The 57,671-nt window shown below is 46.8% G+C and carries 48 protein-coding genes (2 of these 48 running past the window's edge); 11 read left to right on the top strand and 37 right to left on the bottom strand.

Features of this window, described 5'->3' with window-relative positions:
• Together RQP52_RS32185 and RQP52_RS32180 are read right to left on the bottom strand one after the other, a co-directional pair.
• A protein-coding gene (locus RQP52_RS32185; protein ID WP_315955633.1) for an ABC transporter ATP-binding protein crosses the window boundary here: on the bottom strand, positions 1-927 show its 5' portion. Its footprint begins 108 nt before the window's first position; 927 of the gene's 1,035 nt are visible here — the first part of the coding sequence; the start codon lies at positions 925-927; its stop codon lies off the left edge, out of view.
• 530 nt (positions 928-1,457) lie between these two features.
• Entirely contained in the window at positions 1,458-4,001 is a 2,544-nt protein-coding gene (locus tag RQP52_RS32180; protein ID WP_315955618.1) for a DUF3656 domain-containing U32 family peptidase, read from the bottom strand.
• 247 nt (positions 4,002-4,248) lie between these two features.
• On the opposite strand from RQP52_RS32180, the gene RQP52_RS32175 reads away from it, so the two are divergent.
• From RQP52_RS32175 to RQP52_RS32150, 6 genes are all read left to right on the top strand, one after another.
• Complete coding sequence (locus tag RQP52_RS32175) at positions 4,249-7,479, top strand: FG-GAP repeat domain-containing protein (RefSeq protein ID WP_315955617.1); 3,231 nt, start codon at positions 4,249-4,251, stop codon at positions 7,477-7,479.
• A 70-nt stretch (positions 7,480-7,549) separates the two neighbouring features.
• Entirely contained in the window at positions 7,550-7,807 is a 258-nt protein-coding gene (locus RQP52_RS32170; RefSeq protein WP_315955616.1) for an acyl carrier protein, read from the top strand.
• Between the two features lie 7 nt (positions 7,808-7,814).
• The gene (locus RQP52_RS32165) at positions 7,815-9,014 is read left to right on the top strand and encodes a class-II aminoacyl-tRNA synthetase family protein (protein ID WP_315955615.1); all 1,200 of its coding nucleotides are present in this window, start codon (positions 7,815-7,817) and stop codon (positions 9,012-9,014) included.
• Positions 9,015-9,150: 136 nt separating this feature from the next.
• The gene (locus RQP52_RS32160) at positions 9,151-10,041 is read left to right on the top strand and encodes a hypothetical protein (protein WP_326063049.1); all 891 of its coding nucleotides are present in this window, start codon (positions 9,151-9,153) and stop codon (positions 10,039-10,041) included.
• A gap of 117 nt (positions 10,042-10,158) precedes the next feature.
• Positions 10,159-11,313, top strand: coding sequence for an MBOAT family O-acyltransferase (locus RQP52_RS32155; RefSeq protein ID WP_315955613.1), 1,155 nt, complete (start codon positions 10,159-10,161; stop codon positions 11,311-11,313).
• 48 nt (positions 11,314-11,361) lie between these two features.
• Complete coding sequence (locus tag RQP52_RS32150; protein WP_315955612.1) at positions 11,362-12,330, top strand: sugar phosphate isomerase/epimerase family protein; 969 nt, start codon at positions 11,362-11,364, stop codon at positions 12,328-12,330.
• A 112-nt stretch (positions 12,331-12,442) separates the two neighbouring features.
• Here RQP52_RS32150 and RQP52_RS32145 read toward each other — a convergent pair whose 3' ends face one another.
• From RQP52_RS32145 to uvrB, 4 genes are all read right to left on the bottom strand, one after another.
• Positions 12,443-12,646: a DUF2759 family protein gene (locus tag RQP52_RS32145; protein ID WP_315955611.1), complete on the bottom strand. Its 204-nt coding sequence runs from the start codon at positions 12,644-12,646 to the stop codon at positions 12,443-12,445.
• Between the two features lie 298 nt (positions 12,647-12,944).
• Positions 12,945-13,106 carry a hypothetical protein gene (locus RQP52_RS32140; RefSeq protein WP_315955610.1) on the bottom strand — a complete coding sequence of 54 codons (162 nt, stop codon included), beginning with the start codon at positions 13,104-13,106 and terminating at the stop codon, positions 12,945-12,947.
• Positions 13,107-13,419: 313 nt separating this feature from the next.
• Positions 13,420-16,302 (bottom strand): excinuclease ABC subunit UvrA, encoded by a 2,883-nt coding sequence (gene uvrA / locus RQP52_RS32135; RefSeq protein WP_315955609.1) that lies wholly within the window; start codon positions 16,300-16,302, stop codon positions 13,420-13,422.
• Positions 16,303-16,339: 37 nt separating this feature from the next.
• Positions 16,340-18,337, bottom strand: coding sequence for an excinuclease ABC subunit UvrB (gene uvrB, locus RQP52_RS32130; RefSeq protein WP_315955608.1), 1,998 nt, complete (start codon positions 18,335-18,337; stop codon positions 16,340-16,342).
• Positions 18,338-18,631: 294 nt separating this feature from the next.
• On the opposite strand from uvrB, the gene RQP52_RS32125 reads away from it, so the two are divergent.
• Both RQP52_RS32125 and RQP52_RS32120 read left to right on the top strand, forming a co-directional pair.
• The gene (locus tag RQP52_RS32125; RefSeq protein ID WP_315955607.1) at positions 18,632-19,432 is read left to right on the top strand and encodes a flagellar motor protein; all 801 of its coding nucleotides are present in this window, start codon (positions 18,632-18,634) and stop codon (positions 19,430-19,432) included.
• Entirely contained in the window at positions 19,416-20,237 is an 822-nt protein-coding gene (locus RQP52_RS32120) for an OmpA/MotB family protein (RefSeq protein ID WP_157318501.1), read from the top strand. The genes RQP52_RS32125 and RQP52_RS32120 overlap by 17 nt, the downstream gene beginning before the upstream one ends.
• Positions 20,238-20,285: 48 nt before the next feature.
• On the opposite strand, the gene RQP52_RS32115 is transcribed toward RQP52_RS32120, so the two are convergent.
• From RQP52_RS32115 to ftsE, 5 genes are all read right to left on the bottom strand, one after another.
• Entirely contained in the window at positions 20,286-21,569 is a 1,284-nt protein-coding gene (locus tag RQP52_RS32115) for a PDZ domain-containing protein (protein ID WP_315955606.1), read from the bottom strand.
• A gap of 126 nt (positions 21,570-21,695) precedes the next feature.
• Positions 21,696-23,159 carry a S41 family peptidase gene (locus RQP52_RS32110; RefSeq protein ID WP_315955632.1) on the bottom strand — a complete coding sequence of 488 codons (1,464 nt, stop codon included), beginning with the start codon at positions 23,157-23,159 and terminating at the stop codon, positions 21,696-21,698.
• A 91-nt stretch (positions 23,160-23,250) separates the two neighbouring features.
• Complete coding sequence (locus RQP52_RS32105; protein WP_315955605.1) at positions 23,251-24,441, bottom strand: murein hydrolase activator EnvC family protein; 1,191 nt, start codon at positions 24,439-24,441, stop codon at positions 23,251-23,253.
• Positions 24,442-24,721: 280 nt separating this feature from the next.
• Complete coding sequence (gene ftsX / locus RQP52_RS32100; protein WP_315955604.1) at positions 24,722-25,639, bottom strand: permease-like cell division protein FtsX; 918 nt, start codon at positions 25,637-25,639, stop codon at positions 24,722-24,724.
• Positions 25,629-26,315 (bottom strand): cell division ATP-binding protein FtsE, encoded by a 687-nt coding sequence (ftsE, locus tag RQP52_RS32095; RefSeq protein ID WP_127453284.1) that lies wholly within the window; start codon positions 26,313-26,315, stop codon positions 25,629-25,631. Before ftsE ends, ftsX begins: the two co-directional genes overlap by 11 nt.
• Positions 26,316-26,568: 253 nt before the next feature.
• Between ftsE and RQP52_RS32090 the strand changes: the two genes are divergently transcribed.
• From RQP52_RS32090 to RQP52_RS32080, 3 genes are all read left to right on the top strand, one after another.
• Positions 26,569-28,011 carry a VanW family protein gene (locus RQP52_RS32090; RefSeq protein ID WP_315955603.1) on the top strand — a complete coding sequence of 481 codons (1,443 nt, stop codon included), beginning with the start codon at positions 26,569-26,571 and terminating at the stop codon, positions 28,009-28,011.
• A 128-nt stretch (positions 28,012-28,139) separates the two neighbouring features.
• On the top strand, positions 28,140-28,943 hold the full coding sequence (locus tag RQP52_RS32085) for an HAAS signaling domain-containing protein (RefSeq protein WP_315955602.1): 804 nt from the start codon (positions 28,140-28,142) through the stop codon (positions 28,941-28,943).
• Positions 28,944-28,946: 3 nt separating this feature from the next.
• Complete coding sequence (locus RQP52_RS32080) at positions 28,947-29,834, top strand: DUF4097 family beta strand repeat-containing protein (RefSeq protein ID WP_315955601.1); 888 nt, start codon at positions 28,947-28,949, stop codon at positions 29,832-29,834.
• Positions 29,835-29,901: 67 nt separating this feature from the next.
• Here the strand turns inward: RQP52_RS32080 and argH are convergent, their stop codons facing one another.
• From argH to RQP52_RS31950, 26 genes are all read right to left on the bottom strand, one after another.
• A complete protein-coding gene (gene argH / locus RQP52_RS32075) occupies positions 29,902-31,317 on the bottom strand; it encodes an argininosuccinate lyase (protein ID WP_315955600.1) in 1,416 nt (471 codons plus the stop codon).
• Positions 31,318-31,392: 75 nt separating this feature from the next.
• Entirely contained in the window at positions 31,393-32,631 is a 1,239-nt protein-coding gene (locus RQP52_RS32070; RefSeq protein ID WP_315955599.1) for an argininosuccinate synthase, read from the bottom strand.
• Positions 32,632-32,665: 34 nt separating this feature from the next.
• The gene (gene argF / locus RQP52_RS32065; protein WP_127453295.1) at positions 32,666-33,625 is read right to left on the bottom strand and encodes an ornithine carbamoyltransferase; all 960 of its coding nucleotides are present in this window, start codon (positions 33,623-33,625) and stop codon (positions 32,666-32,668) included.
• A gap of 28 nt (positions 33,626-33,653) precedes the next feature.
• Positions 33,654-34,850 (bottom strand): acetylornithine transaminase, encoded by a 1,197-nt coding sequence (locus RQP52_RS32060; protein ID WP_315955598.1) that lies wholly within the window; start codon positions 34,848-34,850, stop codon positions 33,654-33,656.
• A gap of 21 nt (positions 34,851-34,871) precedes the next feature.
• Positions 34,872-35,642 (bottom strand): acetylglutamate kinase, encoded by a 771-nt coding sequence (gene argB, locus RQP52_RS32055; protein ID WP_315955631.1) that lies wholly within the window; start codon positions 35,640-35,642, stop codon positions 34,872-34,874.
• 38 nt (positions 35,643-35,680) lie between these two features.
• Entirely contained in the window at positions 35,681-36,907 is a 1,227-nt protein-coding gene (gene argJ / locus RQP52_RS32050; protein ID WP_315955597.1) for a bifunctional glutamate N-acetyltransferase/amino-acid acetyltransferase ArgJ, read from the bottom strand.
• 26 nt (positions 36,908-36,933) lie between these two features.
• Positions 36,934-37,983: an N-acetyl-gamma-glutamyl-phosphate reductase gene (argC, locus tag RQP52_RS32045; RefSeq protein ID WP_315955596.1), complete on the bottom strand. Its 1,050-nt coding sequence runs from the start codon at positions 37,981-37,983 to the stop codon at positions 36,934-36,936.
• Between the two features lie 463 nt (positions 37,984-38,446).
• Positions 38,447-39,319 (bottom strand): YitT family protein, encoded by an 873-nt coding sequence (locus RQP52_RS32040; protein WP_379173544.1) that lies wholly within the window; start codon positions 39,317-39,319, stop codon positions 38,447-38,449.
• A gap of 100 nt (positions 39,320-39,419) precedes the next feature.
• Positions 39,420-40,539, bottom strand: a protein-coding gene (gene prfB, locus RQP52_RS32035; protein WP_315955594.1) for a peptide chain release factor 2 whose coding sequence is annotated in 2 segments (ribosomal slippage) — positions 39,420-40,466 and positions 40,468-40,539 — 1,119 coding nt in all. Because the reading frame shifts where the segments join, the coding sequence is not laid out codon by codon here.
• Between the two features lie 56 nt (positions 40,540-40,595).
• Positions 40,596-43,115, bottom strand: coding sequence for a preprotein translocase subunit SecA (secA, locus tag RQP52_RS32030; RefSeq protein WP_315955630.1), 2,520 nt, complete (start codon positions 43,113-43,115; stop codon positions 40,596-40,598).
• A 253-nt stretch (positions 43,116-43,368) separates the two neighbouring features.
• Positions 43,369-43,923, bottom strand: coding sequence for a ribosome hibernation-promoting factor, HPF/YfiA family (gene hpf, locus RQP52_RS32025; RefSeq protein WP_315955593.1), 555 nt, complete (start codon positions 43,921-43,923; stop codon positions 43,369-43,371).
• A 260-nt stretch (positions 43,924-44,183) separates the two neighbouring features.
• Entirely contained in the window at positions 44,184-44,381 is a 198-nt protein-coding gene (locus RQP52_RS32020; protein WP_028556842.1) for a cold shock domain-containing protein, read from the bottom strand.
• Positions 44,382-44,655: 274 nt separating this feature from the next.
• Positions 44,656-45,864, bottom strand: coding sequence for a UDP-4-amino-4,6-dideoxy-N-acetyl-beta-L-altrosamine transaminase (gene pseC / locus RQP52_RS32015; RefSeq protein WP_315955592.1), 1,209 nt, complete (start codon positions 45,862-45,864; stop codon positions 44,656-44,658).
• A gap of 64 nt (positions 45,865-45,928) precedes the next feature.
• A complete protein-coding gene (locus tag RQP52_RS32010; RefSeq protein WP_315955591.1) occupies positions 45,929-46,867 on the bottom strand; it encodes a dTDP-glucose 4,6-dehydratase in 939 nt (312 codons plus the stop codon).
• Between the two features lie 38 nt (positions 46,868-46,905).
• Positions 46,906-47,964, bottom strand: a complete 1,059-nt coding sequence (gene pseI / locus RQP52_RS32005; RefSeq protein WP_315955590.1) for a pseudaminic acid synthase — start codon at positions 47,962-47,964, stop codon at positions 46,906-46,908.
• A 26-nt stretch (positions 47,965-47,990) separates the two neighbouring features.
• The gene (gene pseH, locus RQP52_RS32000) at positions 47,991-48,548 is read right to left on the bottom strand and encodes a UDP-4-amino-4,6-dideoxy-N-acetyl-beta-L-altrosamine N-acetyltransferase (protein ID WP_315955589.1); all 558 of its coding nucleotides are present in this window, start codon (positions 48,546-48,548) and stop codon (positions 47,991-47,993) included.
• Positions 48,549-48,578: 30 nt separating this feature from the next.
• Positions 48,579-49,703: a UDP-2,4-diacetamido-2,4,6-trideoxy-beta-L-altropyranose hydrolase gene (pseG, locus tag RQP52_RS31995; protein ID WP_315955629.1), complete on the bottom strand. Its 1,125-nt coding sequence runs from the start codon at positions 49,701-49,703 to the stop codon at positions 48,579-48,581.
• A 31-nt stretch (positions 49,704-49,734) separates the two neighbouring features.
• Positions 49,735-50,091, bottom strand: a complete 357-nt coding sequence (locus RQP52_RS31990) for a flagellar protein FlaG (protein WP_127453316.1) — start codon at positions 50,089-50,091, stop codon at positions 49,735-49,737.
• Positions 50,092-50,110: 19 nt separating this feature from the next.
• Positions 50,111-50,473 carry a hypothetical protein gene (locus tag RQP52_RS31985; RefSeq protein ID WP_315955588.1) on the bottom strand — a complete coding sequence of 121 codons (363 nt, stop codon included), beginning with the start codon at positions 50,471-50,473 and terminating at the stop codon, positions 50,111-50,113.
• An 11-nt stretch (positions 50,474-50,484) separates the two neighbouring features.
• Positions 50,485-50,865 (bottom strand): flagellar export chaperone FliS, encoded by a 381-nt coding sequence (fliS, locus tag RQP52_RS31980; protein ID WP_315955587.1) that lies wholly within the window; start codon positions 50,863-50,865, stop codon positions 50,485-50,487.
• Between the two features lie 12 nt (positions 50,866-50,877).
• Positions 50,878-52,386 carry a flagellar filament capping protein FliD gene (gene fliD, locus RQP52_RS31975; RefSeq protein ID WP_315955586.1) on the bottom strand — a complete coding sequence of 503 codons (1,509 nt, stop codon included), beginning with the start codon at positions 52,384-52,386 and terminating at the stop codon, positions 50,878-50,880.
• Between the two features lie 61 nt (positions 52,387-52,447).
• Positions 52,448-53,176: a glycosyltransferase family protein gene (locus RQP52_RS31970; RefSeq protein ID WP_315955585.1), complete on the bottom strand. Its 729-nt coding sequence runs from the start codon at positions 53,174-53,176 to the stop codon at positions 52,448-52,450.
• Entirely contained in the window at positions 53,173-54,201 is a 1,029-nt protein-coding gene (locus RQP52_RS31965) for a polysaccharide biosynthesis protein (RefSeq protein ID WP_315955584.1), read from the bottom strand. The genes RQP52_RS31970 and RQP52_RS31965 overlap by 4 nt, the downstream gene beginning before the upstream one ends.
• Positions 54,202-54,216: 15 nt before the next feature.
• A complete protein-coding gene (locus tag RQP52_RS31960) occupies positions 54,217-55,602 on the bottom strand; it encodes a motility associated factor glycosyltransferase family protein (RefSeq protein ID WP_315955583.1) in 1,386 nt (461 codons plus the stop codon).
• Complete coding sequence (locus tag RQP52_RS31955; protein ID WP_315955582.1) at positions 55,599-55,952, bottom strand: hypothetical protein; 354 nt, start codon at positions 55,950-55,952, stop codon at positions 55,599-55,601. The genes RQP52_RS31960 and RQP52_RS31955 overlap by 4 nt, the downstream gene beginning before the upstream one ends.
• Positions 55,952-57,671: the 3' portion of a motility associated factor glycosyltransferase family protein gene (locus RQP52_RS31950; protein ID WP_315955581.1), read on the bottom strand. 284 nt of this gene lie beyond the right edge of the window; 1,720 of the gene's 2,004 nt are visible here — the last part of the coding sequence; its start codon lies off the right edge, out of view; it ends in the stop codon at positions 55,952-55,954. Before RQP52_RS31950 ends, RQP52_RS31955 begins: the two co-directional genes overlap by 1 nt.

The following is a 57,671-nucleotide window of genomic DNA, read 5'->3' as shown; positions in this document are numbered from 1 at the left end:
CTCGAGAATCGGGTATCCTGCGCCAGCCAGGCGGAAGAACAGATCCTCACGGATATCGGAGCGATCCGCCGAAGTGACGAGCAGCTTCACAGACTCCTTGGCGGCAGGAGTTTCTTCAGCCGCAGGCTCTGCGGATGCTTCCTCTACCGGAGCTGGAGCATCAAGCTCCTTGACGTCAGCGACTGTATTCAGGCTGCGCAGCTCGGTCAAAATCCGCTCGCGAGGTCCCTTGACCTCGAGCGATACTTCAAACGTCTCGCCCATCGTGCGACCGAGATGTTCAGGACGCTCGTCGAGTACGACGCGGCCTTGGTTAATAATGAGAACGCGGTTACAAATCGCGTTGATTTCCGGCAAAATGTGCGTGCTCAGCAGCACCGTGTGGTTCTCGCCCAGCTCATGAATCAGCTGGCGGATTTCGATGATCTGCTTCGGATCGAGACCTGACGTAGGCTCGTCCAGAATAAGCAGATCCGGTTGGTGCAGAATCGCTTGTGCAAGGCCCAAACGCTGTTTGTAACCTTTGGACAGTGAGCGAATAATCTGTTTCTCGCGACCTTGCAGGCCGAGCTTGTCGATCGCTTCGCCGACGCGCAGCTTCTGCTCCCGTGCCGGCACATCGCGAAGATTCGCGATAAAGCGCAGATACGATTGTACCGTCATTTCCGGATAAAGCGGCGGTGTCTCGGGCAAATAACCGATTTTACGGCGCGCTTTTTTCGGATTGTCCGCCATAGAGTGGCCGTCCACCAGGATTTGGCCGTGCGTCGGATTCAAGTAACCCGTGATCATGCGCATTGTCGTTGTTTTGCCAGCACCATTAGGCCCTAAAAAGCCGACGATTTCGCCGCGCTGCATCGAGAAGTCGATGTTATGTACGCCGCGATCATTTTCGTACAGCTTGCTGACTTGTTTGACCTCAAGCATCCAAGATCCCCCATTCATTCTTTCGTTCATAGTAACCATCATCACTATACCCGTGGAACAATAAACCAACCTTAAGCAAATCTGAAAAATACATTAAAAAGTTGTGTCTGAATTGTGAACGAAATGTGTTAATTAGACCTTAATTTCAGTCTAAACCAGCAAAAGTTAAGTTAAACACGGAGAATGAAATACTTCTGCGTCGGGGTAAGTGCATTAAGGGCGGAACTACAGTCTGCTATTTTTGCAAGATGAGACAAGTTACTAGTGATGTCGAAATAGCGGAACCTGAGGGCACTATTTGTGTCCTCAGGGTTAATCCAGAGCTTTTCGGGAACTACAGGGCCTTATTTCTATGGATTTGGCGGAAAATCAGCCAAAATCTTAGAAATAAGGGACACCAGTTCCCCTTCGGCGCATATAGGGGGCGATTTCACAGAAATATCGCCCTGTAGTTCCCTCAACACAAAACAGGCGTATCAAATAAAAAATAGACCATAAACGGCAAGCGTCTATGATCTATTATTCACAATTTATTTCACCAATTGACCGCGGGTTACACCCAACTGGTTGGTAGCTTTCAGTGAACGCCACACTTGCGTCCCGCTGATTTCACCGTTAATCGCGCGGCGGTACAAGCTCAGAATCTCATGCACCTTGTCCGGCGTCTCTTCAAGGAACTCCACACGGAAAGAGCGAATGCCCAAATCCATGAAATGGTTCAGATATTCAGCACCAGATTGATCCACCGCATTGTAAACCGTGTTGCGGCAGCCTTCATCCACACGAACGGGATGCGACATCCCGACCCGGTCCTGCAAGGAGACATGATGATCCTCACATGGACGACCACAGTTCGTGAAGTCTGTGCCTTCGCTCAAGAACGTACAGTATACGCAGTGCTCCGTATGGAACATCGGCATATGCTGATGGATGACAACTTCCAGCTTGGAAGTTTCAGCCCGGCGAAGCAGATCGACCATTTGTTGAATGTTCAAATCGTAAGAAGGCGTAACCTTCGACAAACCGGCTTCCAAGAACAGGGATGCTGTTTTGTGGTTCGCTACATTCAAGGAGAAATCGCCGATAAGCTGCGGCTTAGGCCCATTCGGATGCTCCAGCTGATGCTTCAAGAAGAAATAAGCGGCACCTGTATTCCGAATTAGCACGGCATCCGGGTTCAACTTCAAGATATTGTTAAAATAGCCCGTTTCCCCAGGCATATGAATTCTCGGCGTTGCCAAGGCAATCTTGCGCCCGGCCGCATGCACAGCTTCAACAGCCGCAGGGAACTGCTTAATAAATTCAAAATCAGCGTAAATCATTTGAACGTCGTCTTTTTCAAGCACGGCCTTCACTTGATCCAGGTTACGGCAAAGTGCTGTAAGGTGCACCCCGCTGCGATCCGCCAACGACAACGCAGGCACTTGCCCAGCAGCTTGACGCTCTGCAGCCGGCTGAGGCACGTCGTCATAAACGCCGATCTCACGCTTCATGTACGCACGCGGCTTCTGACGCTCGTCTTCCATGAGCTCTACCGCGCTGCGGCGCATAGCATTAAGCTCGCGCATCGGCACGATGAGCTCGCCGTTCAACTGAACATCCAGATCGCTAAGCGCATAGATCGTACCGCCAAGACGGCCAAACTGATCAGCGAACAGCTGCTCATCCATCGGTCTTTTCTCTGCACGAACAAGCGGAAGTTCGGATTGTACGAAGACGGTATGGCCGCCTTGCACATCGGTCCACCAGCTCTTCAGTGGCTCGCCTACAGCGCCGGTAATTTTGATGCTAACCGGGAATGTCCGGTAAGGCTTATCAGTCTCAAACGTCTGACGCAGACGTTTGTCCAAATGCGGATCGTTCGTCTTCCAGATCCGATCCCCCACATGCAAGCGGCTCAGATCCACATCATTGCGTCCCGCAATGATTTCAATTATGCCGCCTTCGGCTTCGCCTTCGATTTTCTCGCCTTTACGGCGCAAATCGTAGATGCGGCCGCCTTCTTCCTTCTTCGTCGGATCTCCGGCGTCGAATACAATCCCGTCTCCGCGCTTAATCGGCGCTTCAAGCTCACAAACCACACCGTCTCGCAAAATCTGCTTCACGCGACCAACGAACACCCCGCGGCTCTTCGGAAACGTACCGTCGACGAGCTGTTTATTGTTGGTTCCGTTCAAGAAACCAACGGTAAAACCACGCGAAAAGCTTTGCTGCAGCTCGCGAACTTCCTCTTTCGAAGGTCGGGCATCCTTGCCTTCGAAGTAACGGTCAATCGCGCTGCGATACTTGCTCACGACGTTAGCCACGTATTCAGGGGTTTTCAAACGCCCTTCAATTTTGAAGGAGCACACGCCCGCTTCGATCAACTCAGGCACAATTTCAATGGCCGCCAAATCTTTTGGCGACAGCAAATACGCCACGTCGCCCATTGGCTTTTGCACACCATCAATCATCAAATCATAAGGCAAGCGGCATGCTTGTGCGCACTCTCCGCGGTTAGCCGAACGGCCGCCCCACATTTCAGAGGTCAGACACTGGCCTGAGTAGGACACGCAAAGCGCGCCATGCACGAACACTTCCATCGGAAGTTTCGCTTGGTCTCCGATTTGTTTAATTTGTTTCAAATTATTTTCGCGTCCCAGAACGACCCGTTCAATATCAAAAGGCTTCGTAAATTCAACAGCTTCAGGCGATGTAATCGTCATCTGCGTGGAACCGTGAATCGGGAAATCCGGGGAGATTTCACGAATCATTTTCACAAGACCAAGATCTTGCACAATAACCGCGTCCACGCCAGCATCGACACAAGCTTCAATCAACTGCTTTGCCTCGCTCAGCTCTTCCTCAAATACTAGAATGTTAAAAGTCAGAAAGCCCTTAACGCCGTATAGATGAAGGAACGACATAATATCCGGCAGCTCGGCCATCGTGAAATTGTGCGCGCGCGCTCTAGCATTAAATTTCTCCACACCAAAAAACACGGCATCCGCCCCATTGGCAACAGCCGCTCTCAAACAATCCCAATCCCCCGCAGGGGCCAATAATTCTATATCTTCTCTGCGTATCGTACGCATGGCAGCAAATCCTTTCAATAATAGATCCTCAAGCGACCCTCAAAGTCTTCTCTTTAGTGTAACAGAAACGATAGGTAGGAATCTAGGGCACAACCATTTCCAAACCCGGTCAATATCCGACAGCCTCCGCAAATTCCCAAACCTTACCTGCATGCCGGGTAACCCTTTAAAAGTTAACAAACTTACCCATGAATGCTATAATGTCAAGGATAGTGACCTTTTTAGTAATTGAGGGATCCTTTTGGTTTTGTCGAAAATACGCATTTTAAAAATTGTTATCGGACTAGCCCTCGGTTTCCTATTGGTAGTGGGCCTACTTCTATTTTTGCCAAAAATAGAGGAAACCAAGCTTCTCTACGCAACTAGTGGAGATTCGTATGATACGGCGGCTTATGGCAATTTTTCGCAGAGCTTGCAGGCTGGCATTTCCGTAAATAAGCAGAAGCTGGCAGCCCTATCCGTTAGAAAGCTGAAAACATACGATGCTATCTATCTCGACCCGGCGCTAGCCGAAGATCCCGCATGGACGGAGCAGACAGCAAAGCTCGTAAGTTATGTAAAGCAAGGCGGACATTTGCTAGTCGAAAATGGATTTGCCCCCCGCTTGCCACTTGATTTCATTGGAGCTTCAGAGCTTGTTAATTTGCAGAAAGTTTCGCTTACAGGTTTAGGAACGCCGCAATTGGCTGCAAATACGCCAAGCCTTAGCTATCCTAAGGTTTCTATGAATCTACAAGGCGTGCAGACAACCTTTCAATTGTTTACCGAAAGCTACCTCAAACATCATACGATAGAGGATCTTCCGGGTTTTCATATGGGGTATGGGTTCATTCCGTCTTCAGGACAGACCCTTGTCGCGATGAATGTGTCCGGCAAAGCTGTTTCACTGGCTATGGAGAATCGTGTAGGAAAAGGCACTGTGCTGATCTCTAGCAACTTCTTGCCTAACCGCTACTTTCCAACCGGTTACGACATGCAAAGCGGTGCTGACCTGAACCTGGGCTTCGCTCAACTGGCAGCCAAATATCAAGCCACTGGCAAATCAACGCCGGGGACGACTTACTTCAATAAAAGAGCTTTACCGATTGATCCATATTTCAACTTTGATTTCGCAGCGGCCAACATGCAGTATCGCAGTGAGCTGCTGTCGTATGTAGCCAAAGAGACGTTAGGTTACAGTGTTCGCAAAGTGCTCGGCCCTTATGGCAGACCCGCCATGGCCTTTCAGAATCACTTTGAGGCGATGCCGGCCATCCAGCACAAAGACGGCATCGCTTGGTCCGAGGAGCTCAAAAAGTATAACGAGATTCCCTCGTTCACCCTCGTGCGCAATGCCTTCTATTGGGGGCAGTGGCGCGAGAGCGTGACGGTGCAGCTCAATACCGGAACGAATGCGCAGCCGAAGTTCATCGGGGAGCTGCCCGGCTCGGGCTACGCAAGCGGCCTGCACGTGATGTCAGCCGGCAAGCCGCTGCGGCAGGCGCTGTTCCCGCAATATCGCGATCTGTCGAGCGCGATTGAACTTCCCTACCGCGCGTACCCAGCCGCCGCGGATCTGAACGGCGACGGCCGCACCGACGTGCTAGCCGGCAGCTCGGATGGATTCGTGTACGTCTACACGAATCAAGGAGCCGATCCGGCGGCGTACGCGAGTGAGCCGCCGCCGGATGGCCTGGCGCTGCCGGACACGTTCGGCGCGCCGTCGAAGCTGATGCTGGAGTCCGGCGTGCCGCTCCAGCTCAGCCCTTACAGTGCCGTTCACGCCGCAGACGTGAACGGGGACGGCCGCCCGGACCTCGTCGTCTCTGACGAGTCCGGGGCCGTGTATGTGCTGCCGCAGCTCGCTAGCGGCAGGTTCGCGAAGCCCGCGGCCGTGCGCGCGGGCGGGAAAGCGCTGCAGCTGCCCGGAGGGGCTGCAGCGCCGTACGTCGCCGATATCGACGGCGACGGCAAGCTCGACCTCGTCCTAGGCGGAGCCGATGGACGAGTATGGCTCTACAAGGGCCGCAGCGCAGCGGCCCTTGATCTAGCGGCCGGCAGCGAGATTCTCACGCTGCCTAACAACGCCGCGTACGCTGCGCCTGCCGCACGCGACATGAACGGCGATGGCCGACTCGATCTCGTGGTCGGCAGCAGCGACGGGGACCTGCAACTATTTCTGCAAAGCGCCGCTGGCGCTTGGACGAATACGGGTCCCCTGGAAGGCACAACCTTAAACCAGGTCGGCAATCGCGCATTGGTTGCCGGACATAACTCGGTTCCGCTATGGCTGGATCTCAATCACGACGGCAAAGACGATCTCATCGTCGGAGGCATCGAATTCGGATCCCCTGTGGCGATTGATGATCCACAGTTCCCGTATCAAGCCGAACTGAAGGAATTCATCCAATATGCTCGTGATAACCATCTAGACTTAGATCCGCACATCTTTGTGCACAATTTCAAAAGCGCCGAACAGGAGCAAGCGGAGCTTGCCCTTCATAAGCAAGCCTTCGCCAAGCTAGGCATTCCTTGGCTGCATCCCGGCACGAATCAGCACACATGGCGTATTAATAACGAAGATCATCAGCAAACACTGCGTAGCGAAGAACAGGACGGAATGTGGTATAATTTCGGCTTCCTGCCTTCCGAATCGCCCGTTATTTCCCGTCCTGAGTCGATATGGTCGCTGCCGTTCCTGCTGCAAGACAAACAAGGCAGCACGGACCGTACCATGCTGATACATACACCGACGCCGGTACTGCGAACAGGCGACTATGCAACAACCGATGTGTTCGAATCAATGGTCAAGCTGGACATGCCGATTGATTATTTCGAGCACATCGAGTACCATTTTCCCGAACCAGCCAAAATCGCCGATTTGACGCAGTTCGCTGACTATTTTGACAAGCTTCGCACGAAGCATGATTATAACTTCATGACCGAGAAACAAATGGCCAAATCCTTCTTAACCGCTATGAAAAGCGAAGTTCGGATTAGCCAATCATGGGCCTTCTATTTATGGGACAGGCTCAAAGATCGTTTAGCGGGTGGCAGCCCGCACTTCCATGCGACTCTGACACCGAATGCGAAGGCAGTGCCTAGCTTGGCTGAAGAGTACGCGGGAACGCTTGGAGTAGTCATAGAAAAAGGCGAGAAACTAGCCTTGTATTCCCTGCAAAGTGATTCAGATACCTATACGACGATTGACAACCGTTTCTATGTAGGATTGGCTGGGCCATCCGTCATCGGCATTGCGCCGACCAAAGAACGGCTGCATATTGTGCGTGCTAACGTACCTTTTTCCCTGACAGAGCAAGGAAATACCCGCAATTTAGAACTCAAGGCTGCGGGATTGCAGCAGGTGAAATTATTCAGTCCTACAGAGCTTGAATTCACTGGCGATGCCAAAATCGAGTATGACGCAGCAAACTATCTCTACACCATTACCCGATATGGGGATGTAACGACCCTTTCGTTCACAAGCAAAACAAAGTGACAATGCATTGCACTACAATCTACTTTTAAAAACAACCTTAAATTTCAATTAAACCAGGAGGCTTTCCATCATGTCTAATGAAGACTTACTAACGCAGCTTGAGCAGCATATTCGCGAGCGTTATGAAATTGCCGAGGACGATGACGATTTTGGCGTTGATGTTCATTTGTTCGATTATGGGTTTATCGATTCCATCGGGGCTACGGCACTGATCGCCCACATTGAGAAGACTTATAACATCCAAGTAACGAATCAAGATCTCATGCTGTACTCCATGAACACGGTAAGCGAAATTGCCGATTTTATTTCCAAGAAGACTGCGAGGTAACCCACTCATGTTGACATGTAAAATTTCTCTAGAAGGCTTAGCCGAAAGCCAGCACGGACAAGTCAAGTATGCTTCCGCCTTTGCCGATGAGCATATTCAGGATATCGCGCTTGTTGACGGCCACATCATCATCACGCACAACTCACCGAATGGCAATGAGGGAATTACAGAGAGAGTCGGACGTTTGATCGAACGTTTCTCCCATGGCGATTTCGGATTCAAAGAAAATATTTTATTCGAAAATAAAGTAGACACTCCTTATGAAGGCGATATTATCGCTGAATTAGTCGAGCGCAAAGCTATTAAGATTCTAGAGCCAGGTCTGTTCATTTTCCGTGAGCCTTTCTCCAGCTTGATGCGCTTCCTGGATTACTCGTTCGTGACGAAAATTGCTAAAAGATTTGAAGGCATGCAGGAGGAGCAATACCCTGCGGTTATTCATAGTCACACTTTGAACAAAACAAACCATTTCACGTCATTCCCGGAGCATATTCACTTCGTTACGCATTTACGCGAAGATTTGGATGTGATTGAATCGTTCTCCCAATCCATTCGTGATGCTGGCGGTTGGAAGCAAGATGAGCCGTTAGAGCTTGATCCTAACATGGTGAAGCCTAACTTCATGATGAATCCATCCACTTGCTACCATTGCTATGAGGGGTTAGAGAATGAGACGCTTGAGGGTGAAGGCATCGTGGTAACGGCAATTGCCAAGTGCCACCGCTTCGAGTCCAAAAACCACAGCGATTTCGGACGTTTGCTCGACTTCTCCATGCGCGAAATCATTTTCGTCGGCAAACCGGACTTCGTCAAAGAAAATCGCTTGAAATCGATTGAATATCTTAAAGAATTAGCCGTGGAATGGCATGTAGATTCCATGTTGGAAATTGCCAATGACCCTTTCTTCACGAATGATTTCCAAGTGAAGGCTTCCTTCCAACGCAATCAAGAAATGAAATACGAGCTGCGTCTGACGATTCCGCATGTGAAGAAGTCGATTGCCTGCTCTTCTGTCAATTTCCACAGCAATACCTTCGGCAATGCATTTAATATTAAAATGGGCAAACGCAACGCGGTTACAGGCTGTGTAGGCTTCGGTATTGAGCGCTGGGCTTTCGCATTCTTGGCGCAATACGGATTAGATGAGCAGCAATGGCCGACCGCTTTCCGCGAGCAGTACCACGCTTGGCAGGAAAAGGCTCTGTAAGGAACCGTTAGTCCCTTTTTATCACTTAATCGTCCTATTCTTCTATTCAAATTCTTACTTGGGCCCACACGCCGACCTTTGATTATTTGAAGTCAGCTGTGGGCCCCATCCTAATCCAAGATAATGAGTGATTCCGTTGAAAGCAGCCACATTTCTTAAAAAGAATAGTTTCATACTCGGCCTGCTGCTAGCGATCGTCGTTTCGGACCTTCTCATCTCCTGGTGGAACCCGATGGTTAGCTCGCGCCGTTTCTACAAAAACGACTTTACCAAAACACTCTACCACCACAGCTGGTCCCAATCGGGTCCGGTTTTCTTCGGTAATTCAGCTGTGACAGGGGCTTACATCGAAGAGAAATCCGATGCCCATTTGGTAGAGATGGGGCTCTCCTATGGGAAGATCACCGATCTTAAAGGGATCCTCGAGAATCATTTGTACCAGGTTCGTGATGAACTGGTGATCGGCATTGATGTTCATACGATGCTAGATCCCCTCGAAACCGATCCGACCTACCAATGGTTCAAACCATGGTATCAGCCCTATGTATACACATACCGTGACTATTTCCGTGATTCCGGCGAAGAATTCGTCCGTAATTTAAGAAAAGGAAGCTTAGCCTACGAGCCGCGTTGGATAGATAAAGAGCTGTATCCTGGCCGTAAGGACGATGCCTTCCTTCAGTCGAAGTGGACCGAGTATGACAAACGTTTTGGCGCTATGACCTTGAAAGACTTCCAAGACAATCTAGACGCCCTGCAGTGGGTCATACGCTATGCTAAGGAACAGCAGCTTCCTTTGCGAGTGATTTGGATGCCTTGGAACAAAGGATATGCCGATCCGCCTTACGTGGCTTCCTTGAAAGAAGCGGTAAACGGCCAATTGAAAAACGCCGGTGTACCTGTGTTGGATTTGATGCATACGTACGATCCCAAGTATTTTCATGATCTCGTACACTTAAACCGCGAAGAAGGCGCTCCGATATTTACGAAGGAGGTGGACACATGGTTAAAGTCCTTAGGAAAATAGCCGAAGTCCTCATCTATCTCGTGATGCTGTATCTGGTTTTCATTTATTTTACCGGTAAGGGCCTATTTATCTACGAGAAATTCTAATCAGCCTTTCCAAGCGAGGAGTTCTAAAGCTATGTTTTATATGCAAATGAACGCAATTATCGCTATGATAGGCATGGTTGCCGTTCTGATGCTCACCCGCAAGTGGGCCGACAACAAACGTATTCTGATGATCATTTTCAGTCTCTGCTTTTTACTGCTGTACAGTCAAAAGCTGCTTATTTTCTATGCTGCTTTTACTGTGATCAACTACGCTGGATTTGTGTATTTATGCCGCACGACCGTTTGGCGTAAAGCAACTTTTATCTTTGCGCTTGCCGCTAATATTATCGGCGTTTTTCTAGGTGTCCGGCTTTTCATCATGGGCATTTTTCACAACCCGCTGTTCGACGCCGTCATCTACCTGGGACTCATTTATAATGTCTTGAAAGTGATAGATGCTTATTATTTTGCTTATTTCTTTAGAAAAGACGGCCAAGTGCCTGCCATTGATTATGCGAATTATCTGCTGTTTGTCCCAACTTTTACTTCAGGGCCGATTTTGAAATTCAGAGATTTTATGGCCGATAGCAAAAAGCCGTACACGGTAGACGCCGCCCTCTTTGAAGACAGTGTTAAACGCATTATTCTGGGTTTGTTCAAAAAGATCGTGATCGTCACTTGGATGACCAGCGTCTTCGATCAAGTGCTGAAGCAGGACTTGCACACGCATCAGTCATTATTTCTGCTCGTATGGTTCTATGCACTCATTTACTTTGATTTCTCCGGCTATTCGGATATGGCCATCGGATTTGGGCGATTGATGGGCTATACGATGCCTGAAAACTTCAAACGGCCGCTGCTCTCGCCTTCCATGACCCAATTCTGGCGCAACTGGCACGCGACGCTGGGCGATTTTTTCCGTGATCATATCTTCATGTTCTTCTCGCGTACTGTGCCTTCCCGCTGGGTTGCCTCCAGCTTGTCCATATTAATTATGGTCTTAATGGGCCTATGGCATGGCTTTACATGGCTTTACTTCTTCTATGGTCTCTATCACGGGATCATTCTTGCGATCGAGAATATTTTCAAAATTACAACGGTAAATAAAAAGAAAGTTTCTAAAACCTATTTTTATTTCCGCTGTTTCGTGACACAAGTCTTAGTGACGTTCTCCGTTATTATTTATAGCTCGAATTATGAGACGGTTCTGCGGATCTATAAAGGCTTGCTTCATTTTACGGGATGATAGTGTTATAATTTGTGTGGTTGTTTACCATTTATGGAGGTGTACCTAATGAAGTTAGGCGTTTTTATGGTTCTGTTTGGTGGAAAACCTTTAGAGGAAGCTCTTGATTATGTTGCTTCTAAGGGCTTAGAAGCTGTCGAAATTGGAACTGGGGGCTACCCTGGTAATGCGCACTGCAACCCAATTGAGCTGCTTGCTGATGCTGGGAAGTTAAAAGCTTTTAAACATGCGGTAGAATCCCGCGGTTTGACGATTAGTGCTTTGAGCGTTCACGGAAACCCGCTTCACCCGCAAAAACAAATTGCAAAAGAATTCCATGATGCTATTATACAAACGATTGATCTTGCTGAGCGCCTTGAAGTCCCTGTGGTTAACACGTTCTCAGGCTGCCCTGGTGACCACGAGGATGCCAAATATCCGAACTGGCCGGTAGCTCCATGGCCGAACGATTTCCAAGAAATTCTTGACTGGCAGTGGGGAAATAAAGTCATTCCTTACTGGACGGAAACAGGGAAATATGCTTCTGACCGCAATATCAAAATCGGTTTGGAACTGCACGGCGGCTTCTCCGTACATACACCGGCTACCCTTCTACGTCTGCGTGAAGCAGCAGGTGACGTGATTGGTGCCAACCTAGACCCGAGTCACATGTGGTGGCAAGGAATTGACCCTGTACAAGCCGTACAAATTCTTGGCCGCGCAGGAGCGATTCACCATTTCCACGCGAAAGACACATCCATGGATGTTAACAATGTCAACCGTTACGGCGTTACGGACATGCAGTCTTATGCAAACATGCTTGATCGTGCATGGCAGTTCCGCTCCGTTGGCTACGGTCATGACATGAAAGTATGGGCTGACATCATCAGCGCATTGCGTCTTGTCGGTTACGACTACGTCGTGAGCATTGAGCACGAAGACGGATTGATGTCCGTTGAAGAAGGCTTCTCCAAAGCTGTTCAAAACCTTCAGCAAGTTCTGATCAAAGAACCGCTTGGAGAAATGTGGTGGGTATAAGCGGCTAACCGCTTACTCTCTTCCTGACCATCAAAAAAGCCCGCAGGCACCGATGATCTTACGATCTTGGTCCTGTGGGCTTTTATCTTGTAAAGCATAGGTTAGCTCTGAATTACCAGCCTGTAATCATGACATAATCCATGAGGCCGAATACGAGCAAGGCAACTGCCGCGAATCCTAGGGCAAAGAAATTTTTCTTAGGGGAGATCAATTGTCTGATGAACGCAATGGCAATAATCACTGTGAAAATCAAAACGTAAATATCAAAGCTTGTATACGTACTTGTTGTTGCTGCTGCTGCTTCCGCGAATAACATGGTGAAACCCTCCTTCTAATAACTCGGTGCAAGGCACACGTCCTGCTATTTTAATTCTATGTTAGCTTGATTGGACACTAGATGCAAGTGATTAGGCGCATGTGTAACAAGTTTGTCACCTTTTGGTTAGATTAACCACCTGCTGCGGAAAATATTACACCTTTAAGGTTACAATGCCCTTCTTTTTCCCCCTTTATTACAGCTCGTGTTTACCCAGTATGGATTCAAAATCAAAGAACCCGAACGTCTCTGGAAGACACTCGGGCTTAGCTGACTATTTTATGTATAGAACTACTTCCTAGGCCATTAATCCATAGGCTGAGAGCGTTTCTTTATGTTCCTCGATTGGTGTTGTTGGCTGATCCTTCAGCCCTATTTCTTTTTCCTGCCAGTCTAAAAAGCGAAATGGATCTATTCCTAATGCAGAAACAATCTCCTGTATTTCTAACGTCGGTTTCATAGCAATCCTCCATGAAGTAATAGATTTGTATAGCTTATATCTCTCGATCCTGAATAGTCAGCTAGGAATATCGTGTTGCAACTACTATCTTAATTATAGGACTATTCACTTATTTTTTGATAGAGGGTTAAATTGTCGAATCCAATTAAGTCTTAACAAAAGCCATGTTAAATAAGTCGGAATTATGAATATTCTGACGAATAAGATCGGATCAGCCCTGTATGTAAAAGATTAACAAAATTGTGTTCGCGTTCTTCCCATGCAAAAAGGCCCCACGGCATTCATCCGTGAGGCCTCGCTGCGATTCGGCCCTTTAACCGACCGATTCTTCCAAAACTTCCAACCGCTTCGCATAGTTCTCCGAGCGTTCCCGATCCCTCTCGAGGATCGGTTTCAAGTACTGGCCGGTATAGGAACCGGCCACCTTCACAACATCTTCCGGCGTACCGGAAGCCACGATCTGACCACCTCGGCTGCCGCCTTCAGGGCCTAGATCGATGAGGTGGTCCGCCGTCTTGATCACATCGAGGTTATGCTCGATGACAAGTACGGTTTCACCGCTCTCTACGAGGCGGTGAAGCACCTTCAGCAGACGATCGATATCGTGGATGTGGAGCCCCGTTGTGGGCTCATCCAAGATATAGATCGTCTTGCCTGTGCTGCGGCGGTACAGCTCCGCCGCGAGCTTCACGCGCTGGGCTTCGCCCCCGGACAGCGTCGTTGCCGGTTGGCCAAGCGTCATGTAGCCCAGCCCCACATCTAGAAGTGTAGTTAGCTTACGATGAATCCGCGGCAAGTTCTTGAAGAACTCGCAGCCGTCCTCGATCGTCATCTCAAGCACTTCCGAAATGCTTTTGCCTTTATATTTCACTTCCATTGTCTCACGGTTGTATCGTTTGCCTTTGCACACTTCACAAGGCACGTAGACGTCTGGCAAGAAATGCATCTCAATCTTAATAATGCCATCTCCGCGGCAAGCCTCACAACGGCCGCCCTTCACGTTAAAGCTGAAGCGTCCTTTTTTGTAGCCACGCACCTTAGCTTCATTCGTATTCGCGTACACATCACGGATGTCATCAAATACACCCGTATAAGTCGCTGGATTCGAACGAGGTGTACGGCCAATCGGCGATTGGTCAATATCAATAACCTTGTCCACGTGCTCAAGTCCGATAATTTCTTTGTGTTCACCAGGACGAACTTTCGCTCCATTCAAATCACGCGCCAGCGTTTTGAATAGGATTTCGTTAATTAACGTACTTTTGCCGGAGCCGGATACGCCTGTTACGCAAGTGAACACGCCTAATGGTACTTTAGCCGAAACGTTGCGCAAGTTGTTCTCTTTGGCCCCTTTGACTTCGATCCACTTGCCATTCGGTTTGCGGCGCGCTGCCGGAATCGGAATGAACTTCTTGCCGCTAAGGTATTGACCAGTGAGCGAGTTCTCATCCGCCATGAGCTCTGTTGGCGTACCTTGGGCAATTACTTGCCCCCCGTGAATACCGGCACCAGGTCCGATGTCGATAATGTAGTCCGCTGCCATCATTGTATCTTCATCATGCTCAACGACGATCAGTGTGTTACCCAGGTTCCGCATATGTTCAAGCGTCTGAATCAGACGCGTATTATCCCGCTGATGCAGCCCAATACTAGGCTCATCCAAAATATAAAGAACGCCCATTAAGCTGGAACCAATCTGCGTCGCGAGTCGAATCCGCTGCGCTTCTCCGCCTGATAACGTACCCGCTGCACGATGCATCGTTAAGTAATCAAGACCAACATTCACTAGGAATCCAAGACGCGCTCTGATTTCTTTGAGAATCAGGTTCGCGATAGTGAGCTCTTTCTCGTTCAGATCCAGCGTTTTGAACCATTCCTCTGCATCTCCAATGGAAAGGGAGGTCGCGTGAGCAATGTTCTTGCCGTTGATCGTCACGGCAAGTGTCTCCGGTTTCAGACGTTGCCCCTTACACTTCGGACATGGCTTCGTGCTCATGTACGTCTGAATGTGCTCTCTGATGCCCTCAGAGAAAGTATCTTTGAATCTGCGCTCCAAGTTGCGGATAATACCCTCAAATGGAACCAAAGCTTCCTTGGTCGCTCCCATATCATTCTCGTAGCGGAAGCGGATCTTTTCCCCGCCTGTCCCATAAAGAATGACCTTCATTTGATCACTCGACAACTCGGATACAGGGACATTGCGAGGGATCGAATAGTGATCGCAAACTGCCGCAAGAAACTGCGGATAATAGTTGGACGTACTGCCGGCCCAAGCTTCAAAAGCACCTTCTTCAATCGTCAGCTTCATATCAGGCACTAACAAATCAGGATCAACAATCATCTGGCTGCCGAGTCCGTCACATTCCGGGCAAGCACCGAAAGGCGAGTTAAAGGAGAACATCCTTGGCGCCAGTTCCTCCACGCTAAAACCGCACTCCGGACATGCCAGATTCTGACTAAACATCAGCTCTTCTTTGTCGATAATATCAACAATAACTCGACCATTCGCGAGCTTAAGCGCTGTTTCCAAAGAGTCAGCAAGACGTGTCTGCACGTCCTCTTTGATCACAATGCGGTCAACTACAACATCAATTGTGTGCTTTTTGTTCTTGTCGAGCTCAATCTTCTCGGAGAGATCGATCGTCTCTCCGTTCACGCGTACCCTTACAAAACCTTGTTTCTGTACGTCGGTAAAAAGTTTCGTATGTTCGCCTTTGCGTCCTGAAACAAGAGGAGCCAGAATCTGAAGTTTGGTGCGCTCCGGATACTCCATGATTCGGTCTACCATTTGCTCCACGGTTTGCGATGTAATTTCAATGCCATGTGTTGGACAATGCGGACGTCCGATACGCGCAAACAGCAACCGCAAGTAGTCATAAATCTCCGTTACGGTCCCCACTGTGGAACGCGGATTTCGGCTTGTCGTCTTCTGATCAATAGAAATAGCCGGTGATAGTCCATCAATGGAATCTACGTCCGGCTTATCCATATTGCCTAGAAATTGTCTGGCATAGGCAGACAATGACTCAACATATCTGCGCTGACCCTCGGCATAAATCGTATCAAAGGCTAACGACGATTTGCCCGAGCCGCTTAAGCCTGTTAGAACTACGAACTTATCACGTGGAATCGTGACATCGATATTTTTTAGATTATGAGCTCTGGCTCCTTTAATGACGATTTGATCTCTAGACACGGGTAACCTTCCTCTCCTATGTGAAACTGAAGCCCATTTAGGCTTCAGCTTTCATTTCCATAATAGCGTCACGCAGCTGTGCCGCCCGTTCGAACTGTAAATTCTTCGCAGCTTCTTTCATTTCGCCTTCCAAACGTTCGATCAAAGAAGCGCGGTCTTTCTTCGACATCTTCGCACCCTTCACATCGGTCAAGTAATCCGCTTTCTGTTCAGCTACCTTCGTAGCTTCAATAACATCACGAATTTTCTTGGCTATCGTTTGTGGTGTGATTCCCATCTTCTCATTATGAGCTTCCTGAATGCTGCGGCGGCGACTCGTCTCACGAATGGCTTTCTCCATGGAGTCCGTAATCTTATCTCCATACATGATAACCCGGCCATCGGCATTACGCGCTGCGCGTCCAATGGTTTGAATCATCGAGCGTTCCGACCGCAGGAATCCCTCTTTGTCCGCATCCAGAATGGCGACAAGAGATACCTCTGGCAAATCAAGTCCTTCCCTGAGCAAGTTAATCCCAATTAACACATGGAAGGTACCTAAACGCAAGTCACGTAAAATTTGCATCCGCTCAAACGTCTTGATATCCGAGTGCAAATAGCGAACTTTAATGCCGATTTCTTTAAAGTAATCCGTCAAATCCTCGGACATCTTCTTCGTCAGGGTCGTAACGAGCACCCGCTCGTCTTTCCGAATCCGATCTTGAATTTCCGCAATCAAATCATCGATTTGGCCCTTGGTCGGTCTCACTTCAATAATAGGATCCAATAAACCCGTAGGACGAATAATTTGCTGTGTCATATAAGGGCAATGCTCTAACTCGTAGGGTCCTGGTGTTGCTGATATATATAAAATCTGGTTAACTTTCTCCTCAAACTCCTCAAATCGCAATGGACGGTTATCTAGTGCAGAGGGCAAGCGGAAGCCGTGATCAACCAGCACTTCTTTTCTAGCTCTGTCCCCGTTATACATAGCGCGAATTTGCGGCAACGTCACATGAGACTCATCGACCATGAATAACATGTCATCCGGGAAGTAATCAATCAGCGTATATGGCGTTGCACCGCGCTCACGGAATGTCAGCGGCCCTGAGTAATTCTCAATTCCGGAGCAGAAGCCCATCTCCTGCATCATTTCCATATCATAGCGCGTTCGCTGTTCCAATCGCTGTGCTTCAAGCAGTTTCCCCTGCTCTTTCAGCTCCGCAAGACGTTCTTCCAACTCTCGCTCTATATTCACAAGCGCGCGTTTCATCGTATCTTCGTGCGTCACAAAGTGAGACGCCGGGAAAATCGCAATATGATCACGCTCACCGACAATCTCGCCTGTCAGTACATTAATTTCCGTGATCCGCTCAATTTCGTCACCGAACAATTCAACCCTAACCGCTTGTTCACCATGCGATGCCGGGAAAATCTCAACAACATCCCCGCGTACACGAAACGTCCCGCGCACAAAGTTCAAATCGTTGCGCTGATATTGAATGTCCACAAGCCTGTGTAAAATCTCATTGCGTGATTTCTCCATCCCTACGCGTAAAGAAAGCAGCAAATTACCATATTCCATCGGCGAACCCAAACCATAAATACACGACACACTCGCAACGATAATAACGTCACGACGCTCAAATAAGGAGCTGGTCGCGGAATGGCGAAGCTTGTCGATCTCTTCATTGATGCTGGAATCTTTCTCGATGTAGGTGTCGGAGGAGGCAATGTAGGCTTCAGGCTGGTAGTAATCATAGTAACTAACGAAATAGGAGACGGCGTTGTGGGGAAAAAACTCTTTAAATTCGCTGCACAGCTGTGCGGCCAATGTTTTATTATGCGCAATAATCAAGGTAGGGCGGTTCAACTTCGCAATAACTTGCGCAGCAGTGAACGTTTTCCCTGTTCCTGTAGCTCCTAAGAGCGTCTGATGTCTGTTGCCGGCTTGAATGCTTCGAACAATCTCTTCAATGGCTTGTGGCTGATCGCCTTGTGGAGCAAAATCAGAAACAAGCTCAAATTTCTTAGAGCTCTTAACTAGTTCACTCATCCATAATCACCTACACTTATTGGTAATAAATCGAACTTTTATCCTATTCATTTTCGTTTTGTAATTTCCGATAAAGAAGTTTATGGAACCTGTCGTACATATATGATGGTAACATTTTACACTCATCATAAGAATGTTTGTTCTGGTTTTTCCATTATACTCTTTTTAAATCTTTGATGCAAACGGCAATATCTGTTACGGCCTGAATCCATCATCACGTGTCACCAACACACTTTCATCAGGCCACTTGTAGGGCCCCCAATTCTTTTTATGCTAAATAGGAGTGGTACAGTCATGGATTTGACAACGGTTTTAGGATTAGTCTTAGGTCTTGTAGGTTTAATTGGCGGTTATATGTGGGATGGCGGCCACATTAGTTCATTGATTATCCCGAGCGCGATGTTAATTGTTTTCGGCGGAACATTTGGAGCGGTAGCAGTCAGTTTCCCTCTTTCTATTCTCGCCAAAATCCCCAAGGCTCTGGGCATTGCTTTCAGAGAAGTAAAAAGAGATCCATCTGCTACGATTGAAGAGCTAGTGGAAATGGCTTCGATTGCACGAAGAGAAGGTGTACTGGCTCTCGAGCAGCGCGCTCAGGAGCATACCAATCCTTTCCTGAAAGACGGTTTGCTTATGGTCGTAGATGGAACAGATCCCGAATTGACCAGACAAATTCTCGAGCTCGAAATGGATGCTATTGAGCACCAGGTTGATAATATGGCCAAAATATTCGAAGCTGGAGGCGGCTATGCCCCAACGATGGGGATTATCGGAACCGTTATGGGACTTATTCACGTTCTAGGCAATCTCGAAGATCCTTCGAGTCTCGGCCCAGCCATCGCTGTTGCCTTCACAGCTACACTATATGGGGTTATGAGCGCCAACTTAATTTATCTGCCGCTTGCGACCAAAATTAAAGTGCGCGGTAAGGAAATGGTTGCCGAAATGGAACTGATGCTTGAAGGCATTCTTGCTCTGCAAGCCGGCGAAAACCCGCAATTGATTAAGAAAAAACTGACCTCCTTCCTCCACGAGAAATCGTCCAAAAAAGCACCAACGGTAGAGGAGGAAGCCGATTATGGCGAGGAGAAGTAAGAAGCAAGAAGAGCACGTCAATCATGAAAGATGGCTCATTACCTATGCTGACTTAATCACCCTTCTGCTCGTTTTCTTCATCATTATGTATGCGATGAGTAAGGTCGATGTTCAAAAGTATGCCGTTCTGGCGCAAGTATTAAACCTGCAGTTCCAGAAAGCCGACTCTGTTTTGGACAAAGGAAGCGGCATTAGCGGCCAAATGACTCCGAAGCAAGGCGATTCCGACAGCAAGGACAAAGATTATACGAAGCAAAATATAAACGATCAGAAGGAAGAAAAAGATAAAGCAAAACCTGATGAGAACGAGAAAGAAAAACGCGAAAAAGAACTCCAAGATCTTTTGAAACAAGTTCAAGCTTACATTAAAGATCAAAATCTGGAGGCGCAAGTGTCCGCAAGTGATACAGAGCGCGGTGTAGCGATTACACTGAATGATTTGTTCTTATTTGATTTAGGAAAAGCGGATCTCAAAGGTGGCTCAGCCCCTATTCTGCAAAAGCTCGCCTCTCTCTTCCCGACGCTGAACAGTAAGGTAAGCATTGAAGGCCATACCGATGACTTGCCGCTCGCAACAGGCTCTCCCTACAAAGATAACTGGGGACTCTCGTTCGCTCGCTCCCTATCGGTGCTGCGCTATTTCAGTGATACGGCCAAGCTGGATGATAACAAATTCATCGCGACAGCCTACGCGGATACAATGCCCAAAGTTCCAAATGACAGCGATGAAAACCGCAGCAAAAACCGCCGCGTTGAAATCATTGTCCTACGTGATGGGCTAGCTCCTACCAGCGTTCCCAAGTAAGCGAAAAAGACCCTTCCTCTCGAATAAAGAGATAGGGTCTTCTTTTTTTTACATCGATTTCGTTGAATCATTCTTCAGCAAACCAGTTAATTTCCCTCGCATATAGGAAAAAAGATGCACAGGTCTATGCTCTGTGAAGTACAAAGCCTCCTGATCCGGAGCTAAAATAATGCCTAATTGATGATGATCGCCGTTAAAGATTGCCCGCTGCAGAAAGCGGACCTCGCCTTCCTCATTCAATACTTCCAGCTTACAGAAAGCCGAATTCAGCCCCATAGCTAAATGCAAATCAGCTTTCGTCTTAATTTTGTGGCCATTTACTTTATGAATGATTTCACCCGTTTGAATCCCTATTTCCTGCGCGGGACTGTTTGGAACAACGGAGAGCACCATGAGTCCACGTGTTGAATGGACATAGAAGGGAACTTGTTTCTCTTCCATCCATTGATTATAGCGGATCAATCCCTCATGCAACACAATGCTTAGCAAAGCCCCTAACAACACAATCACCGACCAAAAATGAGCAGCAACCGCGGCAGCCAGCAAAATTATGCCGTATAGGTAAAGCAGATTCGCACTTGCACGCGCTTGCTTGCGCGGGAGCTTCGAAATCGTTAATTCCGTGAATCCGATCATCGCCGGGAAAGCAAGTAAAGTCCATCCTGAGGCGAGATTGGCCCCGAACAAAGTTGTCCAAGGTAAACTTATGTCGCTACCACCCGTCAAAGGCACCAGTAAAAATAAGGGTACAGGCCAGAAGCCTTGCAGCTGCTGCCCTCCGATGATTTGCCCGCGTTTACCCTCGAGAAACAACGGTGTCGCCATGCGCGCTCCTTGGAAATGAGTAAGCATCCCCTCGAGCAGATGGAGAACAGCTACAATGGCCAACAAGGAAGGAATATCCGCATGTCTGACGATCTCCAGCATCGGCAATGTCTCTTTCAGACTAGCCGTATCCGGAATCCAAGACAAGATCACTTGGGCAACTCCCAGGATGCCAACTGCGTAGGCCAAACAAAGGAATCTCACTCTAAGCAAGACTAGGATGACCGTGATGACCCACAGTAGAATAACCACATCAAATTGGAGGTTTACTCCCACGAACAGTAAAAGTACAGAGGCACACACACCCCCAATCCATCCCCAAAAGACCGTACGCCACGTCTCATTGAGTAGCGAATGCAGGCGTGTATGAAATAACTTACGTTCCATTTGAATTTGCTTTCGATAATGCAGCACGATAAATAAAACGCCTATATAGTAGAAAGGATTCGCAAAGAGCTGCCCTACCGCATGAAGCAGCCTCTCCAAGAGTTGAATCAGAACATCCATAACGATTCCGGTCTCCTCGATATAAAGAAAATAGGAAGGCTGCCGAAGCACCCTTCCTACTGTATTTCGACTGCGAGGGCTCATTTTCCTGCCTTGCGCTGCGAATTTCCAACATCTAACTACTAATTATTTCCCAAGTTGCTTTTGAATTTGCGCAATTGCGGCCTTCAACTGCAAATCGTTCTTAGGCTCGCGAATTTGCTCCAATAACAGCTTCTCGATTTTGTTCGCGGTTTCCGTATCGACTTCACCGGTCATCGGCAAGCTGTTCGTCCGTTGGAAAGCTTTCACGGCTGTCGTTGTTTTCTCATTGAAGTAACCGTCCGAGCGCTCAGGGTTAAAACCAAGACCCGCCAGCATTAGCTGCAAGTTTTTCACATCATCGCTCGTCATATCTTGTTTAAGCACAGCTTTCTTGGAAAGCGGCGCTGCTTTGAAGTAGGCCGGTTGTTCCACTGCGATATCCGGTTGAATACCTGTTTTGTGAATCCAATTGCCGTTCGGCGTCAACCATTTGTAAACGGTCATCTTGATGTTGCTGCCGTCGCCCATTTCCTTCTCAAAAGTGACTTGAACCGTCCCTTTACCGTAAGAAGTTTCACCGACAATTTTACTTCCGACCGCTTCTTGGAAAGCCCCCGCCAAAATCTCCGAAGCACTAGCGCTGCCCTTATTGATCAATACCGTAACCGGATAATTCTTGCCTGTCCCTGTCGAAGGCGTTGGCTCCCGCTTGCCGTCCCGATTCTCTACTTGAACGATCGGTTTGCCGCTTTTCACAAAAGGATTCACGATGTCGACAACGACGTTCAAAAGACCGCCCGGATCATTACGAACATCGATAACGAGTCCCTTCATCCCTTTGGCTTCAAGGTTTTTCAGTTCTTCAGCAAAGCGTACGGCTGTATTCGAGGAGAATTGGCGAATCTCAATTTTCCCTATTTGATCCTGCATCATTTCTCCGTAGACGGTTTCCACATCAATATTATCGCGGACTACAATCACTTGAACCGGATCGCCTGCACCTTGACGAAGAAGATCAAGCTTCGCTTGCGTTCCTTTCGGACCACGAATCTTCATGACCGCTTGGTTAAGCGTCAGACCATCTAGCTTTTCTCCGTTCACCGAGAGGATGACATCTTTGGCTTGAATGCCCGCCTTCTCCGCAGGGGAGCCCTTAATTGGGGAAACGATGACGAACTTGCCTTCCTCAATCGAAACTTCAGCCCCTATGCCTTGAAAAGAGGACGTAATACTTTCATCGAACTGCTTAGCTTCCTTCTGATCCATATATACCGTGAACGGATCTTCCAGGGATTCCAGCATGCCGTTGATCGCGCCGTTAACGAGCTTATCATGATCCGGCTGTTTCAAATATTTACTTTCGATCAGTTGAAAGGTTGTAGAGATTTTACTCAAGTCCTTGCTCGACAGGCCTGCCGAAGATCCTGTAGAGTCGGCTGCACTGCCCGCTGGCTGCTCACTCCGCCCCCATGTGAAGGATGGATCGACTACCGTCAATGTCACAATACTACTTGCAAACATAGCTAACAATACAAAAACAATGACCGTGCGTCCTTTGAATTGCAAAGCGTGATTCACCACCTTTTTCCTAAAACCCATTTGGGTTCGCTTGTTTGTAGTATATGACAAGCTCTTCCCGTTTTATAACCAAGTTGTCCTATCGTAAGAACGGTTTAGGATCGGTCGGAGTTTCGTTCAGCCTAACCTCGAAATGCAGATGGTTCCCTGTCGATTGTCCTGTCGAACCAACTCCGGCAATCTTCTGCCCCCGTTTGACGGCATCGCCGACTTTGACATAGATGCCATCATTCATAATATGGCCGTACAACGTCCATAAGCCATTTCCGTGATCGACGATAACGCAGTTCCCGTAACCGTTCATCCAAGAAGCATAAATGACGGAGCCGTTCTCCGCAGCAAGAATGCTTGTCCCTTTCGGAGCTCCTAGATCAATGCCCTTATGATTCTCTGCTTTGCCTGTAACGGGATTAATCCGGTTAACAAAATCCGACGTAAGCGGCGCTTGCGCTGCCAGAGGGTAACCTAGCTTGCCTCCGGAATAAGTGAAGGGAGACTTCGCTTTGGTCGCAGCACGTTTCTTCGCCTGAAGATCCGCCTCTTGCTTCGCCAATTGCGTAATTAACTTGTCGCTCTCTTCCGAAATATCTTCAAGCGTCTTCTCCTGCTTCGTAAGTGAAGCGATTTTGACTTCTTTCGCTTTTTCCTTCGCCTGAAGATCGTCTCTTAATGCATCCGCATCTGCGTAAAGTTTTTTAACCTTTTCGAGCTGCTGCTCAGTCTCTTCCTTCTTCTTAGCGACAATCTCTTTATCTTTCTTATTTGCTTCTAGCACGACTTTATCTTGATTTACAATAGATTTCAAAGCCTCAATTCGGTTCAAGAAATCAGAAAAGCTGGTAGCACTCAGAACAACATCCATGTAAGAAACAAAACCGTTCATATACATCAAACGCACGCGGGATTTCAGCATTTGATCGCGACTTTCTACCCGTGCTATCGCCTCATCTAGCTGTTTCCCGTTTTCCTCTAACGTATCGGTAACTTGATCGATTTGCTCATTCAACAGCGTAAGCTTTTTACTAGCTTCATTGACTTGTTGGACAAGCGTATTCATATCCTTGGTGGCCTGGTCCTTCTCTGAATGCACTTTATCTATCTGATTCTCGGCGTCTTTCGCCTTCTGCTGCGCTTCTGCCTTCTGTTTCTTAAGTTGAGTCAACTGCTGATCGATCTTATCCGTTGTGGATGCGGCATAACCTGCATATGGCACCGCTAGCGAAGCGGCAATCCCAAATGACATCACCAAGGGTAGAATCTTCTTCTTCAAGCACGTAGCCTCCTCATCATCAAAAACATGATGCTTATTTGGACTTCCTCTCAAATCTCTTATTCTCTAATCTTTTAATCTTTGAATCTATGAAAACAAAAATAAAAGCTTTAAAAGCCGGCTTTCAGAACCGAGAAGGTTGGACGAAAATGGGTGTAGGAGGAACGGAGTGTAGCGAGCTACATGAGTACCGGACTACCCCATTTTCGTTCAAGATTCGACGTCGAGTAAGCTACAGAGAATAACTTCGTTATCAAAGTCGGCTTTTAAAGCCTCCTTATTAGACGCGGAGGAATTTGCGGACGGAGATTAGGGATCCCCAGACGCCTATGACGATGCCAATACCTAACAGCAAGGCAATCATTGTAGGAGCAATCTTCCCGAAAGGCGTCAGCTCAATCATCAATAAATTTAGGTTCAAAGAACTTAAGTTCAGCAACTTCCAGTATCCGCCCAAAATAATTAAAGCAGGAATTAAAGAACCCACGAATCCGAGTAAAGCTCCTTCTATAAAAAACGGCCAACGAATAAATGAATTCGTCGCTCCAACCATTTTCATAATTGAAATTTCTTTGCGACGGGCTAAAATCGTAATTTTGATCGTATTGGCAATCAAGAAAACCGCCGTAAAGGAGAGCAGAATCACAATTCCAAAGCCGACCCAACGAACAATTTGCGTTACTTTAAATAAAGCTTCAACAGTCCCTTTGCCGTAATTCACTTTATAAATAGGCTTTGGATCCTTGCCTGCATTCAGTGCGCTGATCTGATCCGCAACCACGGCTACATTTCTGGGATCATCCACTTCAACTGTGAATGCATCATTCAGCGGATTGTTTTCTCCTTCAAAACCATCAAGCAAAGCTTTGCCGCTTTCGCCTAACTTTTGACGCAAATAGACAAGTCCTTCTTCTTTCGATACGAACTTGATCGTTTTGACTCCCTGTAAGCCTTGAATTTGGGTCTGGAGCTCTGTGATTTGATCCTGATGGGTGTTAACCTCCAGGTACACGTTAATCTCAACTTGATCCTCAATTTGACTGGCAATATCATTGACATTCAATGTGATCAGCACGAATATTCCTAGAATGAACAACGAGATTGCGATTGAACTGATCGATGCAAACGTCATCCATCCGTTCCTGACAACATTCCGCGTACCTTCCCGCAAGTGCCGGGAGAATGTACTAATCTTCATAGCCGTATTCCCCCCGTAACTGGTCACGAGCAATAAGGCCATTCTCGATTGCAATGACTCTTTTACGCATCGTATTTACGATTTCCTTGTTATGCGTAGCCATGACGATTGTCGTACCACGGAAGTTAATTTCCTCCATAAGTTTCATAATTCCCCACGATGTCTCAGGGTCGAGATTTCCTGTCGGTTCATCGGCGATAATGACGGATGGATTGTTGATTATTGCCCGGGCAATGGCGACACGCTGCTGCTCACCGCCGGATAGTTGTGAGGGCAGTGAATTTGCTTTGTCCTTCAGCCTCACCAGTTCGAGCACTTCCATCGTGCGTTTCTTGATCTGTTTCTTCGGTGCTTCAATCACTTCCATAGCAAAGGCTACATTGTCGAAAATAGACAGCTTCGGCAGCAATCGATAATCTTGGAAAATAACCCCGATATTTCGACGCAAAAAAGGTATTTTACGCTGTTTCAACTTTTCTAAATTGAATCCGTTCACGAAAATTTGGCCCTTGGTCGGTCTTTCTTCTCTATACATCAATTTCATAAATGTCGATTTACCAGCCCCGGAAGGTCCGACAACATAGACAAACTCGTTGCGGTCTACTTTTACATTAATCCCTCTCAATGCATGAGTACCGTTGGAGTACGTTTTCCATACGTCCTGCATTTCGATCACAATATCACATCCTAATATAGGGGTCCTTAAGCGAAGCCCAAAGTCTCTCTGCTGTACAGACAGCTTTAAGGAGTTCGACACGAAGTCGGAAATTCCTTCTAAAATCGTTCAAAATTCCTGTTGTTTAGTGTCATTATATCATGATTTGTACACATTTAAGGGCCGCAAGGTTTTAGTAATAAATTGAGCGGATAGAAGATACATATGGTAGTACAGGCCTTTCACTCATTCGTATGTAAAGGAGACGCTGTACATGCCACCCCTCATTAGAAAAGCCACCTTCTATGCGACGATCTCCATAGGACTGCTAAGCTCAATAAGCATCGCTCTTTACCTGTATGGTTCTCAGGGCACACTGCCTCCGAAATTCACGGTTGCCGGCTGGCGCGTCGGCGGCATGCCTTATGATACGTTCCAACAGCAATACGAGGAGAGGCTTGAGCTGCTAAAAGCTTTTCCTGTCCAATTGCAAACCTCCTATCCGGACATCGCCAATCGGCAATTGACCCTTGGACAACTAGGCGTCGAATATCATGATGATGCGCTCACGCAATCTATCGCCCAATTGTTCGAAGCTTCACCCTTGCAACGGATAAAAGCCCGCTGGGAGCTTCGACATGCCGATATTCCGATTGAGGTTACCGTGAACGAAGATCAGCTAAACGCGGTTTTGAAAGAGGCCTGGAAAGACCTCTACAGCCAGCAGCCTGCGCCGGCGAAGCGGATCGTGACTGCTCAGGACTCGCTAAATTATGAACCGGAACGCAGAGTACTACGCATTGACACTGTACATTTGGGGGAACACCTACAAGAAGTCGCTCCCTCCATTTCGTATATTCACAACGCCGCACCCGTTCGATTGACACTGCCTTTGTACGAGCAGAGTCCCGCCGTAACCGTAGAAACTTTGAAGCAGCAGGGCATCGACCGCAAAATATCAGAGTTCACAACCACGTTTCCCGCTTCCGGCGAAGGACGGATTCACAATATTCGCTCCACTGCCGCGTCCATTCAAGATTTGCTCATGGCACCAGGAGAAACGTTCGACTATAGCAAAATCATTGCACAGACAGAAACTACGTTCGGCTATAAGGAAGCGCCGGTTATCCTTAACGGTAAGCTGGTTCCCGGTATCGGCGGCGGCATATGCCAAGTATCGACAACACTGTACAATGCTGTTTTGCGCAGTGGACTCGCTATTGTTGAGCGCCGCAATCACTCCCTGCCTGTCAGCTACGTCACGCTCGGACAAGATGCGACTTACGCCAATGGCTATATCAATTTCAAGTTTCGCAACAATACCGACGCCTATTTATTGATTCGCACCGTCACAACGGATCGGGACATCACCGTTAAGCTATTCGGTCACATGTCTCCCTCGATCACTTATGACATAGAATCCAACGTCATAGAAACGATTCAACCTCCAATTAAATATTTGCATAATACAACGCTAGCTCCAGGAGCCACTCGGCCCATCAGCACAGGTAAAGCAGGTTACAAAGTTGAAACCTATCGGATTAAAAGAGAAAACGGCGTTTTCGTCAGCAAAGAACTCATCTCGAAGGATCAGTACTCTCCAGTGCCGACCTTGGTCGCCTCCAACCGGGGTGATGTCAAACCTGAATTGGGGGGCACGCCTGACTCGACACAACCCATTTTAGAAGACGGCGTCAAAGGACCTTCGTTCCGGTAATCTTTGTGACTATTTTGAGGCATAAAACGGGTAAAACATCTAAAGGTCATGTGACTGTAGTTACTAGGTCACTATGACTTTTTTTTATTATGATAAGAGTACGCAATATGAGTTAAGGAGGATGAACGATGAGCAAGATTGATTATTTCAAAGAACTCAACTATCGACTGCGCGGACTTCCAGAGAAGGAGCGCCAAAATATATTGTCTGTCTACGAGGAATTGTTCCAAAAAGCGATTGAGAACGGCAAGCACGAGGATGAGGTGGCACAATCGCTAGGTTATCCGCGTGTTCCTAACTGGGATGCACAGAAAGATGCCTCAGCGGTCAGCCCTCCGGAGGCTGCAAAAAGTGCAAAACAGGAGTCAATTCCTCAAGCTCCTATAGCACCACAAACGCCTCCAACGCCTAAAGCACATCAAGCACATCAAACTCCTCAAGCACCAAAAGCTCCACCGCTTGAGAAAATATATACGAAACCCGAGCCAGCGGCACCTAAGCAGGCACCGGAAACCGGTAGCTTTACACCTCCGCCCTATACGCCGCCGCCTTATGAGAATCCTTATTACGCGCAGCAACCTCCTTACCCCTATCCGGCTAAGCAGGAAACAGGGTTGAAGGCGATTATCGTCAGCATTGCACTAGGCTTTTTCAATCTCCTGTTCGTTGTTGGCCCATGGTTCGGTATCTTGGCAGCGTTAATTGCATTGTTCGCTTCTGGCTTTGCACTAATCGTCGCTCCGATCGCTGGTATGCTTGGCAGCTTTATGGAGCACGTCGGCAGCGATCTGCAGTTTATTGGGTTTACCATGTTGGCATGCTTCGGGTTAGGCATCATTCTCACAACACTCAGCACCTGGCTGCTCCAACTATTTTTCAAAATCACCCGGGCGTACATCCAGTTCAATGCCAAATTAATTAAGGGGGCTTAAGCCGTGAAAAGCAGATATAAATTTTTCTTAATAACGGGCTTTACCTGCCTGGCAGTTGGACTCATCGGTGCGGCTGTTTCGTTCAAAACCTTGGATCTGAATGCAGGCGTCTCCAATATTAATATCGAGAAGAAGATTGCAGCAGCAAATATCGACACCCTCATCCTTCAAAACGATGATTCGAACATCACTTTCGTCCCAACAAATGGCGATGAAATTAAAGTACGCCTAGTCGGTACGATGCGGGAAGCTAACGCGAATGAATGCACGATTGACGCAGCCACAGAAGGAAGCAATGTATGGCGAGTTGATGTTTGCACGAAAGAAAAAGATCGCATCCATTTTGGTTTTGATATCACCGAACTTAAAAATTTGATTGCCGGCCGCGGCTTTGGGCTCAAAACCGAAGTCTCCCTGCCGGATAAAATGTACAAAGCCATTACCGTGACTTCCGACACAGGCAATCTCAACTTCAATGATCTCAAATCAGAAAAACTGACTGCCAGCACGGATACAGGCAACATTTCACTAGACCGCTATGAAGGCAAGCAATTAAATCTCCAAGCAGATACAGGGAATATTCACATCCAAGAAGGACAAGGCGAGGTAAAGATCAAGACAGATACAGGTGGTATCACGGCAAAATTAAGCGATATAGGCGATTCGGTTTCCCTTGAATCCGACACAGGCAGTGTCCGCCTTACACTTGAGCCAACGCCTAAAAATGTGAGCTTCGACCTAAGCGCCGATACGGGCAGCGCCAATCTGGAAGTACCTGGTCTTACTGTAGATCATGAAGACCATCACTCTGCCAAAGGCACCCTCGGGGATGGCAGCAAAAAAGTGAAAGTTAGAGTCGACACCGGGTATATCTCGGTCACCGGCAGATAAAAAGATAAAAAGCCTTCAATGCCATCCACCTGGATGACGTTGAAGGCTTTTTGATATAGCTAAATAATTATTTGCTCTTCTCCAAATAGGTTTGCAACCACTCATTGGACTGCGCCAACACTTGCTCGGCACGGGCAATAGCTTCTGACACTTGATTGCTTGCCGTTCCGCCGTAGACATTACGTGCATTCACAACTTGCTCCGGCTGCAGCACGGCATAAATATCGGACTCAAACAGCGTTGAGAACGTTTTGAACTCCTCGATGCTCATATCGAGTAAATATTTTTTGTTCTGGATGCAATACAGCACCGTTTTGCCAATCACTTCGTGAGCTTGACGGAACGGCAGTCCCTTGTTAACAAGGTAATCTGCGATGTCCGTAGCGTTCGAGAAGTCCTGGTTCACGGCTTGTCTCATGCGATCCGTGTTCACTTTCATGGTAGCGACCATTGGAGCGAACAGTTGAAGCGCGCCTTGCAGCGTACGAACCGTATCAAACATGCCTTCCTTATCTTCCTGCATGTCCTTGTTGTACGCCAGCGGCAGCGACTTCAGCACGGTCATCAGACCGAACAAGTTGCCATAGACGCGGCCTGTTTTGCCGCGGACGAGCTCCGCCACGTCCGGGTTTTTCTTCTGCGGCATGATCGAGCTGCCGGTGCAGAAAGCATCGTCGAGTTCAACGAACGCGAACTCGGTGGAGGACCAAAGCACCATTTCCTCGCTGAAGCGAGAAAGGTGCATCATGATCATGGACGCGTTAGAGAGGAACTCCAGGATGAAATCGCGGTCGCTGACCGCATCCAGGGAGTTCTCGTATACGCGTCCGAACCCGAGCTGCTCCGCCACGAAATGGCGGTCGATCGGGAACGTCGTGCCAGCTAGCGCGCCAGCGCCTAGCGGCAGGATGTCCACGCGCTTGTAGCTGTCCTGCAAGCGCTCAAGATCGCGCTGAAACATGCTGACATAAGCCATCATGTGATGCGCGAACAGAATCGGCTGCGCACGTTGAAGATGCGTATATCCCGGGATAATCGTATCGATGTTTTTCTTCGCTTGATCAAGAAGAGCTTCCTGCAGCTTGATAAGGTGTCCAACGAACTCGACTACCCGTTTGCGCAGGTACAAATGCATGTCCGTCGCCACTTGATCGTTACGGCTGCGGCCCGTATGCAGCTTGCCGCCAACAGGACCGATCAAATCGATCAGCGTTTTTTCGATATTCATGTGAATATCTTCATTCTGAATCGTGTACTCCAACTCGCCGCGGCGAATCATGCCTTGGACCGCGTAGAGGCCGTCCTTGATCTTTTCGACATCTTCCGCAGGAAGAATGCCACATTTGCCAAGCATCGTCACGTGCGCCAAGCTGCCTTGAATGTCTTCCTCGGCCAGCTCCTTATCAAACATAATTGATGCTGTATATTCTTCAACCAATTGGTCGGTTTGCTTCGTAAATCGTCCACCCCATAGTTTTGACACGTGCATCCACTCCTCTCTATTTTACAGCCCAAAGGCTTTCCACGAGGGAAAGCCCGGTTTCATAGCCTATGTTGATTACTTCTTAGCGTTTTGCTCAACACCCGAAGATACTTTCAGACGAAGGGCGTTCAAGTGAATGAAGCCAGTAGCATCGCCTTGGTCGTAAGCTTTCGTCGGATCAGCTTCCATCGTCGCAATATCCGGATTGTACAAGGATACCAGACTCTTCACGCCAGCTCCGATGACGTTGCCTTTGTACAATTTCAAGCGAACTGTACCGGATACGTTCTTTTGGCTTTCTGTAACAAGCGCTTGAATCGCCAAACGCTCAGGAGCGAACCAGAAGCCGTTGTAAACAAGGCTGGCATATTTGGAGATCAGGGAGTCACGAAGGTGCATAACATCGCGGTCCATGGTCAAGGATTCCATTTTGCGGTGAGCGGTGAACAGAATTGTTCCGCCTGGAGTTTCGTACACGCCGCGGCTCTTCATGCCGACGAAGCGGTTTTCTACCATATCTACACGGCCGATACCATGCTTGCCGCCAATTTCATTCAATGTTTCCATCACTTGAAGCGGCGTCAGTTTCGCGCCGTTAACTGCTACGCAGTCGCCTTTTTCAAACTCAAGCTCAATGTATTCCGCTTGATCCGGAGCATCTTCCGGAGCTACGCTCAGGACGTACATATCTTTGTTGCTGTCAGCCGCTGCATCGAACCAAGGGTCTTCCAACATGCCGCTTTCGAAGGAAATGTGCAGCAAGTTGCGATCTGTCGAATACGGCTTCGCAGCGGATGCCGTTACTGGAATGCCATGTTTCTCGGCATACGCGATCATTTCAGCGCGGCCCGGGAACTGCTCGCGGAATTCTTCCAAACGCCAAGGCGCGATCACCGAAATCTCAGGAGCAAGCGCCGCAGCTGTTAGTTCGAAACGCACTTGGTCGTTTCCTTTGCCGGTTGCACCGTGTGCAATCGCTGTTGCGCCTTCTGCGCGCGCGATTTCAACCATGCGCTTCGCGATCAAAGGACGCGCAATGCTCGTGCCGAGCAGGTATTGCCCCTCATACAAAGCCGCTGCTTGGAACATCGGATTGATGAAGTCCTTCGCGAATTCATCGCGCAGGTCGTCGATGTAGATTTTGGAGGCGCCGGTTTTGAGCGCTTTTTCCTCTAGACCGTCCAACTCATCTTTTTGTCCGATATCTGCCGTGAACGCGATGATTTCAGCGTCATACGTCTCTTTAAGCCATTTCAAAATTACCGAAGTATCCAACCCGCCGGAATAAGCGAGCACGATTTTTTCCTTAGCCATGTCTACTAATCTCTCCGTTTCCTAAATCTATTTATTATATCATGGTCGCGGCCATAATAGCCTTTTGCGCATGAAGACGATTCTCTGCTTGGTCAAAAATAATGGAATGTGCGCCGTCAATGACGCCCTCGCTCACTTCTTCCCCGCGGTGTGCAGGCAGGCAGTGCATGAACAAGTAATCCGATTTGGCGTACTTCACCAGATCTTCGTTGATTTGGTAGTTTTTAAAAGCAATCTCCCGCTCCTGCTGCTCAGCCTCGAAGCCCATGCTCGCCCATACATCCGTGTAGACGATGTCCGCATTCTCAATCGCTTCACGAGGATCGCGTGTCAGAAGTACGCTGCCGCCGTAATGCGCAGCATTTTCCTTGGAATTTTGAATCACTTCCTGATCAGGATCATAGCCCTCAGGAGAAGCAATCGCGAAGTCCATCCCTAATTTGCTTGCACCTACCATTAAGGAATGCACCATGTTGTTGCCGTCCCCGATGTAAGCCACTTTAATGCCTTTGAGACGGCCCTTTTTCTCAAGAACAGTCTGATAATCCGCCATCACTTGGCAGGGATGCGCATAATCCGTCAGGCCGTTAATAACGGGAACCGTCGCTCCGCGTGCAAGATCGATCACCTTACGGTGTTCATACGTACGAATCATAATGCCATCGAGGTAACGGGACAGCGTTTGTGCCGTATCCCAAACCGTTTCACCGCGTCCAAGCTGCAGGTCGTTTTTGCTCAAAAATAAAGCCTGACCTCCCAGTTGGTACATCCCCACTTCAAAGGAAACACGCGTACGCGTCGAAGATTTCTCGAAAATCATCCCGAGTGTCTTGCCGGCAAGCACAGCATGAGGCTCTCTAGCCTTTTGCTTACGCTTAAGCTCGATCCCGTAGTGAATTAAGTATTCGATTTCTTCCGGTGTATAGTCAGCCAAAGCAAGGAAATCTTTGCCCTTCAATTGGGCAGCCATTTCTTCTTGTAAGGTAATATTCATTTCATTCAACCTCTCTCCTGTTACTTCCCTAGATGCTGCTGATCGTAGATGCCTTCTCTGCAAGGACCGCGCACAGCACATCCAGCCCTTGATCCAAATCTTCTTGCGGTATATTTAAGGCCGGCACTAAACGAATAACGTTAGGCCCAGCTGGAATAACTAGCACGCCTCTTTTATGAATTTCACTAATGATTTCACCTGCAGGTTGCGTGCACTCAATCCCGATCAAAAGTCCGATACCGCGAATTTTCGCGATCAACGGATTGCCGGCAAGCTTGCTTTCCAGCTTCTTGATCGTGTACTCCCCTAACTCCGCTGCGCGTTCCGGCAGCTTCTGTGCAAGAATCGTATCCACAGCCGCAAAACCTGCAGCCGTCGCAATCGGTGTTCCGCCAAATGTCGAACCATGACTGCCAGCACTAAAGCCTTCAGCAAGGAAAGCTTTCCCCAGCATAGCACCAATCGGGAACCCGCCGCCCAGACCTTTGGCTAATGTGAAAATGTCAGGCTCAACACCATAGTGTTCATAGGCAAAAAGCTTGCCTGTACGCCCTACACCTGTTTGGATTTCATCCGCAATCAAAAGCAGGCCTTCCTGTTTGCACAGCGCTGCCAATTGTTTCACGAACTCCGGATCAGCCGGCAATACGCCGCCTTCCCCTTGTACCATTTCCAACATGATAGCGCATGTTTTGTCATTCACAAGACTGCGCACAGCCTCGATATCGTTATAAGGCGCATACACGAAGCCTTCAGGAAGCGGATGGAAGCCTTCCTTCACTTTGTCTTGACCTGTAGCGGTCAATGTCGCCAATGTCCGTCCGTGGAACGACATGTTGAACGTAATAATCTCGTACCGACCGTTGTTCAGCACCTTTTGGTTGTAGCGACGCGCCAACTTGATTGCGGCTTCATTCGCTTCTGCTCCTGTGGAACAGAAAAATACAGCATCCGCACAGCTGTTGTCCGTAAGTAAAGAAGCTAGTTTTTCCTGGTTCGGAATATGGAAAAGGTTGCTGACATGCCATAGCTGATCAAGCTGTTGAACAAGTTGCTCCTTCACTTCTTTTGGCGCATGCCCGAGGTTCGCTACCGCAATTCCGCTCATCAAATCGATGTACTCCTTGCCTGTATCGTCCCATAGTCGGCTGCCCTCCCCCTTCACCAGCGTAATTGGATATCTGGCGTACGTTGGAAAGAGCGAGCTTTTACCCGTTTCACTCATGTACATTCCCTCCTTATAGTGTTATCGTACAATTCTTGTACCGATTCCCGTGCCCTTCAGCACTTTGCTGAGTACGTTCGGCTCTGATCCATTCACAATCACGACTTCCTGTACCTTGCCCTGAATACAAGCGATTGCTGCGCGAACTTTCGGAATCATACCGCCGTAAATGTCTCCACTCGCAATCATCTCTTCAATCTCTGCAACACTCACAACCGGCAGCACCTGCTTCTCGCCATCTACGGTCTTCATGATGCCAGGGACGTCCGTCACGACAACCATTTGTTCCACACCAAGGTGGGACGCCACCGCGCCAGCTGCCGTATCCGCATTAATATTGTAACGCTGTCCGCCATCTTCACCAAGCCCAACCGGTGCAATAACCGGAATGTAGCCCATATTCACGATGCCTTGGATCAGCTCCGCGTTCACCTTCGTCACATCGCCGACTAAACCGACCTCGTGGCTGTTCGCCACCGGCTTAGCTTCAATTAGATGCCCATCCACACCGGACAAACCTAGCGCTGCTGCGCCTGTCAATTGAATGCGGCGTACGATCTCTTTGTTGATCTGACCGGAAAGAACCATCTCTACAACGTCCAGCACCGCTTCGTTGGTCACGCGTAAACCGTTCACGAAACCGGACTCGATGCCCAGCTTCCCGAGCGTTTCCGAAATGGCAGGACCGCCTCCATGAACGATAACCGTTACGATACCTTCCTCCTGGAGCTGACGCATATCTTCAAAAAAGCTGGCAGGCAGCGCCGCAAGCGTGCTGCCTCCGCATTTCATCACAAAGCAATTGTTCTTCACTGCGTTCGGTCCCCTTCTTATGTGCGGTAAGCCGCGTTAATGCGCACGTAATCATATGTCAAATCGCAGCCCCAGCCCGTTGCCTTGCCAGTGCCCATATGTAAATTCACATGAATTTGAATGGTATCTGTTTTCAAATAAGCCAGTGCCGCTTCCTCATCGAACTTCACCGGACGCGATTGCTCGAGCACTGCGATATCGCCTAAGCGAATATCGACTGTGTTCACATTCACCGGTTGTCCCGAGTATCCAACAGCCGCAATGATTCGACCCCAGTTCGCGTCAGCGCCGTACACAGCGGACTTCACGAGGCTCGATCCAATGATCGACTTCACGATCTTGCGGGCTGCTTCGTCGCTCTCCGCGCCGATAACCGTCGTCTCAATCAGCTTCGTTGCGCCTTCTCCGTCACGTGCAATCGCTTTGGCCAGGTACTCACCAACGTATTGAAAACCTGCTGCGAATGCTTCCCAATCCGGATGCTCCGGTGTTAGCGTCTCGCCGCCAGCCAAACCGCTAGCCATCACCACGACCATGTCGTTGGTGGATGTATCGCCGTCAACGGTAATCATGTTGAAGGTGTTATCTGTGATCCTGCTAAGCAGCTGCTGCAGGTATTCGCTTTCGATCGGTGCGTCGGTTGTCATGAAACCGAGCATCGTTGCCATGTTCGGGTGAATCATCCCCGAACCTTTGGCTGCACCGGCAATGTGAACCTCTTTGCCGCCCACAACAAGACGGACACACGTCATCTTCTGCACAAGATCCGTTGTCAGGATCGCCTGGCAGAAGTCTTCGCCTCCGTCTAGCTTAATGCGCTGTGGCAGCTGCTCGATGCCTGTCAGCACTTTGCCCATCGGCAGAAGCTCGCCGATTACGCCTGTGCTCGTCACGCCGACGTGGTGCTCTGCTACGCCTAGCGCCTTCGCGCTGGCTGCACGCATCGCATACGCGTCGTCTTCGCCTTGCTGCCCGGTACACGCGTTGGCGTTGCCGCTGTTCACGATCATGGCCTGCAGCTTGCCGCCTTGGGCAATGCTTTCTTGCGTCACGCGCAGCGGTGCCGCTTGAAACGCGTTCAGCGTGTACACGCCTGCCGCTGCCGCCGGCACCTCACATACAATCGCGCCTAAGTCAAAGCGCTCCGTCTTCTTTAATCCACAGTGCAGGCCGCCTGCACGAAAGCCTTTCGGTGTCGTTACTGTGCCCTCAGGCACCACCGTGAAACTAACTGTATCCAACATCCTCGTCTCCTCACATGTCCCGCTTCTTATGGATATACCGGTGCGAAAAGCAATCCGGTCGTTTCTTCCCAACCGTACATCAAGTTCAAGTTTTGAATGGCCTGCCCTGCAGCGCCTTTCACGACATTATCAATAACGGAAACAATCGTTACACGACCCGTCCGCTCATCCACGGAAAAACCAATATCACAGTAATTAGAACCATATACTTCCTTAGTGGAAGGGAACTTGCCTTCTTGACGAATCCGTACAAACTTCCGGCCCTCATAGAATTGACGGTAGAGTTCAATAAAATCTGCTGCCGTATGCTCACCATTTACGGTAGCGTACATCGTGGACATAATTCCACGCGTCATTGGCACAAGATGTGTCGTGAATGTCGTCACAACCGGCTTACCCGCTACACGGCTGAGCGCTTGCTCAATTTCCGGAATATGTTGATGTTTATTCACTTTATACACATTCAAATTCTCATTGACTTCCGCGTAATGCACGCCCAGATTAACACCGCGCCCCGCGCCGGATACGCCTGATTTGGCATCAATGATGATCGTGGAGGGATCAATCCAACCTGCTTTCACAGCTGGGATTAGCCCTAGAAGCGTTGCTGTCGGGTAACAGCCAGGATTCGCGATCAGATCGCTGCCTTTGACCTCGTCCCCGAATACTTCGGACAAAGCATAGATCGACTTCGCCAACATGTCCTCGGAAGCCGGCTTCTTTTTGTACCATTTTTCATAATCGCTGCTTGATTTCAATCTCAAATCCCCGGAAATATCAATAACCTTCAGGCCGGCAGCCAAAAGTTTCGGTGAAAGCTCTGCACTTACGCCCGCTGGTGTTGCCAGGAACACGACATCGGATTTACTAGCAATAAGATCAACATCGAGTTGATCCAAAATATCAACAACCACTTCCTGCAAATGTGGAAAATGATCAGCAAGCGGAGCTCCCGCATTCGAGGTCGAGATGACCGAAGTGATTTTCACAAGAGGATGCGCCTGCAATAGACGAATAACTTCCGCGCCACCGTACCCTGTAGCCCCAATAATAGCCGCTCTAACGATTTGACTCATATGAATTCCCCCGTTACTCCGAAAATATATGTATGATTATACAGTCATATACATAATAATTCAATGAATTTTTTTCACCAGTTTTCTCCGTTTTCATCCTTTTGGATCCGATATGAATCAAGGGTTTCCCCGCTTTTTCAACAAAATTCTGGCGATGATATTCACGCAATCGTTTGAATGAAAAAAATTCATAATATGCATAGACGTTTTGTTCAAGAATGAACAGTTATATTATCCCAAATTAATCGATGGACAAGCAACATTTTTTTATGGTAATCTCAGTGCTTTTAACCGAAATGACTGCACTTTATACAAGATAGGACCGGGCTTTATCCAGAAGTCGTTGCCATGTTGCACAAAATACAATCATGTTTCCTTGTCGATATCCCTGCGCCGTAGTCCATTCATACAAAAAAAGACGTGCCTAAGCACGTCTTCATCCCATTTGGCAGCCGCCAAGCTTCTAAGCATGCCGCTTAAAGCCCTCACCCAGCACCTCATTCGTTTCGCTCAAAATGACAAACGCCTGCGGGTCCACCGACTGGACCAGCGTTTTCAATCGGCTTACCTCGTTCTGCTTCACGACGACCATCATCACATTCCGAGTTTCCCCGGTAAAACCCCCGGATCCATTGAGCTCGGTCAGCCCGCGATCCAAATCAAACAAAATGGCTTTGCGAATCGCATCCGAATGGTCCGATATGATGAAAGCTACTTTTGCGTAATTGAAGCCGACCTGCACGATATCAATCGTTTTGGTAGTCACGAACAAGCCGATCATCCCGTACAGCGCATTCTCCGGCGTAAACACTAGCGCTGATGAGATGATTACCAGGCCGTCAAACACCGCAACAGAGAAGCCTAAACTTAATCCAGTGTACTTATGTAAAATTTGCGCAGCCAACCCAAGGCCACCTGTTGATCCACGTCCGCGAAAAACAATCCCTAATCCAAGCCCGACACCAATTCCACCATAAACGGCAGCGAGCAAAGGATTGTGCGTCGGCACGCCTATATGGCTGGTCACCAGGACGCATAGCGGAAATATGACAGAACCAACTGCAGCCTTCACACCGAAGTGCCCTCCCAGCAACCATAAGGCTAAAAGGAAAATCGGAATGTTCAGCGCCCATTGGGTGATAGCGGGATTCAACCCTGAAAGGTGTTGAATGATGGTCGAGATGCCCGAAACCCCGCCGGTTGCAATTTGGTTCGGGTTCAAAAAGCAGTTAAAACTAGCTGCCATGACCAATGAGCCTATAACTAGCAAGGAATATTCAAATACGGTATGTGCAGGACTTCCTATCCGTATCAGTGGTTCTCTTCTGGCCACGATAGGCCTCCTCTCACAAAAAATCCTACACCTGTTAGGTGTAGGATGATCGTCAATTGCTTCTGTTATGCGTTTCACTCTGCCGCCAAGGACAAAACATCAACTACTCGGCATTGTCCGGCTTGCGAATCTGATGACGCAGGTACGCGTCAATGAACATATCCAGATCCCCGTCCATGACAGCACCGACGTTGCCGGTCTCTGCCGATGTCCTGTGATCTTTCACCATGCTGTACGGATGAAAAACATAAGAACGAATTTGGCTTCCCCAGCCAATTTCGGACTGTTCGCCGCGAATTTCAGCCAAATGCTTCATTTGCGCTTCGATTTTCTTCTCATACAGCTTGGAACGCAGCATTTTCATCGCTTTCTCGCGGTTCTTGATCTGCGAACGCTCCTGCTGACAGCTCACCACGACCCCAGTCGGAATGTGCGTAATCCGCACGGCCGAGTCCGTGGTGTTGATGTGCTGACCGCCGGCGCCGCTCGCCCGATACGTATCGATTTTGAGATCCTCCGTGCGGATCTCAACCTCCGTATCGTCCTCGATCTCCGGCATGATGTCGCACGACACGAAGGACGTGTGGCGTCTGCCTGAGGCATCAAACGGCGAAATCCGCACGAGCCGGTGCACGCCCTTCTCCGCCTTCAAGTAGCCGTAGGCGTTGAAGCCCGTGATCTGCAGCGTGACACTCTTCACGCCGGCTTCGTCGCCGGGCAAATAGTCGAGCACCTCGACTTTGTAGCCCTGCTTCTCCGCCCAGCGGCGGTACATGCGCAGCAGCATCTCCGCCCAGTCCTGCGACTCCGTGCCGCCGGCCCCCGGATGCAGCTCTAGAATCGCATTCAGCCGATCATACGGCTGATTCAGTAACAGGCCAAGCTCGAAACTTTCGAGCTTGGTCTTTAAGGCCTCGATGCCTTTCTCAATGTCAGCCACCAGGCCGGCATCACTTTCCTCTTCCTCGAGCTCGACCATGACCTGCAGGTCGTCAAACTCGTTCGTGAAGCCCTGAAACTGATCTACAACGCTCTTGATCGCGTTGAGCTCGGAGATGGTCTTCTGGGCGCGTTCGTTATCGTCCCAGAAGTCCGGCGCCCCCATTTTTTCCTCAAAATCGCCGATCGCTTCCAGCTTATGATCTAAGTCAAAGAGACCCCCGTAATTCGGTTAGTCGCTTTGCTGTTTCTCTTAAATCCTGTTTTACTTCTGGTTCCAGCATGTCTTACACCTCTTTATTCTCTTGTGCCTTCGCTAACCGGATCGCGTCAGCTTCGTTTAGCTGCCTTGTCCGTGGCACTGTTTGAACTTCTTGCCGCTGCCGCATGGGCATGGGTCGTTACGTCCGATACGTTGCTCCTCATCGCGTACGACCGGCTTCTTGCCGCCAGCTTCGTTCTTCGTATCCACCGCTTGCCCTTCGGCTACGGCTTGACGCTCCAGGTTGCTTTGAACATGAGCTTTCATGATATACATCGCAACTTCTTCACGAATGTTATCAATCATCTCTTGGAACATCTCGAAACCTTCGAACTGATACTCACGAAGCGGATCCGTACCGCCGTATGCGCGTAAGTGGATACCTTGACGGAGCTGATCCATCGCATCAATATGATCCATCCATTTGCTGTCTACCGCGCGAAGCGCAACAACCTTCTCGAATTCACGCATGAATTCAGGTCCGATCTCTTCTTCACGCTCGTCATAACGCTTGCTGACAAGATCTTTGATAAGATCAATGATCTCTTCTTGCTCTTTGCCCCAAATATCTTGATCGCTAATATGCGCATCTTCCTGAAGGAAGTTGTTGTTCACGAAATTCGCGACCTCTGTAAGCTCCCACTCCTCCGGAATTTGCTCCTCCGGACAGTGTGCTTTCACGACGCGCTCGATCACTGCGTTAATCATACCCTCGATGACTTCGCGGATATTTTCGGATTCCAGCAGTTCGCGGCGCTGTTTATAAATAATTTCACGTTGTTGGTTCATCACATCGTCATACTGAAGGACGACTTTACGAACGTCGAAGTTGTTTCCTTCCACACGTTTTTGTGCGGATTCAACCGCACGCGAGATCAACTTGCTCTCAATCGGCTGATCTTCTTCCATTCCCAGACGGTCCATCATGGCCATAATATTTTCAGCCCCAAAACGTTTCATCAATTCATCCTCTAGAGAGAGGTAGAATTGCGACGAACCAGGGTCGCCTTGACGGCCTGCACGACCGCGCAGCTGATTATCAATTCGTCTGCTTTCATGACGTTCTGTACCTATAATATGCAATCCACCGATATCATGTACGCCTTCGCCAAGCATAATGTCCGTACCGCGGCCCGCCATATTCGTAGCAATCGTCACCGATCCCGGTTGACCTGCGCGTGATACGATTTCAGCTTCTTCCGCATGGTATTTGGCATTGAGGACCTTGTGCTGTACGCCTTTCTTTTTGAGCATGTCAGAAAGTCTTTCGGAGTTCTCAATCGAAACCGTACCAACAAGAACCGGTTGATTCAGCTTGTGTTTCTCCACAATTTGCTCTACAACCGCTCTGAACTTACCATTTTCCGACTTGTATACCACATCCGGCATATCTTTACGAATCATCGGACGGTTGGTTGGAACAATGATAACTTCAAGCCCATAAATTTTCTTGAGCTCTTCTTCTTCCGTCTTCGCCGTACCGGTCATACCCGCAAGCTTGCGGTACATCCGGAAATAGTTCTGGAACGTAATTGTCGCCAGCGTCATGCTCTCATTCTGAACTTGAAGCTGCTCTTTGGCCTCGATGGCTTGGTGCAACCCATCACTATAGCGACGGCCTGTCATAATACGGCCTGTAAATTCATCAACAATCATAACCTCGTCGTCTTGCACGACGTAGTCCACATCACGTCTCATGATGAAACGCGCTTTAAGGGCTTGAGTCACATGGTGGTTAATGTTCACATTCTGATGATCAAATAAGTTCTCAATGCCGAATGCGCGTTCTGCTTTCGCAACCCCTTCTTCCGTAAGAGCTACGGAACGCACTTTAATATCGATCGTGTAATCCTCTTCTATTTTCAAATTGGACACAAAACGGTCCGCTGAATAATACAAATCCGTTGATTTAGCAGCTTGTCCCGAAATAATAAGAGGCGTTCTAGCTTCATCGACCAGAATGGAGTCAACTTCATCGATAACCGCGTAATAAAGCGGACGCTGTACCATCTGCTCTTTGTAGAGCACCATGTTATCTCGCAGGTAGTCGAACCCGTATTCGTTGTTTGTTCCATACGTAATATCGCAGGCATAAGCTGCTTGCTTTTCCTCATGGGATAATTCATGCAGATTTACCCCGACCGTCAGACCAAGGAATTCATAAATCTGGCCCATTTCGGCACTATCACGTTGCGCCAAATAATCATTGACCGTTACCACGTGCACGCCTTTACCCAGCAAGGCATTCAAATAGACAGGAAGTGTTCCAACTAACGTTTTCCCTTCCCCTGTTCTCATCTCGGCGATACGGCCTTCGTGAAGCACCATACCCCCAATAAGTTGAACGTCGTAATGACGTTTACCCAATACACGTTTGGCTGCCTCTCTGACTACGGCAAAAGCTTCAGGAAGCAAGTCATCCAATTCCTCGCCCTTTTCCAAGCGATTACGGAACTCCACAGTCTTACCTCTTAACTCTTCATCAGATAACGGCTCAATGCCTGCTTCAAGCTCGTTGATATAATCAACGGCTTTTAACATCCGTTTAACTTCCCGTTCATTGGAATCACCAAAAATCTTTTTCACTAGTCCTAGCATCGGTGAACCCCTTTCTATTGCATTCGTATCCTCAAATTGTACCACCTTTGACCGCCCTGCCGCAACAAACCCTCCGCCTACATTCATATAAACTACCTATGGCCTTCAAAAGTTTCACGTTTTAGCTTATTTCTATAGTATTGAATCGTTATCGGAAATGCATGCATGCAAAATAAACGTATCTACATGGCTGTATCAATAGAAAAGAGCTCAATTCGACTGAATCGAATCAAGCTCTTTGTAAGTATTTATTTTATTTGTAAATAGCCGGCTCAATTAATCCGTACTTGCCGTCGTTACGTTTGTAAACTACGTTGACAGAATCTGTGTCCATATTGGAGAAAACAAAGAAACTGTGACCAACCAAATTCATTTGCAAAATCGCTTCCTCCACATCCATCGGCTTCAAATCGAAGCGTTTGTTGCGGACCAATTCAAAGTCTTCTTCCTCTTCCACGAAAGTGACAGGTGCTGTTTCCATTTTAAACAAATCACGCTTGCCGCCTTCTTCGCGAATTTTACGGTTGGTTCTAGTTTTATGCTTGCGAATTTGGCGCTCTAACTTGTCCACAACCAAATCAATCGAAGCATACATATCAGAGTTGCGTTCCTCTGCTCTGAGCAGCACGCCAGTTAAAGGAATGGCTACCTCGATGGTTTGTAAATCTTTGACTACACTTAGCTTTACTTGTACATCGGATGTAAGGGGAGCTTCAAAATACCTATCTAGTCTGTTTAATTTTTTCTCGACATAGTCCCTGAGGGCCTCAGTTACTTCAAGGTGTTCTCCGCGAATGCTAATCATCATAGTTAAACATCTCCCTTCCTACTTACAGTATACTACATTCCACCCCATCTTCATAATTCCTTTAAATTCCGAGCATAATATGTATGCCAAGAATAAACGACTTCGTCGTCCTTTTAGGACGCGCGCGTTTGTCAAGGTAGATTCGAAGCTAAAGTATAAAACTTATACTTTTTAATCTACGCAAAAAAACACCCCGGGATGACTCCCAAGGTGTGCATGTTCGTAGGTGTATACTAGCGGCACCGGATCGTGCCGGATGATTATAGTCTGCTAACGTTAGCTGCTTGAGGACCGCGTGCGCCTTCTACAATGTCAAACTCTACTGCTTGACCTTCGTCCAGCGTTTTAAATCCTTCGGATTGAATGGCTGAGAAATGCACGAATACATCTCCACCATCTTCACGCTCGATGAAACCATAGCCTTTCTCTGCGTTGAACCATTTCACTTTACCTTGCATAACGTACACATTCCCTTCGTTTTAAAAAATGTATTAATCATAAGCAAATGAATAATGTAAGCCCTTACTTTTTGACTATAACACCCGTCTGCTTGACCTGTCAATTTGAAACTTGCCAATCAAGTAAATTTTTTGAAAATTCGGGTATATACAAGTCGTGGATAACTGCGAAATTTGTAGAATATTGTCGTGGCGCGGATTTATCCACTTTATTCACAGAGTTATGCACAGGTTTGTGCACATTATCCACAGGCCTCATAAGACAAGAAACCATCTACTTCGCGTAAAATGTTAATACTTTATTTACAGCGTTTATAACATCTTGAATATCCTGATCTATCATGGCCGGGAACAGCGGAAGAGAAATAATGCCTTCGTAAAGATTTTCCGCTATTGGTGCAATCCCTTTCTCGTACCCTAATCTCTTGTAGTAAGGGTGGTAATGCACAGGAAGATAATGAACATTAACACCAATATTTTGTTTTCTCAATGCATCAAAAATATCCTTACGGCTTCCAGTTAACTTTGACAAATCGAGTTGAATAATATAGAGATGCCAGCTAGAATTGCGATCTGGTTTCTGATAGGGTGTAATAATTGCTGCTGTATGCGCAAAAGCTTCTGAATACTGCTTTGCTATTTCTCGTCTACGGGCAACAAACTCATCTATTTTTTTCAGTTGTGAGGAACCTAACGCCGCCTGAATGTCTGTCATACGGTAGTTAAACCCAAGTTCTTGCATCTCATAATACCAGTCACCTTCAGCCTGTGATTCAAGCAATTCTTTTTCCCGGGTAATACCGTGACTTCGGAAAAGAAGCAATTTCTGATATAACTCATCTGAATTAGTAGTAATTACGCCACCCTCTCCAGTAGTCACATGTTTGACCGGATGGAAACTAAACATCGTCATATCTGCGATTGAACCAACTTTTCGACCTTTGTAATCAGCGCCAAGCGAATGGGCAGCGTCTTCAATTACTATTAGATTCCGCTCCTTTGCAAGCTGCATAATTTCTTCTAAATCTACAGGCTGGCCTGTAAAATCTACGGGAATGATCGCTTTCGTTCTAGGAGAGATTAAAACTTTAATCTTCTCACTATCTATGTTATAAGTATCCGATTCAATATCTGCGAATACCACTTCACCACCACAATAACGTACACAATTTGCACTTGCAGCAAAGGTCATTGAAGTTGTAATTACCTCATCCCCTTCACCAATTTCTGCAGCAAAACAAGCTCCATGAAGCGCTGCTGTTCCATTTGAAAAAGCCACTGCATGTTTAGCACCTACATAACGTGCTACTGAATCCTCAAATTCCTTAATTCTTGGTCCTTGTGTTAAAAATGGAGATCGAAGCGTTGCAATAACAGCTTCAATGTCTGTCTCATCTAGAGACTGTCTACCATAAGGAAGCATTGTATCCCGAACTGGAACGTCCTCGATGAGCACTGGTTGCGAATTTTTTGTATTAACCATTTGGAATACCTCCGATATTTTAAAAATAGGCTGAAATGCGTCAATTCGCATATCAGCCCTTCTATTAGATAATGGTTTTAATCCACTCTTCAGTTAGCTTTAAACCTTCTTCAAGTGTTGTAAGGGGCTGCCATCCAAGGAGCTCTTTCGCCTTAGATGAATTACAAAGAAGTTTTTGAATCTCGCTCTGCGGATGAATATGTTCTACATGCTTGATCCTGTTCTCGTCCCCAACAATTAATTTGGCCAAATCATTTACTGCAATATCACGCCCTAGACCTGCATTTACAATATGTCCATCAACGCGGTCTGAGTATCCTGCCTCCACAACAAATCGAGCGCAATCATCAACATAGAGCAAATCCCTCGTCTGCGTTCCCTCTCCATAGATGTGTAAAGTTTCCCCGTTAAGCTTCTTCTTGATGAAAATAGCAACGACTCCACCCTCGCCACCAAACTTTTGGAACGGTCCATAAGTATTAAATGGGCGTACTACAACAGCCGGTAAACCATAAGCAAAAAAATAAGATAGAACCATATTTTCAGCAGCAATTTTTGCACCAGCATAGGGAGAGGCAGGCTTAATTGGATGCGTTTCAGATATTCCCGACTCGTCTAAACAACGATCATAGACCATACAAGTGCTCATAAATACGATCTTCACTTGATGTTTACGACATTGTTCTAACACATAGAATGTTCCTAACGTGTCATTATTAAAAGTCGTTCTAGGATCATCGATGCTATCTTGTACATTGATACTTGCACCAAGATGATAACAAACATCGAAACCATTTTCGAACAAATGACTTAACGTCTCTTCGTTCTTGATGTCACCGTGGAGAAATTGCTGGAATCTCGGATGAGACTTGAATTCCTCAATATTATTTTCTTCTCCGTTGGATAAATCATCTAAGACCCAGACATTCTGGCCATCTTCTAATAACCTTTTTACAACCCAACGACCAATGAAACCTGCTCCGCCCGTAACCAATACTTTCATCTGTATCTTCCCCTTCTTCTAGGTGAGGCTTAAATTAGTTATAGTATCATGTCTAATGTGACAGCAGTTCCTCTTGGAATATCCTTGCTTACTCTTTTACCAAGCAAGGTATCCAAGTATTTAGGCGGAAGACCAAGGCCCGGTCGAATAACGCGTAAATTTTCAGATGTGAAAATTTCTCCCGCTTTCAAATCTTTAACTACATATAACGAACGACGAAACTGCGTGGAGTTCTTTTCTTTCTCGCTAACGCCATACGAAATAGCACCTAACCCTTGCCATGCACGCTCTGTTTCTTCCACTAAGCTGCTCATCTCATGAGGTTCCAATGAAAAAGCACTGTCGACCCCACCATCAGCTCTACTTAAGGTAAAATGTTTTTCTATTACAGTTGCCCCTAAGGCAACACTTGCTACGGCTACACCAACGCCTAATGTATGATCAGATAAACCGACCTGGACATTAAAAAGTTGCTGCATATGCGGAATGGTTCGAATGTTGGAATTGTCCGGAGTAGCTGGGTAAGAACTCGTACATTTTAATAAAATAAGATCTTGGCATCCCGCAGCTCGAACGGTTTGAACGAGTTCATCCAGTTCAGCAATGCTTGCCATACCTGTTGATGCAATAATTGGCTTGCCTGTGGAAGCAACTTTACGAAGAAGTGGTATATCCGTATTCTCAAATGAAGCAATTTTATAGCAGGATACTCCTAAGGATTCCAAAAAATCTACCGCAGTCTCATCAAACGGTGTGCTAAAACCGATCATCCCGTGTGCTTTACAGCGATCAAAAATTGCTTTATGCCACTCCCATGGCGTATAAGCTTGCTGATATAGAGCATACAAAGACTGCCCGTTCCACAAGCTTTCAGCATCATTGATAAAAAAATCGCTTTGGTCGGACTCTATAGTCATAGTATCTGCTGTATAAGTTTGAATCTTTAAGGCATGTGCTCCCGCTTTAGCTGCGGCATCTACAATTTCAAGCGCTCGCTCTAAAGATTGATTATGATTGCCGGACATTTCCGCTATAATAAACGGCCTGTGCTTAGGCCCTATCGTTCGATGTTCAATGATAATTTCAGGATGATTCATGCTGCCCACCTCGGCGATTATGATAATTAGAATAGCTTTTCACCATATTGCAGTAATAAATCTTTCTTTATTCCGCCCCATTGATCGGCAAAACAAGCAAATAACACAATATCTTCATAGTAATTATGCTTCCAAACGTGTTGTGATAAAATACCTTCTTGTGTAAAACCTAACCTTCTATGAAATCGCAAACTTTTCTCATTAAATGCGAATACTTCCGCGCACAATTTACGAATTTTCAAATGTTCAAACGCTTCAGACATACCGAGAGTCCCTAGAATTGATCCACTTCCGGGAGGAACATCTGTTTCGCCGAGATAAAATCCCCAATTACACTTATTGTGTACACTATTAATAGAAGTAAAATTGATGACCCCAATCGGCGTACGATTGAGTTCAAATATGTAATGTCGAGACTCTTGGCTGTTTTGAATCCGCGAAAACCAAGCACAATGGTCATCCCAAGAAATCAGCTCGTCAGAATACATATTCTTTCGAACGCGCTCTGAGTTCCGCCACTGCAAGACAATTCTCAGATCCGATTCTGACATAACACGAAGTTTATAATCGTTATACGGTCGCATAGCTTTTCCTCATGAACTTTAGATTTCGGCTTATTTTACGGAGTTTAAAAGGGTACCTACAACACTAACCGCGTCAACAGCGTCTAATTGCCCCATGATTTCCATTCCTGTACGACTAATGTCGGCTAACAAACCTGGATTCTCTAAGTACTTTTTAATCGCTATCGCAATCGCAGGAGGGGAAACCTCACTGTAATGGCCTAAATAGTGAATCGCACCTCTACTCGCAACAACTTCTGTAACTTCCATCTGGTTATCAGCCGTCGTAATCGTGATCGCAGGGAGCCCCAAAAAACACCTTTCCCACGTAGTGGAGCCGCCAGCCCCAATAGCTAAATCCGCACGAACCATCAATTCGGCCATTTGATTGGTTTGGCAATAATATTCCGCATTTACTAATTTAGAGCAAAGCTCAGCAATCTTTGCCTTATTGGGATTCGAACTGCCCACAACCACATCAATTGTAAGTTCTGTTTCCTCCAATAACATAAAAGCTTCAAGTGCCTTTTGGGTTTCATTGGTAGGGTCACTACCACCGAAAAAAGCAAGAATCCTGCGGACACCTTTCTCCCTTATTTGTGCAAATTTTCGTGCAACCTGAAACTCGTCTCGCAATAAGGCATAAGAGGGCCCCAACAACTTCATACAGTGCTCAGGAATTATGCCATCGTATCGATGCTCCATATTATCATAGAGGTTTTGATCTAACAGTATATCGCAATCATGATGCCGATTAGCCAGATCATCTACAATCATAATTTTGTTCACGAAACTCCGAATGTTCTGTTCCCATCGTATATCAATTGCATAGTGGTCTACGACGAGCAAGTCGATAGCTGTCCCCAGGTTGCTTAACATAGAAGAGGTTTGTGCGAGATCCTCTTCCCAAGGTTCACCCAGCCAGTGTGCATAAGCATAGTTCACATCTGCTTCATTCGCTTTTTGCTCACAATATGGAAGTCGAAAAACAGGGTATCCCATTTGTTGAATTAAATCACAAAAATGGCCGGGATGTTCTCGACAGACAAACTGTACCATAGCTCCATTTCGTTTGAACTTATCGGCTAGCGTCAAACACCTCATGACATGCCCAGTTCCGATTTCCGTCGAAGCATCTGCACGAATAACAACTTGCACATCATCAAACCCCTTCATCAAGGAAAGAACCCCTCCCACTGCTTAGGGGTTAAATTTTTTTGTCTACAATAATCCCCAATTTTTCATAAAAATTAGCTACCATATCCATAACTTTCTTGGATGGAATTTCTTTAATTACATCATTGGTTTTGTCATCCACAACTTGTACGTAATATTCTTGCAGTTTATCGTGTAAAACAAAATGAAGATGGGAGTTTTTAGACTGCAATATTTTATTGAGATGATCAAGTTCCTTAGTAATCTCTGTTTTGTTATATGCTCGTTCTTGTTGAATTTCGACACCAGGAGCTTCCTCTTGTTGAGGTACCTTATGCTCATCCGGGTATTCCTTAGCAGCAGATCGCTCCTGTAGACCTGAAACATCAGTAATCGGTCGAATTTCCATTTTGCCCTCCCTAGGCTATTTACTTTTTTTTGTCGAAAAAGGCCCCATATGGCGTTTGTCGCAAATACGATTCATATTGCGTGGATATAGTTTTAGCTTTTCGAATATCTTTTATCTTTGCTTCCGTCTCTTGCAGCGAGGCTTGAATGGCTTTTTGTAATTCATCTTCCTTGACCTTTAGCTTATCATAGAGTGAGCGGTATTTGCCGATATTCGCTTCCTGCTGTAAATTTTCATCCAACTGCTTTAACAACAGCTCCCGCTCTGCAAACAGTGGATCCATCGCTTCGAGAGGCTGATTCTGTGGGGAATACTGGGTAATTTGGAGCATATCGCCTGTTCTGTCGATGAGTTGTTGAAACAATGCTTCAGTGGATCCCATGTAGGCGCCCCCTACTGTTTTTGGCTGCGGGCAAGTGTAATTGCTTGTTTCCACGTATCGCGAAACTCCATAAAAAAGCCCTCGACCTCTTCCAAGATGGAAATGTTTTTAGAGACATTGCTTTCAACAAGCCGTCTCTTCAAGTAATCGTAAAGTAAGAGCAATTGTTCAGAAATCGGGTATTTCCTATCAAGTGTAATAATCAATTCGTCGACAATATCTTGAACGCGAGTAATGTGCTGATGAGCATGATTATAATCTCTGTCAGCGATTGCTTGCTTCGCTCGTTTAACAAATGTAATAGCTCCATTATAAAGCATAAGTGTAAGTTCTTCAGAAGGAGCCGTGTCCACTTGATTTTGTTTATAGCTTTTTGCCGCTGGTTGAATCATATGGTTCCTCCATTATTTAAAGTAACTGGCAAGCTGCGAACCCTGAGAACTCAGATTCTCTAAAGAAGTTTGCAGTGCAGTATATTTATTGTACAAACTTTGCTCATAGTCAGATAATTTATCCTGCTCTGTTTGAATGCGAGTCGAGTAATCGTTAATTTGCTGATTCAAATAGCTCTGTGTTGGAACGACCTGCGTTTTTGCAGTAATTTGGGCAATAATATCTTTTTTCAAGGTATCATACAAACGTGTACCTATACCGGCATCATTTACGTTTGTTAGATTCCCGCTTGCATCACGCGCCCCATCCTTTGTAAAAAGGTTCGCCACCTGATCCGGATTATTTATTAATGCCGTACGCAATTTATCTTCATCAATATAAATTTTACCTTTTTCTAAATAAGCCAAGTAGCTGCTCGAACCACTGCTCTGATACGTGGTGATTCCAATATCGGACAAATCATTATATTGATCTCCAGCAATACCAGAGACATTGCTCGAAAGATCGTTTCGCATTGCGTTTAGACCGGAACTTAATATGCTGTCATTACGCAGAAGCCCTGATTTCGCCTTCTCTTCCCAAAGCGTAATATCCGCGTCCTTCATTTCCTTTTTCTGATCATCAGTTAGCGGTGTATAGTCCCGATACTTCGTTTCACTGATTTTGCTGTTCATTTTATCGATTAACGTGTTGTACTTATCGAAAACACCTTTAATTGTTGAAACGACACTATCCACATCCAAATTATTGGAACCATTTATTGTGTAAGGAGTACCTGCAGGATCGGCTAACAGCGTAAAGTTTATATTATTTAACGTGAAGGAGTTAGAAGAAGCCTTAATCACGTCTGTGCTGCCGTTGAAATATACTTCTGCATCCTGACCAGGAATATCAATATTCTGATTAGCTGGAGCGATCTTTAGATTAGTTAAATTCGATGTAGGAGTAGTTTCTTTTATGTTTATCTTTGCTGCCGCTCCGGTTTGACTACTAACGAACGTAACCTTGTCCGAAAGCTGATCATAAACAGCTTTCACCCCAGTAGATGCTGTTGCTCCATTAATATTGGCAACGATTTGACTTACACTATCCCCAGCATTAATTGTAATGTCTTTGTTCCCCAATGAACCTGCTACATTAATTGTACCTGCGGTAGCAGTGAAAGTTCCGACTGGCGCAGTGCTACCAACCGATGCAACTTTTGCAATCTTATCTACCTTCAGGGAGAAATTCCCGGTCAGCGCCTTTGCTGTAGGTGACACCTGCACTTTACCAGCGTCAGTAGTCGATAAAGTTGTTTTCTGCGTCATAAAAGTAGCTTGAAGCGTCAACTTCTGTGCTTCGTTCATAAAGCTCGACATATCGGTATTCACATCACGGTAAGCATCACGTTGCCATGTGAGAGATGTCCTTTTCTGAATCATTTGATCAATAGGAGCTTGTTTAACCTTCATCATTTGGCTAACAATCGAATCAATATCCAAGCCTGTTGTACCAAGTCCGCTTATTCGAGTCGTCAATAGAATCACCTTCGCATTCGCTAGTGTTTACAATATATATCGGCAAAAGCACTAATTAGATTTACTGCTTTTGTTCTACATGGGAATTAATCATTGCCCAGTCAGGATTTTTGCGCATTAGTGAAGCCGCTTCTTTCCAGGTAAATAGTTGACCTGGCAGGTACAAAGAATTATAAATTCTCGATATTAATTCCCAGTCTTCAGGCGTATCAAGTGTCCAACGGTAATCGAGAATACCCTCATCACTTAGAACAGAACGGCAATTGAAGTATTTAGGTGTATTGTATATATACGGAGTAACATGTTCGCGGTCATGAGCTCTTTGAGATTCCCGATGCGCAGTCTCTAGAGAAGCGAAAGAAAATACTTCTGTATCTAATCCACGCGGGTAGGAACGATTTAACGTATTGCTTACATAGTCGTATTTGCCGCCTTCGTTCAGATATTCCTGGATAATATGGGAGGAAACTTCGGGATCAATCAGCGGGCAATCGGAAGTAATGCGAATGACCGTATCCGCTTTTGCCTGCAGACCAGCTTCATAATAACGCGACAAAACATCATATTCGCTGCCTCTGTAAACCGCAGCACCTTGAGAAATCGCTTCCTCGACAATCGGAGCGTCTTGAGCACCAGTTGTGGTCGCAACGACAATTTCCTGCACGTTCTTAAAGTTTTGCGCTCTTTCAATAACATGCGCAAGGACCGTTTTACCAGCCAAGTTTGTTAACACTTTTCCGGGGAGTCTAGTCGAACCCATTCTTGCCTGAATGATGACCACGTTTTTCATAATAATTCCCCCTTGATTAAACCTTCCTCCAATATCCACTGACGGAGAGTATCACGATCAATCGGCTGCTCCTGGTGGGAATTCACTGCACATTGCTGCATTTTTTGAGCATTAGGATAAGAGGTTTCCAGCTTCAAATCACGAAATGCTGAAGGAATAATAAACATATCTGGTGTTTCCCAGGCATGCAACGTCTCGTCTTCGGTCATTAATTCTTCATATCGTTTCTCGCCTGGGCGCAAGCCAATTTCTTCACGAACAACTTGTTCGGATATTCCAAATCTAGTACAGACTTCTTCAATAACAACATCAGCCAAATCAACGAGCAAAATAGTCGGCATCTTTAAAACAAACACTTCTCCGCCCTGAGAAATATCGTTAGCCTTAAGCATCAGCGAAATCGCTTGTGTCGCCGTCATCATGTAACGGGTCATTTGTCGATCGGTTATAGTAACTTTGCTCTTTTCCATAATCTGCTTGACAAAAAGAGGAATGACTGATCCCCTTGACCCCATTACGTTCCCAAAACGGACTGATGCAAATACAGTTTGTTTGGGTCCTTTCTGGTATTCGGCTGCAGAAATGAGGCGTTCAGCCATCAGTTTAGAAGCACCGTACGTATTAGTCGGCGAAATAGCTTTATCGGTAGAAGTGAAAAGAACCTTTTTAACCCCGCACTGAATTGCCGCTTGAATCATGTTCTGTGTACCTATGATATTCGTCTGAACGGCTTCAAATGGGTTGTATTCGCAGAACGGCACATGTTTCATAGCTGCCAGGTGAAAGACGTAATCAATGTCCTCCATGGCACGTAGAAGTCTTTGTCCATCTCGAACGTCTCCTATTAAAAACCGCAGTTTAGACAAATGTTCTGTAAAATTCTGTTGCATCTCATACTGCTTGTACTCATCACGACTCATAATTCGAATGACTTGTGGATTCTGCCGCAATAAAAAACGTGTAAGATGTTGACCAAGGGTTCCAGTACCACCGATAATCAATATTTTTTTGCCTTCATAGTTCATGCTTCCAACTCCAAATCAATTCAAGGATGCGGATAATACCATTTGTTGAAATGCCTCACGTGCCTTAGAAACATCGTTCACTTGGACGCTTGTTAAAAATTCCGACAATGTCACATGTGCAAACCCTTCGATATAAGCGCCGCCTTCCGTAGCATTGAAGAAAACCTCATCGTTGTTTCTGGCTTGTTCCTCAAACCATTTCTTATAAATTAGCAAATTACGCGAGGTCATTACGGTTCCAAGCCTATCGAACGCTACTACGCGCTCTCCTGTCGCTTCTCGTTCCCATTTTTTGTAGAGTGGTGTTCCCGCTACGTGTGTTTGGTTATCAGTGTATGCAAGGTCTTGACCTACAAGGCAGATCGGTCTCATGCACAATAATCGAGCTAGAGAAAAGAGAGTCGTCGAAACGGATCCTCCCGTCTGTACAAGTTGTTCGCTACGAAGCGAAGCCATTTCTTCAGCTGGTACAAAGCCCTCCTGAAAAAGAATGAATTTCGGACCGGCGTATTGTTCCACGACTGCTGTGTGGACAGTACTTAGGAAAAACAAGGGGATGGATGGTGGCTGCCAACCTTCCAACTGCTTAATCATTCCCTCTTGCGGATCGGTCATAATTACAAAGTCAGGGATTACTCCATGACGAACCAACAAGGAAGATGCTGTCCCTACAGCTCCGAGTAAACAATGCTTGGCTGCAGTTTGCAAGAGCGGTAACGATTTCGCAAGAGATGGTCCGGCGCTGATAAGAATGGCTGGTACAGAAGAGGAAAAATCTTGAAAAGCAGAAATCGACGGCCACTCCTGCTGGGTGTTCTGCATAAAATTGCTATTCATTAATTCCCTATTGATGATTGCACTATTGCGCTTAATTTTGTAATCCAATAAGATACTTTTGAAAGATGATAATTCCAATGGCACCGCGCGCAATGACGGCTCATGGACGATGACATGTACATGTTCATTCTGCCAAGCATTCGACCGTTCCCCATAAACTTTTATATCGTCCGTAACGATTATTGTTAGCCGCCGGCAATTCATAATGTCTTTAAGAGCTCCGGACTTTTCGATATGAAAAAAGGCTGCAACATTCGTCTCCCAAACTTCAATCGGAGTTCCCATTTGCTCGGTTTTCTCTAGCAAGGCGCTAACGTGGTGCCCACATCCAAGACCATAAAGAACAATGCGATCCACACTCTCCCCTTCACTGCCGCTCAAATGAGCAGCAGCAAATCGTCCCGCTTCGGAAACAGGATCATAACGACTATGCAAATAAATGGCTTGAGTCCCGGATTCTTGTATGAAAGCCGTAAAGGATCCATTTTTAGCTCGCTCTAGTGTCACATCAGGCCCATTGAATCTTGGAACATCCCTTTGAATAAAGTGATCTTGGTTATTCAATGAACCATTCCCCTTAGTTGCTCTTCACAAGATTCTAACATTGGACGCAATTCATATTGCAACAGATCACAAAGAGATACAAAGTCATTTTGTTCCAGCGCTTCTGTCATTTGATCCATGTACGGCTTAATGAGCTCAATATTCCAGTCTTCCAATAAGAATCGATCCAACCGTTGAAGTCCCGCAACAGCCTCTACTAACCAATTTAGCCCTTCTAAATAGGCAAGCAATGTGTCGATCCATCCCTCCTGGTGGGTTTGAATATCAAGAGCTATCTTTTCAGATGCTGCCGCCAATTTAGGAACATAGTCTATCATACTCTCCAACGTTTCCTGTACGATGTCTTGCATTAACCGTTATCCTCCTCTAGCTCCAAATTCGGCGGTTCCCATTTCTGCTTCGCCTCGAAGTACAGCTCTTCACTATTTAGCCCTAGTTCAGTAACTGCCTCTCGAATTCCTTCTTCATATACTTTCATAATTTGATCTCTTCCATCAATAATCCACATCATAAAGTTGCTTTGATGAACTAAAATAGATTTCAAGCGCTCAATTGAGGATACGCGGGAAATAGGGTTCATTTTCACATGATAATTAGTTAGAAGCGGAGAGAGGAAAAACATACAGAATGAATCCTTTATCATATCCTTTATTAGGAGTTCTACATTACGTATAATTCGACTCGCTTTCATTTCCAAAAACTCTACTGAATTGTCCTGCGAGAATGGCTGCTCCACTAGCAATTGCTCGATTGCCTGCAAAATCTCTGCCGCAAACGTGCTGATGCGCTCCAACTCACCCAAACGGCCGTTAAAGAAATCTATCATGTTTCTCATTCTATCGTGCAGTTCGGCATCCATGGGTTGCGCCATATCACGAAACAATTCCGGAATTGAAGGAGTCCGCTCCTGACAATACTGTTCGATTACTTCCTGGAATGGCATATTGACGGCTCCTTTAATTTCTGCACCGCCCTCTGTAGCATTAATTACTAACGGAGCCGGTAAAATCGCAAGCATATGTTCCATCCAGAATAAAAATTGTCTCCAAAGCTCCCTCGTTCTGACTTTACCACCATAATAGCCATCTACGTAGACCGTTTTATTATAAAAGTTTTGATCCGGCTGCAAAGAAGCAGAGATTTGCTTACGCTGTTCATCGGTTATATTCTCATCGCTCTGATCAACATAGAAACTGTCTTTGCTATGCGTAGTTCCTTCTTCCGAGTAAGCCAAATCTTGACCTATGAAAACAATCGGATACCCGCCGAGATGTTGTGCCACAGAATAACTCAAATGAGCTACAGAATTTCCATTGTATAGTGTCCCTAAATCTCCAAGAGCTTCGCTCATAAGTCGGGAATGTGTAATATTAGATTTAAATACGGGCACAACGTGCGAATTCCACACCCTTGGAAGGCGCGGGTCCATCAACGTCAATGCAATTAACGCAGTCTCTTCCGGTATTTCTACACCGTTTGTACTGAGTTCATAAGAATTGGGACCTCGTTCCAAAATGCATAACACATCCGGAGCAATATCGTTCTTAAGTAGTACTTTAAATGCTGACTCTGCGCTGATAATCATTGCCTTTCCTTTAACCTGTTTGAGCAGTGGAAGTTGCTTATCCAACGAAGGACCAGAAGCAACACATATGATCGGTTTTCCTTTAAACTTCTCTTTTAAATCTTTAATCTTTGGTGAGCGTAAAGCAATTGGAACATTTTTCAATTCGTTGGACATGCCGAGCAATGTATCTTCCATCGAATTACCCATAGCAGCTACCGTGGTACGCAATTGATTAATAATAATGCTAGTGACTGACTCATAATATTCAGCATCACGACGGTAACTTGCGAACGTACGAAGCAAATCTGTTTGCAAAAAATAATATCCAATCAAGGAGAAAATATAATGATTCATTATACCTGATATATCACCCATAAGGTCGGTTAGAATAATAACCCGCTGCAATTGCCCCGACAAATATGGTGATAAGTCAACTTCTTGCAAGAACTTCTTCACTAGCCTAGTGTCTTTCTCTATAATTAAAACCCAAGCAGTCTCGGTT

Source organism: Paenibacillus violae, from assembly GCF_032461945.1.
In the GTDB taxonomy this organism is placed as follows: Bacteria; Bacillota; Bacilli; order Paenibacillales; family NBRC-103111; genus Paenibacillus_E; species Paenibacillus_E violae.
The sequence above is the reverse complement of the archived record's forward strand: the minus strand, read 5'-3'. Positions and strand labels throughout refer to the sequence as shown.

Coding starts and splice junctions, on each gene's coding strand:
- argJ (WP_315955597.1), bottom strand. CDS start 36,907: ATGTTGGATACAGTTAGTTTCACGGTGGTGCCTGAGGGCACAGTAACG.
- RQP52_RS32085 (WP_315955602.1), top strand. CDS start 28,140: ATGAGCAAGATTGATTATTTCAAAGAACTCAACTATCGACTGCGCGGA.
- pseC (WP_315955592.1), bottom strand. CDS start 45,864: ATGGTTAATACAAAAAATTCGCAACCAGTGCTCATCGAGGACGTTCCA.
- RQP52_RS31955 (WP_315955582.1), bottom strand. CDS start 55,952: ATGCAAGACATCGTACAGGAAACGTTGGAGAGTATGATAGACTATGTT.
- RQP52_RS32090 (WP_315955603.1), top strand. CDS start 26,569: ATGCCACCCCTCATTAGAAAAGCCACCTTCTATGCGACGATCTCCATA.
- RQP52_RS32140 (WP_315955610.1), bottom strand. CDS start 13,106: ATGAAACCGACGTTAGAAATACAGGAGATTGTTTCTGCATTAGGAATA.
- pseG (WP_315955629.1), bottom strand. CDS start 49,703: ATGAAGGGGTTTGATGATGTGCAAGTTGTTATTCGTGCAGATGCTTCG.
- pseH (WP_315955589.1), bottom strand. CDS start 48,548: ATGCGACCGTATAACGATTATAAACTTCGTGTTATGTCAGAATCGGAT.
- RQP52_RS32170 (WP_315955616.1), top strand. CDS start 7,550: ATGTCTAATGAAGACTTACTAACGCAGCTTGAGCAGCATATTCGCGAG.
- RQP52_RS32020 (WP_028556842.1), bottom strand. CDS start 44,381: ATGCAAGGTAAAGTGAAATGGTTCAACGCAGAGAAAGGCTATGGTTTC.
- RQP52_RS32060 (WP_315955598.1), bottom strand. CDS start 34,850: ATGAGTGAAACGGGTAAAAGCTCGCTCTTTCCAACGTACGCCAGATAT.
- uvrB (WP_315955608.1), bottom strand. CDS start 18,337: ATGAGTGAACTAGTTAAGAGCTCTAAGAAATTTGAGCTTGTTTCTGAT.
- RQP52_RS32150 (WP_315955612.1), top strand. CDS start 11,362: ATGAAGTTAGGCGTTTTTATGGTTCTGTTTGGTGGAAAACCTTTAGAG.
- argF (WP_127453295.1), bottom strand. CDS start 33,625: ATGAATATTACCTTACAAGAAGAAATGGCTGCCCAATTGAAGGGCAAA.
- RQP52_RS31965 (WP_315955584.1), bottom strand. CDS start 54,201: ATGAACTATGAAGGCAAAAAAATATTGATTATCGGTGGTACTGGAACC.
- secA (WP_315955630.1), bottom strand. CDS start 43,115: ATGCTAGGACTAGTGAAAAAGATTTTTGGTGATTCCAATGAACGGGAA.
- RQP52_RS32120 (WP_157318501.1), top strand. CDS start 19,416: ATGGCGAGGAGAAGTAAGAAGCAAGAAGAGCACGTCAATCATGAAAGA.
- RQP52_RS32070 (WP_315955599.1), bottom strand. CDS start 32,631: ATGGCTAAGGAAAAAATCGTGCTCGCTTATTCCGGCGGGTTGGATACT.
- argC (WP_315955596.1), bottom strand. CDS start 37,983: ATGAGTCAAATCGTTAGAGCGGCTATTATTGGGGCTACAGGGTACGGT.
- RQP52_RS32165 (WP_315955615.1), top strand. CDS start 7,815: ATGTTGACATGTAAAATTTCTCTAGAAGGCTTAGCCGAAAGCCAGCAC.
- RQP52_RS32010 (WP_315955591.1), bottom strand. CDS start 46,867: ATGAAAGTATTGGTTACGGGCGGAGCAGGTTTCATTGGTCGTTGGGTT.
- RQP52_RS31985 (WP_315955588.1), bottom strand. CDS start 50,473: ATGGGATCCACTGAAGCATTGTTTCAACAACTCATCGACAGAACAGGC.
- RQP52_RS32125 (WP_315955607.1), top strand. CDS start 18,632: ATGGATTTGACAACGGTTTTAGGATTAGTCTTAGGTCTTGTAGGTTTA.
- ftsX (WP_315955604.1), bottom strand. CDS start 25,639: ATGAAGATTAGTACATTCTCCCGGCACTTGCGGGAAGGTACGCGGAAT.
- RQP52_RS32115 (WP_315955606.1), bottom strand. CDS start 21,569: ATGGATGTTCTGATTCAACTCTTGGAGAGGCTGCTTCATGCGGTAGGG.
- RQP52_RS32155 (WP_315955613.1), top strand. CDS start 10,159: ATGTTTTATATGCAAATGAACGCAATTATCGCTATGATAGGCATGGTT.
- pseI (WP_315955590.1), bottom strand. CDS start 47,964: ATGAATCATCCTGAAATTATCATTGAACATCGAACGATAGGGCCTAAG.
- argB (WP_315955631.1), bottom strand. CDS start 35,642: ATGAAATGCGGAGGCAGCACGCTTGCGGCGCTGCCTGCCAGCTTTTTT.
- fliS (WP_315955587.1), bottom strand. CDS start 50,865: ATGATTCAACCAGCGGCAAAAAGCTATAAACAAAATCAAGTGGACACG.
- RQP52_RS32180 (WP_315955618.1), bottom strand. CDS start 4,001: ATGCGTACGATACGCAGAGAAGATATAGAATTATTGGCCCCTGCGGGG.
- RQP52_RS31990 (WP_127453316.1), bottom strand. CDS start 50,091: ATGGAAATTCGACCGATTACTGATGTTTCAGGTCTACAGGAGCGATCT.
- RQP52_RS31970 (WP_315955585.1), bottom strand. CDS start 53,176: ATGAAAAACGTGGTCATCATTCAGGCAAGAATGGGTTCGACTAGACTC.
- hpf (WP_315955593.1), bottom strand. CDS start 43,923: ATGATGATTAGCATTCGCGGAGAACACCTTGAAGTAACTGAGGCCCTC.
- RQP52_RS32145 (WP_315955611.1), bottom strand. CDS start 12,646: ATGTTATTCGCGGAAGCAGCAGCAGCAACAACAAGTACGTATACAAGC.